The sequence below is a fragment of the Flavobacterium sp. genome, assembly GCF_013822155.1.
In the GTDB taxonomy this organism is placed as follows: Bacteria; Bacteroidota; Bacteroidia; order Flavobacteriales; family Flavobacteriaceae; genus Flavobacterium.
Genome location: NZ_PNJW01000020.1, coordinates 1 through 46,878 on the forward strand (window position 1 = coordinate 1; position 46,878 = coordinate 46,878).

The window sequence follows — 46,878 nt, forward strand, 5'->3', positions numbered from 1 at the left end:
AGTCATTCGGATCTAATGTCCCAATTATTGTTGCTGTATTTTCTGTTAAATCAAATAAATTTACACATTCGGTTAAATCTATCGGGCTATCCGTTTCATCTTCAAAATATTCAATAAGAATAGCATCTTCTATAGGACAACCGGCACCAAAAGGAAAAGCGACAACACTAAAAACGCCAGGCTCCGTTACCAAATAGGTTGAGCCTGTTGCACCAGCTATAGCAACACCATCTAAATACCATTGATGTGGCACAGAATTGCCTAAACCAGTATCTAATAAAAGTGTTTCTCCAGCACACAAAGCACTGTCGCCTCCCACTAAATAATCACTTCCTAAATCAATTGGATTTACATTAAAACTATTTGCTTGTAGAAAAACCGCAGAATCCCAAGCATTGTCACTGACATTTGAAATAGCTAGTTTAATGTGATATAATTGGCCACATTGTACTGTAGCCGAAGCCGTTAAAACAGTAGTAAAACCATCATACTGTATTGATGTACCACCACAGTTATTAACATAATAAATGGGTTGCTTGGATTAGCCCCAGGAGGCACAAAAGGACATCCTGGATTTCCTGGATTTCCTGCATTTACATTATTAATTGATACTGTACTGTTGCCAGTTGTAGTAGTAGGTATGAGAGCAACATTAGCAGCACCACCAGTAAATGGCCCTGCTATACCCGGACCACTTAAGAAAAAACCAAAAACATCATTAAAAGCAGAATCAACATATTCGGGGTATTCTTCAGAGGCAAAAACAAAATTAAAACTCAATTGATTACCGGTTGGCACAAAGTCAAACTCTAAAACTGCTTTGTTTCTAATGGGTCCGTTAGCTAACGCCAATAAATCTGGATCTCCAAGCGGAAAACCTGTTGAAGGAAAATCAGTTGGATCAGTAGCATTATTCTCATTATTTGGTCCTACGGCTACTGTAGCTTTACCAGTTGCTAAAATAAGTCCTTCGGCAATTCCTAGATTTGTGGGTGTAATTCCCGTTGTAAAAAAACCTACTTGATCTCTAACGACATTTGCATCAGCGGCAGTTCCATTATAGGTAATATTGGAAACCACAACACCTTGTCCCAACAAAACATTTTGCACTAATTGAGCAGGCGTTTGTGTTACATTATTGATAAATAATTGAGCATTGGAATAGTAGGGAAGTATAAGAAATACGGCGAAAAGTAGTAGTTTTTTCATATAAAAAAAGCAAGTCTTTCATGTTTTAAACAAACAATAAAACACTTGATAAAGTTTTGTTAATATAAATTTAATCTCCAAATATAACTATTTGCCAAAAATAAGTTTGTTAAATTTGCACAAAAAAGGTCAAATGACAAAATTATCGATAAAAGAAACTCAAAATCCAACCATTCTAAAATTTGAATTTCCGGATTTTATTACAAAAAGTCAAAGTTTTGAATATAAAAACATTGACGAAGCTAAAAACAGTCCGTTAGCACAACAATTATTTTATCTACCTTTTGTAAAAACAGTTTTTATTTCAGGAAACTTCATTGCCATTGAACGATACAATATAGTTCAATGGGAAGATGTTAAAGAGGCTGTAGCAGAACAAATTGAAACTTATGTTCAAAATGGAGGTGTTATCCTAAATTTTTCAGAAAGCGAAATAAAAAAACAACCTATTACGATTTATGCAGAAAGCACTCCAAATCCGGCTGTTCTTAAATTTGTTGCCAATAAACTTTTAACTACTAAAACCGCCGAATTCAAAAATATTGATGATACAATTGCCTCTCCCTTAGCCAAAGAACTCTTCAAGTTTCCGTATGTGAAAGAACTTTTTATGGATGAAAACTACATTTCCGTCACAAAATACACCAGTGTGGAATGGCAGGAAATTTCAAATGAAATTCGTTCCTTCATTAAAGAATATATTGAAAACGGCAATGAAATTATCAATGAAAGTTTATTGGTTTCTATTCCAAAAAATGAAAAACAGCAAATTGCTAATTTTGATACCTTAGATACTACATCTCAACAAATTATCAATATTTTAGAAGAATACGTGAAACCGGCTGTTCAAGCCGATGGCGGAAATATATTGTTCGACTCCTATGATGAAGTTGAAAAAAGAGTGAAAGTTGTTTTACAAGGGGCTTGTAGTGGCTGTCCTTCTTCTACTTTTACCTTGAAAAACGGCATTGAAAACATGTTAAAAGATATGTTGAATGATGAAGCTATAAAAGTAGAAGCTATTAACGCTTAACAAACCTTTTAAAAGCAAAAATCCTTGAGTAATCAAGGATTTTTGCTTTATTTTTTGCTTTTCACATGAATGGTAAACTCTTTGAAAAGTTCCAGTAAATTCATGGTTGCTTTTATCAAATCGTTTGTTTCTAATAACAATCCAAAATATAATTTACTGTTTTTTGGACTAGTTTCTACCGTTCTGATTCGTGTGATTTGTTTTTGAATTAATTCCGAGACATTATTTAAAATTTGATTTTTCTCTTTTAAAACCTCATCTAATTTATCAAAACTTTGGTCTTTAAAAATTGTTTCTATAGTATCAAATAATTTTTGCAATTCAACATCAATACTCTTCAAATCTCTAATTTGATTGAATTTCAGTTGTTTGTGATTATTGTTAATATGTGAATAACTATTTTGAGTAATAAAAGCCAACGACTGAATCATATCTTGCAGATAACCCAAAATCATTACATAAAACTTACTAGCTTCTACGGATGTTTCATCTAAATTTTTAATGAAGTAGTAAACATTACTTTTCAATTCATCAACCTCTTTTTCAAGTTTTTTTAATGCTTTTTTGTTTTCCTTAAGTTTAGCTAAATCTTGTAGACCTAAATTATCGAGAACATCTGTATAAACTTTATTTGTTGTAAATATTACTCTAGATATTTGTTGAGAACTTTCGTTTATAATTTCTTTAATAGTAACAATATCTTCCTTTTTTAATTTTTTAATATCATCTTCCTCTTTCATTTTTCTTTTGTGAATTTGATTACTTCTGTAAAAGAAAATAGCTACTACAATCATAAAAGCGAAAAAAGCATAGACTTCTCCAATAAATAAAACATAAGCAATAATGGCAGAAGATAAAAAAGCCACGATAGCTGTTACAAACCAACCTCCTATGACGTTAAAAACTCCTGCAACCCTATAAACTGCACTTTCTCTATCCCATGCTCTGTCAGCAAAGGAAGATCCCATTGCAACCATAAAAGTTACATAGGTTGTAGAAAGAGGTAATTTCAACGAAGTCCCAATTGAAATTAAAACTGAAGCAACTACTAAATTAACTGAAGCACGCACCATGTCAAACATGGGTTGTTTGTCTCTTTTTCCTTTTACTTCTAATTGAATAAATTGTGCGTCTAATTTTGCTTGAAGTGATTTTGGTAATATAAAACTGATTACATTACCTACGTAAAGCATACCTCTAACAATATTTCTTGATAGATTATTGGCATTATATTTTTCCGTTCCTTCCCCTTGACGGGAAAGATTTTGTTCAGTTTCAATAACTGTTCTTGCCTTTTTAGAAGTCCATAAAGTATAAACCATAACAGCACCGGCCATGGCTAAAAATATAAAAGGAGCCGGTAAATTTTCTTCTTCTAAACCAGACATCATGAACTCGGTAGCTCCTAAATTTTGACCAGGAGCAACATAAATTTCATAAGCTTGATAGGCGGCAATGGGCACACCTATGAAATTAACTAAATCATTACCTGCGAAAGCTAAAGCCAATCCAAAAGTTCCTACTATAATTATAAATTTGAAAATATTATACTTGATAACACTCATCAAGAATTGACAGACAATAGTCCAAAAAACGAAAGAATAACCAATAATTATAAATGGACTATCTTTAATAAAATCTTTCACTGATGAAGGGACAAAGGTTACAGATTTTAACCCTTTTACAAGTATAAAAAAAGTAATGGCCGTCATGGCAATACCGCCAAAAATTGCTCCTACATATTTATACCTTTTATCAATATGAAAAGTAAAAATTAACCTCGACACATATTGAACTATTGTACCTAACCCAAATGACAAAAGAACAGATAACAAAATACTATAAACAATTTCTGATGCTTTTTTAGTATTAATATATGCTCCCAAATTATCCATATTCCCATCAATCACATATACTTTATAAATTGCCAAAACAACAGATGCCCCTAACAATGAAAATATTACGGAAACTGTTGTTGAAGTGGGCAAACCAAGTGAATTAAAAACATCCAGCAACAAAACATCTGTAATCATTACAGCTAAAAAAATGATAATGACATCATTAAAACTAAACATGCTAGGCGTAAAAATTCCATTTCTGGCAATTTCCATCATCCCATTAGAATACAAAGCTCCAACTGCTACACCAATACTTGCAACAATCATGATTGTTTTAAAAGAAACAGCCTTAGAACCGATTGCGGAATTTAAAAAATTAACAGCATCGTTACTCACACCTACCATTAAGTCTGTAATAGCAAGTATTCCAAGAGCCAAAAGCATTATAACATATATCTGATCCATCAGTATAATTTTTTGCAAAATTCCGTTAACTATTTCAATCAAATGTTAAGCTAATGTTATCAATTTTAGACAATTTCTTTGAAAAATTAATTAAAAAAGGTACCTTTAAATACTAAATTATAAAACATGGCCATCTTAAAAGTAATTGAAGTTCTTTCCAGTTCCGAAATCAGTTGGGAAGAAGCAACACAGAAAGCAGTTGCTCAAGCATCAAAATCGTTAAAAAACATTCGCTCAGTTTATGTTCAGGAGCAAAGTGCTCTAGTTGATGACGGACAAATCACAGAATTTCGTGTGAATGTAAAACTCACTTTTGAAATTGAGTAATGAATTAAAATTGTATTTTTAAGCGTTCTCAAAAGGAACGCTTTTTATTTTTTCAACTATGCAAAACGAACTCACGCAAGAAACCAGTCCCTATTTATTACAACACGCCAACAATCCGGTTCATTGGAAAGCATGGAATTCGAAAACATTGGCAACTGCGAAAGAAAAAAAGAAACTTATTTTAGTTAGCATTGGTTATTCGGCTTGTCATTGGTGTCATGTAATGGAACATGAAAGTTTTGAAAATGAAGAAGTTGCCGAAGTGATGAATCAACATTTTATTAACATTAAAGTTGATCGTGAAGAACGCCCGGATGTGGATGCTATTTATATGAAAGCGGTTCAATTAATGACCGGACGTGGAGGATGGCCGCTCAATGTTGTTTGCCTTCCGGATGGAAAACCTGTTTGGGGAGGCACTTATTTCAGAAAAAATGATTGGATAAATACCTTGGAACAATTACAGGAACTTTTTCAAAACCAACCCGAAAAAATGTTGGAATATGCCAATAAATTGCATGAAGGAATTGAATCACTTGGTTTATCAAAAAATGAAAAGGGAGAAATTAATGTCACCGTTTTAGAATCCTTTTTGTCTAAATGGGAAAAAAGTTTTGATTGGGAATATGGAGGTTATGCTAAGGCTCCAAAATTTATGATGCCCACAAATTATCACTTTTTATTGCACTATGGATTCCTGACAAAAAACGAAAAATTGATTGATTATGTAAATCTGACCTTAACGAAAATGGCCTTTGGTGGAATATTCGATGCCGTTGACGGTGGTTTTTCCCGATATTCTGTTGATAACAAATGGCATGTTCCTCATTTTGAAAAAATGACCTATGACAATGGGCAACTTTTGTCACTGTATTCAAATGCTTACAAACTTACCAAAAACGACTTATTTAAAGAGATTATTGAAAAAACGACTTCGTTTGTTGAAAAAGAATGGTTTACTAATTTGGGAGGATTTTATTCTGCATTAGATGCTGATAGTAACAACTGGGAAAATCAGTTAGAAGAGGGAGCTTTTTATGTTTGGACAACAGAAGAATTAAAAAGCCTGATAAATGATGATTATGAATTATTCTGTTTGGTTTTCAACATCAATGATTTTGGACATTGGGAACATGGAAACTACGTTTTGATTCAAAAAGAAAGTTTAGCCGTAATTTCTGAAGAGCAAAATATTTCTCTTGACGAACTCAAACTAAAAAAGAAAAACTGGGAAAAAACACTCTATCACTATCGAGAAAAAAGACCAAAACCACGATTAGATGACAAATGCCTTACTTCTTGGAATGCAATCATGTTGAAAGGATTTGTAGAAAGTTTCAAGGCATTAGAAAATGAAAACTATTTAAAAATTGCTAAAAAAAATGCTCATTTTATTCTAGAAAAACTTTGGTCTAGTGATGGAAATTTGTTTCATTCCTATAAAAATGAAAAAGCTACAATCAATGGTTTTTTGGAAGATTATGCATTTGTAATTGATGCTTTTATTGCTTTATATGAAGCTACATTTGATGAAACTTGGCTTGAACATGCTAAAAACTTAACCAACTATTGTTTGGATCATTTTTATGACGAAACCAAACAACTTTTCCGATTTACTTCTGATTTGGACGAGGCTTTGATTATTGCTCATTTTGAAACGGAAGATAATGTGATTCCGGCCTCTAACTCCGTAATGGCTGAAAATTTATTCAAATTGAGTGTGTATTTTGAAAATTCATATTATGAAAAAGTCGCCCGTTTAATGCTTGAACAAGTTTTACCATCAATTGATTACCCTTCCGCTTTTTCAAATTGGCTATCCGTATTATTGCGTTTTTCAGATTACCAAAAAGAATTGGCAATTTGTGGGGAAAATATATCAGCATACCGATTGCTATTAAACCGAAGTTATTTACCACATGTTCTCCTTTCCGGATGTGAAAACAACGCTACTTTACCTTTTTTAAAAAATCGATTTATTGAAAACAAAACCCTTTTTTATCTTTGTCAAAACAAAACATGTTTGGCTCCCACTACCAACTTTGAAGAAGTTTACAAAGATTTAAAGAACTAATTTTAAAAAAGTTAGCAAAATTTAGTAGATTTGGCATTCACTAAAAAATTATAACCATGGGATTAGGAAGTTTTTTTAAAAATTTATTTGGTTCAGCCAAAGAATCGGCATCAGAAGCAGTTGACAAAGCTGAAGTTGTAATCGATCAAGCGAAAGAAAAAGCAACAGAATACGCCTCAAAAGCGGAAGAATATGTAGAAAAAGCGGTAGAAAGTGCAAAAGAATCTTATCCTGAAGTAAAGGAAAAGGTTGAACAATTTGCAGAAAAAGCAAAAGACACGGTTACAGAATATGCTGAAAAAGTTGGTGATACCGTTGAAAATGTTGTAGATGATGTGAGAGAAAAAGTGCATGCATTTACTGCTCCAGCTGTTGAAAAAACAGAAGAAACCGTATCAAATTTCACCGAAAAAGTAGAAGAAAAAGCGGAAGAAGTGACTGAAGATATAGAAGAAAAAGTAGAAGAAATAAAAAAAGCAGCAGATGAAAATGCTGACTAAATTTTAGGTTTTTTTTAAAACAAAAACAGACCTTAAAATCTTATCTTGCAACTCTCAAACGAATTAATTGTTTGAGAGTTTTTTTTATGGAATTGATAACGCTAAACACTGATTTTATTACCCGTTATTGGGATTATTTTACAACAGTATTAATTGAATATTCCCCTCGATTAATTTCTGCGGCTATTATTTTTGTGGTAGGGTGGACTGTGATTAAATTGATTAAAAAATTAATCATGCGTATTATGGTCAAAAGAGAAATGGAACCAACCCTTTCAAAATTTCTGGCGGATATTTTGATTTGGACTCTTAAAATTTTACTCTTTGTAACTGTAATATCCCGCTTAGGCGTTGAAAATTCTTCCTTTGTCGCCATTATTGGTGCTGCCGGTTTAGCTGTTGGACTTTCCTTGCAAGGTTCGCTATCAAATTTTGCCGGAGGTGTTTTAATTATCATGTTCAAACCTTTTAAGGTTGGCGATTTTATAGAAGCACAAGGCGTTATGGGAACCGTAAAACAAATTCAGATTTTCGTGACGCAATTATCAACAGTTGATAATCAAGTCATTTTTGTGCCAAATGGTGTTTTGTCTAACGGAACAATTATTAATTATACATATGCTACCACGAGAAGAGCCGATTTAACAGTTGCAATCAGTTATGGTTCCAATATAAAACGAGCAAAAGAAATTGCCATGGAAGTGATGGAAAAACATCCAATGGTTTTAAAAGACCCTGCTCCTATTGTATTGGTTAAAGATTTAGCAGAAAGTTCAATTAATTTAGCGGTGAGACCTTGGTCTGAATTGCCGGATTTTTTTGAAATGCGTTCAGATGTATTAGAACAAATTAAAAATGAATTTGATGCGAATGGTATCACTATTCCTTTTCCGCAAAGGGATATTCACATTAAACAGTCTTAACTTTTTTGAGTTAGCATAAAATCCTTCAAATAAAAAGGTTCAAAATAGGCAACATCCACGAAGTTATTTTGTTTAAATAATCTATAACTTAATGTAGCCATTTCTTTGGCAGAGGGAAAAATATGGTTTTCCAGAAAAACAAATTTCTCATGTGTTAAAACGGTTTTGGCTTTGGCAGTACAATCACCAATAACATAAATTGGTCCATTATTAATTGAAAAAGAATCTTCTTCTAAAATTTCAGCTTTTGTTTCACGGATTTTAAGGTAGTTTTTATCAAAAATCGCTGAAAAAACTTCCATCCGTCTGGCATCAATCATAGGAATGATAATACCTTCTTCAACTATTACCTGATTTGCCAAAATTTGCATTGTATCAACAGCAATTAAGGGAATATCTAAAGCGTAACAAAGTCCTTTTGCCGATGAAACACCAATACGTAAACCCGTATAAGAACCTGGTCCTTGGCTAACAGCTATGGCATTTATATCCTTAAAACCGAGTTCTGCTTCCTTAAGCAATTCTTCCAAAAACACGTGTAATTTTTCAGCATGAGAATAGCCAATTTCAGCTATTTCTTTACTAAGAATAACTTTTCCCTCACTGGCTAAGGCTACTGAGCAGTTTTTTGTAGAAGTTTCAATATTGAGTATATAGGCCATACTTTGGTTTTATTGATGCAAAAATAAGACATAAAAAAAGGAAACTAAATAAAGCTTCCTTTTAAATTTATTCTAAAATATTATTTTTTCTTTTTGTTCAATTTTTCCTTTTCTTTTGCTTTTTCCTCTTCCGTTTTCACAAAAACTGTATCTCCTGAATTAATATCTTTTGTTACGGTAGTATAAGGCCCTATAATTACTACATCTCCTTTTTTCAATCCTTCTATAACTTCAATATTAGAATCATCTTGAATACCTGTTTTAATGATTCTGATTTTAGCTTTATCCCCCACTTTAACAAAGACACATTCTAATTTTTTATCCACTTTTTTAACGACTTCCCCATCATCTTTATCTTTTTCATCCGGTTTAGCTTCTACTTTATTTGTGCTTAGCGTATCCGATTTCATCACAACAGCACTTATGGGAACGGCTACCACATTTTCTTTTCTTTTGGTAATAATATCAACCGTTGCAGTCATACCTGGACGAAAAGGAGAATAATTTACAGGTTTTCCTTCAATTAAATCCAAGTAAGATTCTTTTAATATTCTAACTTTTACTTTAAAGTTTGTAACCTGATCTGCAGTTACAGCTGTACTGGCAGAATTCGAAATGCTGGTCACAACACCTTTAAATTCTTTCTTTAAATACGCATCTACTTCAATGTTTGTAGAATCACCAATGTTTATTTTGACAATATCATTTTCATTCACATCTACTTCCACTTCCATATTATTGAGGTTGGCCACTCTTAATATTTCTGTTCCGGTCATTTGTTGAGTTCCCAAAACGCGTTCACCTAATTCGACTGATAACAAAGAAATTGTTCCGTCTGAAGGTGAATATATTGTTGTTCTCCCTAGATTGTCTTTAGCTTCCGTAACCGTAGCAGAAGCACTTTGAACACCGAAATAGGCGGCCTGTTTAGCCGCTTGAGCACCTTCATAAACAGCAACTATTTTGTCCCACTCCGATTTAGAAATGATTCCTTTTTCAAATAATGATTTATTTCGGTTGTAATTTGCTTGAGCTTCTTTTAATGAAGCTTCTGCTTGATTTAATCCGGCTTTTGTGTTAGAAAGTCCGGCAACCGAACGATTTAAACTTGAGGTATATAAATCCGGGTTTATTCTAACTAATAATTGTCCTTTTTTCACCATTTGTCCTTCAACAATAGGCAAATCAATGATTTCTCCCGAAACTTCAGACGATATTTTTATCTCTGTTTCCGGTTGAATTTTACCGGTTGCTGAAACTGTTTCAACAATAGTCATTTCTGTAACTGTGGCAATTTCTACTTCCTTGCCAATATTTTTATTTCCTAAAATACCAAGTTTAGACAGGACAATTAAGCTTACAATGATTACAACAGCAATTCCTAAAAAAATATATACTTTTTTCTTTGACATAAGTTAAGGTTTTTGAATGATTGGAATTCCAAAATAAAATTCTAAAATTTTGGTTTTAAAAATATAATCGTATTTGGTTCGTAATACTTCTGATTGAGCGTTGACTAATAACGTTTGAGATTGATTATAATCAAAGGCATTCATTAATCCAACCTCAAATCGTTCTTTGGCAGAAATAAAAGCTTCTTGTCTAGCTTCTAAAGTTACGAGTGATGCTTCATACGAATTCAGTGCTCCTTTTGCATCCGTAAACGCCGTATACACATTTCTTTGCAAGTTTAACTCTTCTTGTTCGTAGGCAATTTTGCCGCGTTCAACGGCAACTTTTGATTTTTCAACATTCGTTTTAGTTACAAATCCATTTAAAATTGGAATAGTTAACTGGACGCCTATACTTTGTCCTTTATTCAAATCGAACTGTTCAAAAATTGGAAGTGGCCCTCCAGAAATGGAAGTAAAATTAGGTTGAACAACGACTTGATTAGTAGCTTCAACAACACCAATTGGAACAGTTGGCACAAGTGGATTTACTTCATACCCAATTACCCTATCCGAATTGGCAGATCTTGTGTTGAAATTATAAAAACCTTGCAAACGAGGCTGATAACTTCCTTTTATTATTGACAAATCTTTTTCCGCAATTTCGAGGTTATTTCTAGCAATTTTTAATTCTACTCTACTTTCCTTGGCTTTTTCATAAATGGCTAAAGGAGTTTGTAACAACAATGAATTCTCTGAAGCATCATATTCCTGGTCTACTACATCAAAGGAAGCAAAATCATCCAATTGAAGTAATTGGGCTAAGCTTAACTTTGAAATCAATAAAGTGTTTTCAGCAGCAATCACCCGCTGTTCGTCTGCAGCAACAGTAGCTTTCATGTCTAACAAATCAACTCTAGGAATTATTCCTGCTTCAAGTAATTGAGCAGACCGTTCCATTTGTTTTACATCATTAGACAACTTGTCATTTTGAACTTTTAAATTTTCTTTATTAAATAATATTTGTAAAAAAGCATTGGCTACGTTTAAAGAAATGTCTTCCTGCATTTTAGTTAGCTGGTATTGACTTGCCACTTTTGACAAATTGGCTCTTCGCAATTTTTTTTGATTTTGAAGACCATTATAAATATCAACACCCATTTGCAAGCCGGCTGATGTATATTGAATTGTTTGATTTTCTAACAATCCTGTTGTAATATTTTGGTTTAAGCCGATGTTCCAAGAATGGGAAGTGCTTGCATTGATTGTAGGTAAAAAATTTCCAATAGCTCCTGTTTTATCAATGTCAGCAATTTCACCATCTAAAGCAGTGTTTTTAATTGTAATATTATGTTCTAATGCATAGTATATACATTCCTCTAAAGTCCATTTTTTTGTTTGAGAATGAGCGGAAATTCCGAACAATAGTCCCCAAAAACAAATCATTATTGTCAATCTTGAATTTTTCATTAGAGCCTCTTGAAGATTAGTTTGCTTGGTGATACAAATTTAATGCTTTTGAATTTTATACCGATAGGACGCTAAAACTAATTTTGTGTTACAACAAAATGAAAAAATCTTAAAATAAAGTACATTTACGGTCTAAAATGAATTTTTTGAAAATGAAATATTTGATTTTCCCGCTTGTACTAATCCTGATTGTAGTAGTATTTTCTGCTTGTTCTACCGCTAAAAAATTAGAAATCATTAAACCGGAACCTGATAATGCCGCTCCTTTGGTTTATGAAACAACCACTTCTTTTTTAAAACTCCCTGTATCTATTAAGTTAAAAGATATTGAAAATCAAACCAATAAGCTTTTAAATGAGATGATTTACAATGACAGCATCATGAATGATGACGACATTATTATGAAAGTTTGGAAACAAGCACCTATAAAAATAGAGAGTGAAAAAGAGGGCAATATCACTAAAATTAAAACCACTTTACCCTTAAAAATAAATGCTACTTATCGCTATGGATTTGATAAAATGGGCATCAAATTATATGACACCAAAGAATTTAACTTGAATGGTATTGTCACTCTTCTTAGTGAAGTTGATTTAACTAATTGGCAACTCAAAACCAATACTAAAATTAAATCGTTAGATTGGACAGAAAGTCCGACAGTTACTATCGCCGGAAAAAATATTCCAATTACCTATTTAATCAATCCAACCATTCGAATTTTTAAATCAAAAATTGAAAAGGGCATTGATGATTCAATAAAAGAGTCTTTGAATTTCAAACCTCAAGTTTTAGAAGCTCTGGACAAAATTGCCACTCCTTTTGAAATGAGTGAAGAATATGCAAGTTGGCTCAGAATTGTGCCTATTGAATTATATGTAACTGATGCTATTTTGAAAAAAGATGCTATTGCAATGGATATGGGATTGAAATGTTCCATGGAAACTATTATTGGGAAAAAACCGGAAAAAAAATTCGACAAAAGTAAAATAGTATTGAAACCCGTAGCAAAAATGCCTGATCAAATTACAGCAAACCTAATTGCAGTTTCCACCTATGAAGATGCTTCCAGAATTATGACTAAAAATTTCCAAGGACAGGAATTTGGTGATGGAAAGCGAAAAGTTAAAGTGACCAATGTAAATCTATGGCACAAAAATGGTAAAATGATTGTTGCGTTGGATATTCTTGGCAGTATAAACGGAACCATTTATTTATCAGGATTTCCTCAATATAACGAAGAAACAAAAGAAATCTATTTTGACAAATTAGACTATATTCTAGATACTAAAAGTGTTTTGGTACGTTCCGCCAATTGGTTAGCTCAAGGATATGTGTTACGGAAAATTCAGGAGAGTTGTCGCTATTCCATTAAACCCAACTTAGAGGAGGGCAAACAGAATGTGATGCAATACCTCACTAACTATTCCCCTATGAAAGGTGTTTTTGTAAATGGTACTTTAGCTGATTTTGAATTTCAAAAAATTGAACTTACAAACAAAGCTATCTTAGCATTTATTAAAACCAGTGGTCAGGTTGATGTAAAAATTGATGGAGTAGAGTAAAAATTTATAATGCTTCGCTTTCTGTTTTCTTTTTAAATTTCATGCGATAAACTACATAAAAAACAATGGCAACCATGATATAAGGAAAAGCCATCAGATAGACAATTCCATTGTTAATGGCTTCGGCTTTGTTACCGCCTTCTTCACTTTCAAGAGCGGCTCGGCACATGGCACATTGAGCAGATGCTGAAAACTCAACTAAAAACAGTAAAATCGTGATGTAATATTTTGATGTTTTAATAAGCATAATACGGAGCTATCATCAAATAAACAATAACTCCGGTCACTGCAACATACATCCAAATTGGGAAAGTTATTTTTGCAATTTTTTTATGTTTATCAAAACGTTCCGCCAAAGCCTTTACATACGTTATTAACACTAACGGTATAACAGCAATTGATAGAATAATATGAGAAATTAAAATAAAAAAATAGATATATCGAATAAAACCAACTCCACCATAAACGGCACTATCAGAAGTCATGTGATAGGCAACATACATTACTAAAAAAACAACCGAACAAGCAATTGCAGCTTGCATAAAATTTTGATGTGCTTTTTTATTTCCATTTTTAATAGAATAAACCCCAAGAATCAACAACATGGCTGTCACGCCATTGATTACGGCATATATTGGAGGCAAAAAGGTCAATGGCTCCACATTTATTCCATAATCTTTAAGTTTAATACCAAATAAAATAGCCACTACAACCGGTATGGCTATTGATACAATTATAATCAGTTTATTGAACTTATTTTCAATTGTGTTTGGTTGATCAGAATTTAATTGTTTTTCCATATTATTTCTCGTCTAAAAGCACTTTAATATCTTGTTGTAAAGCTTGAACACCCGTTTCTTCTAATCCATCATAATATACAATTGGATTACCAAATTTATCTTTACGGCATCTGATATTCCCTTTTTTATCAATTAAGGCAAATAACCCGGAATGTTCGAATCCACCATCAATGTCTTTATTTTCCCCGGCATATATATTAAATCCTTTGTTGGCCAAGTCAAAAATATATTTTTTATCCCCTGTTAGAAAATTCCAATTTGGGTTTTTTACCCCTAAATGTTCTGCATGTTTTTTTAAAACTTCAGAGGTATCATTTTCAGGATTGATAGTAACGGAAACAATTCCAAAATCAGTTCTTCCTTCAAAATGATTTTGAATTTTAACCATATTCTGATTCATAATTGGACAAATCGTTGGGCAAGTAGAAAAGAAAAACTCAACCAAATATACTTTCCCTATATAATTATCATTGGTAATTGTTTCTCCATTTTGATTTGTCAAAGAAAATTTTGGAGCCGGCCCAATTTTCATTATCAAATCTTCCGAAGTTTCACTTTGACCGGACGTATTTAACCTGTCAATTTTGGTAACATCATTATTTTTAATTCTATCGATAATTTTAGGAATGAAAATAATTCCGAAAACTAAAATGATAAAAGAAATTCCGATATATGATTTATTTTTCATTTTTATTATTTAATTCTTTCTGCACTGTTTTTCTTGAGAGCCAAGCGATATTCAGCTAAGATTATTTTGATGTCATCGCCCATTTCATTGTGTAAATCAGCTGCCGAAATTGAATTATAACCTTCTTTATATTCCGCTTCACCTTTTTTATTTTTCCCTTTTCTTCCTCTTAAATTACGTTTTTTATCCACAATAAAAACATTGGGAGTTCTCAGATTCTTATCCAATTGTCCTATTAAATTGAGTTTATTATAATAGGATTGAATTTCTTCCGGTTTAGCAAAAACATAATGCCATTTTGATAAGTCTGATATGGATGCTAATTGTTCTTTTAATGTTTCCGTTTGAGATTCTGTTCCAATTGGTGCAATCATAACCAATTGAAAGTCTTTGAACTCACGAACTTTATTATATATTTTTTGATTTAAATTAAATGCATCTCCTTTATTATAGAGAATTTCTGTACCCGGAAAAGCAATTACTGTAATTTTTTCATTCAATGAAAGTTGTTCCCCTTTAGTTGTCTTCCAATTCCCTAAATCAGGTATATTCGCAGTAACCGTAGGCAATTTGGCAAAATTATTAACTCCGGAAGCAAAAAAAAGATAAGCTACAATCGGTAAAATAAATAAAACAAAAAGTACTATATTCTTTTTCATTGCAGTTGCATTTTTTTGCTTTACAAAAATAAAAAAAGGTACGCAATGCGTACCTTAAAATTGAATAAATATCATGTTAAAAATTCCACTTGATGGTGGAAGTTCTATAAACTTCATAAATATAGTCTGCTTCCGTCAAAAACAAGACTGCGATATATAATGCAAGAAATACAAACGTCCAAACTACGGCTCTTTTTAAAGATGTTCTTTCGTCACGCATGTGCATAAAATCCCAAGTAATGTAATAAGCTTTTACAATCGTTAAAAACAAGAATATTAAATTTAATGGAATTAAAAAGATGAATGGAGATAAAAATATGTTTGCTAATGTTGCTCCTAATCCTCCTTCAAACGGAGACATAAATGGAGTCATTAAAAAAGAAGGTTTATAAATCCCTAAAACAACCTCAACAGCTGTTACGATAGAAAGGAAAACCAATACACCCCAAATCTTTTGTTCGTTTGATTTGAATTTTAAAGCTCCTCTGAAAATTGCTAAATTATGTGCGTGTGCCATTTTAATACTTTTTTAAAAAATTATACTAAGTAGAAGAAGGTAAATACAAATACCCAAACTAAATCCACAAAGTGCCAATATAACCCAACTTTTTCAACCATTTCATAATTTTTTCTTTTCTCATAAGTTCCTAAAATTACATTTAAGAAAATAATAAAATTAATCACAACTCCTGAAAATACGTGGAAACCATGGAAACCGGTGATAAAAAAGAAAAAGTTTGCAAATTGCTTATTTCCATATTCATTTCTAATCAAATTAGCTCCTTCAATAACATAAGTAGCACTATTTAATCGGGCTAACGATTCTTCTCTAGTTAAAATCGTTTTATGTTTTTCTTTATTTAAATCGGGATGAACACCTTTTTTATCATTTTTGTCATGATAAGTTACTTGAGTTCTAACCAAAATATTTGGATTAGCTTTAAAGCCTTCCACTACTTCATTCACAGAATAGGTAGGTAAACTTGATTCATCTTTTGAAAACCAAATTCCATTTTTACGTTCATGTTGAACACGATCTTCCGGAAGTGTCAACGCAAAATCGGCAATTTTGATTCGTTTTCCGTCTTTATCAACAAATTGTATAACGCTACCCCCTTTTGTTTCAATTGCACCATACTCACCTTTGATAAAGTTTTTCCATTCCCAGGCTTGAGAGCCAACGAATATTAAACCCCCCAATACGGTTAAAAACATGTAAAAAGCAACCTTTGATTTTTGCATATGATGACCCGCATCTACTGCTAATACCATTGTTACAGATGAAAAAATCAATACAAAAGTCATCAAAGCTACATAAAGCATCGGCAAATCTTGTCCGTGTAAAAACGGAAAGTGATTAAACACTTCATCGGCAATTGGCCAGCTATCAATAAATTTAAATCTTGAAAAACCATAAGCTGCAAGAAATCCTGTAAAGGTCAAGGCATCTGATAAAATGAAAAACCACATCATCAATTTACCATAACTGGCTTTCATTGGCTCATTGCCACCATTCCAGATTTTTTCTTCAGTTGTCGTAACTGTCGCTCCCATATATAGTTATTAGTTAAAAAGTTCCCAAATTTACATTTTTTTTCTATTCGTAAAAATAGAAAAATAAAAACAACAATATCCATAAGATATCAAGAAAATGCCAAAACATTGCACCTAGCTCAATTCCAAGGGTTTGAGTCGAATTGTATTTTTGTTTAAAATGATTATAAATTATAATTAAAAGTGCAATCAGCCCTCCAAAAAGGTGTGCTAAGTGAAGAATTACAACAATGTAAAGAAATGAAGTCGTAATATTACTCTCACTACCGGTAAAAAAATAACCGTTTTGAATGATTTGATTGAATCCTAAAAATTGGAATACTACAAATAAAATACCTAATCCTAAAGTGGATAAAAGCCAAACTGTAGTTACACTTCTGTTATTTGCCTTAATTGATTTTCCGGCTAAATGAAAAGTAATGCTACTCAAAATGATGACTAATGTACTAATGATAAAAGCAGCAGGCATTTCAAAATCTTTTAACCAATCTTTTCTACTTGAGCTTACTACATAGGCACTAGTTAAACCGGCGAACATCATAACCATACTAATCATTGCAAACCACAACAACAATTTATAGGATTGTCCTTTTCGTTCTAGGTGTTCCTGACTTGTCATTTCCATAATTATCTTAAAAATTTATCCGCAATATAAACTAGTTGAAGAAGGGTAATATAACTTACGCTTACCAACATTAATTTTCGGGCAGCTTTACTGTCTCTTTTTTTATATAACTCAAAAGCGTAATACAACATCCAAATTCCCAGCAAAAATACAATAATTGCTGAAATTGGAGACAAATATAATCGACTTCCTACTATGCCTATATAAGGAAAAATTGCGGGTAATAAAGATGCAATAATCAACCAAATGGTATATAAAATAGTTTGCAAGGCTGTCCCTTTATCTTTTTTACCGGTTGGCAACATAAAAAACCCCGCTTTTTTATAATCATCAAACAAAAACCAGCCAATTGCCCAAAAATGTGGAAATTGCCAAAAAAACTGAATTAAAAATAATGTTCCTGCTTCTAAGCTGAACTCATCTGTAGCGGCAACCCAGCCCAACATAAACGGTATTGCTCCCGGTATTGCTCCCACAAAAACTGAAAGTGGCGTAACGGTTTTTAAAGGGGTATAAATACTTGTATATAAAAAAATGGAAACCGCTCCAAACATGGCCGTTTTCGGGTTGATATTATATAGAATAATTAAGCCAAGTAAAGTAAGAGCAGAAGCAATTATAAATCCGGTATTGACTGAAATTCTACCTGCTGCGATAGGTCTGTTTTTTGTTCTATCCATCAATTTATCCAAATCTTTTTCGATGATTTGATTGAATGCATTGGAAGCTCCAACCATACAATATCCTCCAACAGCCAGCATAAACAAAGTTATCCAACTGAAAGATGAAATGTCCAGTATTCCAAGAAAATATCCGGCAATAGATGAAAAAACAACACTGATAGATAAACCAGCTTTAGTGATTTCTTTAAAATCAATATAAAGCGATTTGGCAGTAAAAGAATTTTGAATTGTATTCAATGCGGTTTTCTTAATTTTAAAAACTGCGTCAAAGATACAAATTAGAAACTTTAAATAGAATCTAACAATTTATAAAATAGATGTTAAAAATTAACTTGAAAATTTCTATTTAATAATCAAAATAAAAATTAAATAAATCAGCTCTTACTCCTACAGAAAACCAAGTGGTCGTTTCTTTAAAAGTTGTCAAGGTATTTTGAGTTGGGTCAAAATTTCTGTAGATTAAGCTGCCGAAAAGTTTTAAATTATTTGTCGGATTAATCAAATAGCCGGCTTGAAAATCGGCGATAAAAATGGTTGTCTCATTCCCTTGACCCACTTTTACATCAGTATCAAAAGGACGGCTGTCGTTATAACTTTTATAAATATTTCCTCCGTAATTGTTATCATCTTCAGGGGTGTCAAAATCTAATCCTCTCACGCCGTAAGTCAGTTTTAAATCACCAAACCATCTGCCTTGATGATATCTTGCAATTGCTAATAATTCTTTCGCATTTCCACCCCATTGGTGGCCTAAACTCTGATTATTATGACCATAATTAGTAATTGGTGTGCTATGAGAATACACATAAGGTCGAATATGGTTGTATTCGATTTGGAAAAGTAAATTATCCACCTTAAACGCGTTAAAATATTTTACTCCTATTTGATATCCAAATTTATTTCTCCAACTTTGATTTGCTGCTTTTACATCACTTACAGAAAATTCATCAATCAGGAATTGACCGTAAAGATTGATATGGTTATTCCACTTATATTTTGATGCAATCCCCAACAAAGCATTTCCTGTTTTGGAAGATGAATTAAATTCAACAGAACGATAAAAAATAATTGGATTGACAAAACTAAAATCAAAGCCACGTCCATTTGTATCTGTCCAAACAACTGATTCAAAAAAACTTATATTCAAACGATTGGAAACATTCCAACTCAAATAATGATTGGCCATGTATTTAGAGGCATAAGTTCCGTCTACGGTGGCCTCTGGAGTAACATCTTTCAACCACATATATGTATTGGTATATTTAATTTTCCAAAATTTGGTATTAATTTTAAAATAGGGATATGGGCTGGCTCCATCGCTTGTAAAAAGTGATCGGTAACCGTCACCAATAAAATTTCGTCCATATCCTAATTGGAAATCAAAAAACTTACTTGGTGTATAGGTAATATTTGCATCTGCTAAAGGAAAATCATAGGAATCTGTTTTAAACTCTTTAGCAATTCCAATACCGGGAATAATGGCCGGATTTCCTCCGGAAGGCTTAATACTTTCTGCATAATTATTATAGTAATCTGCGAAACGCCCCTGACTTTCGTATATCGATGTTGTAAAATTCACTTCTTTTCCAATTCCTCCCTGGATTTGAATCCCTCTGGTATTTTGATAGGTATAATCCGAAACACTTGGGTTACTTTTCCCTACTCTTAAATCCCAAATTGGATTTAATGTAAACCAATAGTTATCCCCTTGTATTTCAAGAATGTATTCATTCCATAATTTTCTACCCCACCAACCTGTTTTATTCTTCATCAATTTTTGATTCGCTTGTGCCAAATCATAATATTGATTCACTTCTGCATATGTTAATGGTTTTGATGCCGTGTGATTATTGGCTCCCAATTGATTCATCTCTTTATCAAACTGGGCATAAAAACTATGTGAAAAAGGAATGTTTAAATTGCTCTTAAACTGAGGATTTTCAAACTTTGAGTAGCGAATACTGTCTAATTCATTTAGTTGTTTGCTTTTTTCGTCAACAACAACAGTGTTTAAATTTTCATTGTTTTCTGAGAGAATATTTGAAATTGAATTAGCATCTTTTAAAGGAATTGAAATTTTAATAGAATACCTTGCATAGGTTGGGTTGCCACCATAGGTTGGCGGTGCAATTTGAGGCATTTCATTGAAAACCCGCTTGCATTCATCATTTAATTCAGTGAAAGGGGCATTTGCATATTGCAATATAAATTTCCCTTGATTATTTACTTCAAACAAGACAAAAAAACTGCCTTTATAATCCTTTTCTAAAATTTTATCAGGAACTTTGAATTTAGAAAAAATATTTTGTTGCACTTCAGCATAAAAACAATTTTCTAATTCTTTATTAAATTTACCTTCACAAGTTGGAAAAACAGGAAACTGCTCTGTGCTTTTGACCTGTGACCAAAGGGAAACAGAAAATAGAACTAAGGCGAAATACGTACTATATTTTTTCATTTAAATGAATTCAATTTTTAATAATTACTTTCTGAAATGTTTCCATGAGCAATTGCTTTTGCAGAAGATGTTCCAATCCGTTTTACACCTAAAGAAATCATTTCGATTGCTTCCTCATAGGTCCTAACTCCTCCTGCCGCTTTCACGGGAAGTGGAGAACTGTTTTCTAACATCATAATGATAGTTGGAACAGTTGCACCATTTGGTTTTCCGGCTTCCGTTTTATAAAACCCGGTGGATGATTTCACAAAGACATCTTGATACTGCTCTTCTTTAAAGTTAGCTATCACTACATTTTTGATAAGTGTTGAGAGTTGAATTATTTGTTGGTCAGTTAATGCCGCCACTTCAATAATCCATTTTACAGTTTTGTGGTGACTGATACCGAGTTGTGTACATTTTAAAATTTCTTCTTTAACATATTGACTATCGCCATTTTTAAAATTTTCATAGTTGCAAACATAATCTAATTCGTCTGCTCCGTCTTCTATGGCTTGAGTCGCTTCCGCTAATTTTTCTTCAATAGTATAAATTCCTTCCGGAAAACCAATAACTGTTCCAATCAGAACTTTAGATTCAGCTTTAGCAATCATTTTTTTTGCTAAAGAAACCATATCCGGTCGAATCATAATTAATTTAAAATGTTCTTCGATAGCTTCGGCTATAAAACCTTCAACTATTTTTTTATTTTCTTCAAAAGACAACCCTGCCTGAGCTGGTGTCTTTAAATAGGTCGAATCTAAAAACTGTTTAATATTCATAGTGTAAAAATAAAAAATCCCACCGAAGTGGGATGCTTTTTATACTTAAATATTTTATTTTTTAATTTTAAAAGTGATTGGTATGGTATATCTTACTCTAACCGGTTGTCCGGCTTGTTTCCCGGGCTCTAATTTTGGTAATTTTTTGATAACCCGTAACGCTTCTTTTTCAAGCTCTTTGTTCATTACTTTTTCTTCAAATACGGGTTTAACATTAGAAACTGAACCATCCGTATTAATTATAAATTCTACCAATATCGATTCTTGAGCCCCATTTTCTTTGGCCTGTTCAGGATATTCCAGATTAGAAATTAAAAAGTTAGCCATTTGCTCATTAAAACAGGTTTCTCTTGCAGGTCCTTTTAATTTAGCACATGCTTTAAAAGCTGGGACTTCTTCCAAAGCCCATCGATCAATAATTTTATTTTCTGTTGGAATTAACACAACAGCTGTTGTTTCAATAGGTTTCAAAAGCAATTTATTGTCTTCTGTATCATCCGGCGAAGTAACATCCGTTTGTATCGGCTCAATAGTTGTATTCGGAACTTCTCTAAACTTATTTAAGATTGGTTTACTAGGAGCTTTATCTATTTTTGCTTTTTCAACCACTTCCTTAATTTCTTTTTCAACCTGAAAGGTCTCATGAAAAGGTTTTTCTGAAATATCTACCACTTCTTTTTTTGACTCAACTACAAACTCAGAAATTGGCGATTTTAGTTCGATAACAAAATATACAGCAATTAAACTGGCAATAAGTCCAAGTTGAAAATAAAGTTTGCTGTTGTGGTTTACGCGTGGGTATTGATCTAAATTTCTCATGGTTAAAATGGATTAGTTATTTTTAATGCAATCCAATTTTTGTGCCAAAAAAAAATCCACTCGAGTTCGAGTGGATTTAAGTTTGTCTATTTTTATTATTTTATTGGTCTAATTTAAAGGTGATTGGAATACTCATTGTCATCCTTACCGGTTTTCCTCTTTGTTTTCCAGGAATCATTTTTGGCAATTTAGACATGATACGTTGAGCTTCTTTTTCCAATGTTGGATAAGGTGCTCTCATGTTTGCAATAGTCACACTTCCGTCTTTCTCAATTACAAAACTCACGAATACTTTACCCTGATGTCCAGCATCTAAAGCAGCTTCCGGATATTGGAAATTTTTTCTAATGTGAGCTTGTATTTTTTCTTGAAAACAATCTTTTCTTTTGTCTTTTGCTACGCCTTCACAACCAGGGAATAAGGGTACATCTTCAATAATTGCAAATGGTACATCAACTTCAACTTCTTCTTCTACTACAACAACTTTTTCAGCTTTCACAACAACTTCTTGTTGATTTGTTTCTGTAGATTGAATGTTCATTTCTTTGATCTCCTTTTTATCTTCAACCACTTTAATTATTTCAGGAGCAGCTGGTGGTGGTGGAGGTGGTGGAGGTGGTGGCGTATTCAATTGCTGAGTGATAGGCACTTCTTCATCTAAAAAACTATTGTCAACTTTTTGGGTTAAGCCGGACAAATCTTTTTCGTATGTTTTCAATTCAATTGCCATATAAGACAAGGCAACAATTGCCGCCAATCCTAATTGGAAATAGAGTGAACTATTTCTTTTTGGGTCAACATTTGGATTCTTTTTTAGTTCCATAATATGTAATTTGAGATGCTAATATAGCTAATTAAAAAAAACTTTAAAATTATTTTATAAAATTTAACCTTTTATGGTTTTTAATCATCAGGAATGCTGCAAAAATACACCCAAGTGAATTAAATAAAATATCTAATATTTCAGGCTCTCTATAGATTGTAAAAACCCCTTGTAATACTTCAATAATTATGCCATAAATAACAGCAGAAATAGCAGAAATAAAAACCGCTTTTCTAAAATTAAATTTTGACATTAAATTCAAAATTAATAACTCTGTTAAAACAAAATAAAAGATAAAATGAACGTATTTGTCTCCGCCTCTGATTTGTACTTTAGAAAAACTATTCAAACTTACCAGACTTAATGTGGTTATAAAAACCAACCAAAGAACTAATAAAAATAGTAATATCTTTTTTTTAGGCACCAATCAACTCTTTATAAGCTTGACTATCTAATAAATCATTAAAATCATCTACATTGGAAACTTTTACTTTCACCATCCATCCTTTTCCATAAGGATCTGTATTTACACTTTCAGGATTAGATTCTAAGTCTTCATTAAATTCAATGATTTCACCTGAAACAGGTAAAAATAAATCCGAAACAGTTTTAACCGCTTCAACCGTTCCAAAGACCTCATCTTTTTCTAATGATTGGTCTAATGTTTCCACTTCAACATAAACAATATCTCCTAATTCTTTTTGAGCAAAATCTGTAATTCCTACCGTAGCAATTTCACCATCTAAACTCACCCACTCGTGGTCTTTTGTGTATTTTAAATTTGTTGGTATATTCATTTTGTAATTTGTTTCAGCAAATGTAATTTTTATGCTGTGATTATAAAATCTTTTTTATTGAAATTTTAATTAATTTCCAAAATTATATCGAAGTGTAAAACCAGACCTGATATTTGTTAATGGAAATGCCGTAGAAATCACTGCTTTAGAAAAAGTATGATCATAATAAAATATAGCTGTCAAATTTTTACTGAAAGAATAATCGGCTGTTAATTTAATAGACCAAATATTTTGACCTCCGGCAAGTTCATTATTATCGTAATCTAGGTAACGAACTATTGTTTTGTTATTTCTATAAGAGAAATCTGTTCTGAAATTGATATCACTTTTAATTATACCTTGTGGATTATCTGCTAATGAAGAGGTAATTACAACATCTTTTAATCGGTAGCCTAACCCAATTATATATTCTAAACCTTGCACTTCCGTAAGTAGATTATTGTCAAAACTCATTGATAACGCACGGTCTTTCTTCATTTCAGCTAACATTTTAAATGAATTTTTCATCTCAAAATCCATACGGATTAATGGATTGAATTGTTCCATTAAGTTAACATTTTGCACAATTGTTTGATTATAAAAATTTCCAAAACCTTCATTATCCTGTCCGCCCGGATTTTTATCATATTCAAAATTTGACCGGAAGGAATTAATTGTATAAGCCGCTCTGTAACTATGTTGCAGTGAAAATCGTTTAAATCGTTCTTTAAAGAAAGTATATCGCATCAAACCGTTGTATTTTACGGTCCAATTCGGAATTGGAAAATCTCTAAATGCACTTAACGAAGTGCTGTTTTCATCTTTCCCCGAATAAGCAGATAAGAAAGAAGGAATTAATACAGCTTGATTATTTTTTCCATATCCAATTGGATATCCGGCATTAGAAGAATAGAAGTTGTATTTTGGGTCTGCCGGATCGGTTGGAATTGGGTTATTAGCATCACCGTATCTAGGAATATTAGCCCCATAAAAATCTGCAGCCAGTCGATTTGCTATCACCAACCTGTTATCTCTAAAATCTTGAAAAGCAGAGGAGCCAAATTCATCACTTTTACTAAAAGAAGTTGAAATTAAAACCGTTGAAATTGAAAAATTTCCCATTGTATAGGGCGAACGCGAATTATAAACTCCATCTAAAACGTCATATTGTTCAGAATAACTTTCCATATAATTACGGTCAGCAGTAAGATCAATAGTCAAATCAGGGAACAAATCTACTTTTGCTGTTCCATTAAACTGTTGTGATTTTACTTCGGTGTAGTTTTGATTAAATTCAGGATAAATTGTTAACCACCCATTTTTTGCAGCATCTTGTCTAACATCATCTTGAGCTCCAAACACAAATCCTAACGTTGGTTTTGAAGAACCAAAAAACCCTAACGATTGTGTATAACCCGGTAACAAAGTTCCTTCATTTTGAGTATAATTCAATTGAATATTTTTAACACTCGTTACTACACCAATCAGTCCGTCAAGAAAAACATTCCCTTCATTTTGTTGAGGTACCTTATTACTGGTCACTTTTTCACCAGGTTTTGGAGCAGCTTGTTTTGGTGTTGGTGCCGGTTTCTTTTTTGTTTTAGTCAACCCAATATATTTATAAAACAAATCCATGTTTAGCGTAGTATTCAACCGATGAGAACTTGAATTTTGAATTGTATTTCCTAAATTGTAAATGGTTCCATCTTCGGTTTCAGCTGATGAAAGAGCTAAAGAAGATCGCATCCAGCTATACGTTCCTGTATAAGAATAATTTGCTTTTAGGAAACTTAAAAAAGGTAATTTGTAAAGAGGAATATCATAATTCAGAATGAACTGTTGATTCAATTGATTTGCTTCTCCAACTTCTAAATAGCTGTCATAAATTTGATTTGAATCATCCGGAATTCCGGTTTCGTCTATATAATTTCTAACAAGATTACTTCGGTTAGCATTGTAATTAATTTTTAAAGCTTTTGTAATATCATAGTTAAAGCCATATAAATAATTAAACAAATAATTTCTTCTGTATAATGGGTCTAAGGCAATACCTTCCACTTCAACTTGTCTGAATTGTTGGCGATTATATTGTCTAACCACATTGGTGCTGAAATTAATATTAGAAGGCAAATAATTAAAATTGAAATCACTCAACATTTTCCAATATTGTGATTTTTTCATTGTCTTATTTTCCTTTAAAGGCTCAATTGGTTTTGGAGAAAAAGCAAAAGAATAATCTACAGCAGAATTTACTTGCTGATCTACATAACTTTCAATTTCATAATTATGTTTATCGACTTGGTTATAGGAATGTGACAATGTAAAGTTCTCAACATTATAAACTTTCGGTTTTTGCTCAGGAGCTCTCTCTTTTCTGACTCCTATGAAATTTATACTTTTTCGTTTTGTGTAATCAATTGCTCGGTTTTCAATATTCTTTTTTTCTGCCTCGTCTGTAGTGACATCTATCAATTGATCTAATTTAATATCTTGATAAAACGGGTCATATTCAGGCGTGATAACTAATTCGCCAATTCCATAATTAAATGGTAAAGTTACACCCCATTTTTGAGGAAGTAACTTGCCAAAATTAAAATTAGTTACAACATCATATTCTCTCAAATCTTCACGACTTCGTTCATTAGGCCCTTGTTCTAATGTTCCAAAGCCAATTGTTCCTAATCTTCCTGTGGCTGATACGTTTGCGAAATCAGCTGCATTTGCATCTACACTGACAATGGCCGCCATACCTGCCTTGTTCTTCATTCCTGCCACACGCAACTCATTGAACCAAACTTCTCCACGAATACTTTCGAGTTCAACTTGTCCTGTTTTGCTGTTTTTTAAACCGATCATTAACGTTCTCACTAACCCAAAATTTGGATTACCTTTTATCCCTAATCGAAGTTTATTGGGTTTATTTACTAACGAAGGATCTAACTCATCTTCATTTAAAAAATAGATTTCATCGGGATTTGGATTTGCTCCGTTTATATTTAACACTTTTAATTGTGTTAACAATGACAATTGCAAATCTATCTCATTATCTTCTGGCCAAATCTCTTCAGGAGAAGTAGTTCCGTGAGGAGTAACTTTTAAGGGTATCTCAACTTGATAAAAGTTTTGTGAAAAGTCATTTCCAAAACGGATAAAAGCAACCATTTCGTCATCATTTAAACGATTTGGATCGAGGTTGTTTTCAATTGCTTCAGCGTGAATAAACATTTTTAATTTCTCAAACTGACGCAAATCAACTTCTACATTTTTAAAAACAGCTCTTGAATCTTCCGGTTCTAAACCGCCGGGTATATTGTTGTTTTTTGGAGTTACCCTTAACGATAAAGACTGTTCATTCTGATTAATTACCGAATTATTATTATATAATTGTTCTCTATCAACTCCGGGAGGTAAGACATAATTTATTGGTGTTCTATTGCTATTTTCCTGAACGTTTACAGCAATTGATTCAAAAACCGTATTATCATCTTCATTCTGAATATCAGTTTCATTCGGGTCTAGTGTCGATAAATATTGTCTCCATTCACCTCTTACTAATTCAACTGCAGCAAAACGAACCGTAATTTCTTCTGTAAATCCGGTCATGAACATTCGCATAAAACGAATAGTACGAAAATCTGAAATACTACCTATTTTATTTTGATACTGTGATACCGGAATTTTGAACTGCAACCATCTGGCCGCGGGATAAGTTTCTCCTCCCGGTTCTGTTTTTGCTGCTACAAAAACTTCGTCTGTAATATAATTTTCTCCTACGCTAGAATTTGGTGCAATATTAATTTTATACTCATAATAGGCATTTATGGTATTCATCGTATTGTCTCTATTGATATCTTCAACATCAGGTAAAGTTGTATTTCCTCTGTTATTATCTGTTACATTTACCGGTGAATTTCCTTGTAATCCGTTGTAATTTTTATAGCGTTCAATAACATTACCTGTAGCCGCTAAATAGTATTCAAAATTATCTTGTGAGGGGTCAGAGAAAGAAGAAAAAGTTGGGAATAATGCAGCTTCTTCTGCATCTGAAATTCCATCTAATCCTAAATCTTGTACCGCTCTATTTGCCTCACTGGTATCAAAAGCATAAATTAAAGATTGTGATGCGGGAACCTTTCCCCATATTGTAGAAACAGTAGGAGATGTAGCACCAGCTTCAGGCAAACCATTTTCATATTGCTTTCTGCCGTCTTTCAAAACATCTTCCGAAATTTCACCTAAGTTGATGTAAACTTCTCCCGTATTTGTTGGAGCAGTTTCATCAGTACCATAATAGGGATCTAACACCCATAATTGGAAATATTCTACATTTCCTTGTTCAAAGTTGGTTGAATTTATAGCTCTTGTTATACCTCCGAAATTTTGATTTGGCGTTGGTAATTGATTATCAGGTGTTGTTGAAGGATTAAAATTATAAGGTCCTCTTTGGTTTGGATAATACGTTAAATCCAATGTATTAATTACTTGTTGTTGTCCTTGAGCAACATCTGTCACCGGAAAGATATCGTTGATATAAACTCTTCTAGTTTTATTTAAAGTCATATCTTCTGTTGAAATACCGGCAGGTCTTTGTGATGTATAAAATATTGGATCGATGGTATACCAAGATAATTTTGCTCGTTTGAATCCATAACTCAAACTATTAGAGCTGCCAAAGAAATCATATGTACTGTTTGTATTACTCTCAGGCACACTCGACAAATACCAAGACAATGGCGACTTTACATCTATTGTTGTTTGTGATCCTTCAAAATCATCAATATATAAAGTTGATTCTCCTTCAAAATTATCGGCTTTTGGTGAATCCGGTTTTAAAAATGCTACTTCTCCACGAACTGAAATTGATGACGGAACATCCGTATCAATATTTGGTAATTTATTCACCAATCGGGTTAAAAAAGGAAGTTCGGATGAAAAATTGGTATTGAAACCAAAAATAGTATTGTTCACTGATTCTTGCCCAAAGGTGGATTTTTGAGTGTAAGGTCGCTCAGTCATTCTCAAATAAGTAGCTCCTACATTGAACGTTTCAGAAATTTTGTGATCCACATTAAATCCCATAAAACGTCTGGTCTGTTGTCCAAAAACAGAATTATTTTCAACAGAAATATTGATTGGCGTTCCCGATGCCTGAAGGGATGGGTCTAATATTCGAACTCGCCCAAGTTGGTAATTTACAGTATAATCAATTCCTTCTGCTAGAGTTCGACCGCCTGCTGTTACAACAACTGAACCTTTTGGTACATTAAATGCTCCAATAGGAATTCCGTCACCTCCGGTTGATTTATAACGTCCCCTTAATAAGAATTTATTTTTATCACTGTCTTGCAAAGCAGCAGACTGGGTGCTTTTATACATACTTCGATACACATACTTACCTTGATTTGAATTATATCCGGTGGTTGTATTGTCGTAATCTTCTAACGGATTAGATGTTCTTAATTTATTGAATAAATGATTTCCAAATGGTTCAACTGTGGTAAATATCAATCGTCCGTTTTGTGTATCAACAGTAATTCCCGGAACAAAGTCAAAAAATCCGTCACCTCCAACTTGCGGGTCATTAGTATAATTCAAACGGTCTGTATTAAAAACTTCCAACAAAGGAGTTTCTGCAACATCTGCCGGTAACGATAAGGGCGGATTCCCTGCAGGAGTTATATAATTTAACGGAGAAGGATCTGTGTATAAAATATTAAATCTAAAATCTTCCTGACTCAACTCAAAAGCTCCCGGAATTTGATAGATGTTTTTCATCATTAAATTCCAAATTGGCTTATCAACATTAGTCAAATTACTTTTCAGCATTTTTAAAATCAAACATTGCGTCGATGGAACTTCTGTGCTAGGGTCTACTACTGTTGATTCTACTCCGCCATTTCCAAATTCTCCTACACGATAAACTTCGTCTCCAATGGTATATTCGTAAGCTACAGCAACAACTTCATCGTTTGCTAAACGCTGTTGCAAGGAGAGATATCCTAATTGAGGGTTGTAGGTATATTCACTTGTTGTTAATTTTCTGGCATTTTCTAATTTAGAATAATCCAATCCTTCGATGGCAGGGTAATTAAATCCTGAACCTGAAGTTACAATTTCCCTAATGTTTGGATTTAATAATCCGCCCCCTGTTTGAATCAGTCCGGGATCAAAATCATTATTGGCATTATTAGCCGGTGTATCGGTTAATACATTAAAAAATCCTGCCGGAATAGGGTCAATTCCAACTATTTCTGTGTCATCCAACCCATTTAATTGTGCCTCTCCTAAATCTTGTAAAGCAATAATATTTCGCAAATTATTACCTTCGGGTGAGGTATTTACGCGATTTTGTCGGTTGGTAATCCAAACTTCAATTCGGGTAATTTGTACTCTACTATTGATTAAAGGATAATTTTTTAAAGAAGCATCATATTTATCTCTAAAATATTGCGATAAGAAAAAGTGTCGGTCTGAATCATAATCTAAAGCAAATAAATCAAAATCTTGAAGTGTTCCATCTCCTAAGGCTGTCACAGAACGAGTTTGCGATTTTTGTTCAGAATAAACTCCGGTAACCGTTGTTTTTCCAAATTGCAATTCAGCTTTCACCCCAAATAAACTTTGAGCCCCTCGAATTAAAGTATTATTCAAAGGCATACTGACATTACCTACTTCTAATTTTCGTAAGATGGCGTCTTCTTCGGGAGCATATTCTAATTTGATTAAATTTTGAAAGGCAAACGTAGACTGAGTGTCATAATTGGCATTCACATTCAACCGAGTACCCACTTTACCGGATAAACTCATGTTGATACGTTGTTCAAAATCAAATGTTGTAGTCGTTCTGTTTCTGGGAGAAAAAGTAGGGTTATCTTGTTTTGTATAGCGAACTCCTAAATCAATTTCAACAGAACCTCTGGGCTGAACATCAATGGTATTGCTTCCAAAAATAGTTTCAAAAAAACCGGAATTAACATAAAAACGGGGTAATAAGTCTTTTTTAGCTTCGTCAGCACCAGCTTTTCTGCCATCCATGGCATCCAGTTTTTGCTTGAAATACGTTTTCATGGATTCCCGCATTACTAATTCTTCATACTCTTTTGGCGTAAGAATTACCGGGTAATTGATATTAAACTCTCCAACAGTACTATTATAAATATAACGATCGGTTACCGGATCATAAGTATATGCCGAGACAATGCTGGGTGGATTAGACAACTCAACTTTACCTTTATTGAAACCAACTGTGTCTTTAGGTGTTTCATCATCTTGTGAATACACTAAAAAACCGGAAAGAAAAATTAGCCATATAAAACTAATTTTAAGACCTGATATAAAATTATAATGATACTTCGTTTTCAAGTATTATAAATTTTTTAAAGCTTGTTTAATTATTGATTCTATTGTAGCATCCGGGTTCTCTCTAGCAATCTTCTCCACTACCTTTTCTGCTAATTTTTTGTTAAAGCCCAATACCTCCAAAGCAGATAACGCTTCATCCTTATTTGTATTGTTTGAAGGCATAGAAACTTCGTCTAAATCATACACCTTTAACACTTTTTCCTTTAAATCTAATATGACACGTTGGGCTGTTTTTGATCCAATTCCTTTAATTGATTGTATTGTTACTACATCCGCAGAGGCAATTGCCTGAAGAATTTGTTTAGGTTCCATCGATGACAACATGGTTCTGGCAATACTTGCTCCAATCCCGGACACGGAAAGTAATAATTTGAAAATTTCTCTTTCCGACTTTTCTACAAAACCAAACAACGTATGAGCATCTTCCTTAATTTGAAGGAAAGTAAATAACTTAATACTATCAGTATTAGGAATTAAAGAATAAGTATGCAACGAAATATGTACATGATACCCTACTCCGTTGCAGTCTATCACTACATCGGTAGGCGTTTTTTCAACTAAACGTCCTTGAATATGAGCTATCATTATTATTCTATGTTAATTTTCAAATGTAGCAAAAATCTTTAATTAGCAACCAATAAAACGATTAATAACTTAAATAATTAGTTAAAGAGTGACTTTTATCGATTTATAGCGTTTCTCTTTTTCTTGTGCATCTACCACGGCAACAGCAGCCATATTTACCATTTCTTCTACACTTGCTCCCAATTGAAAAATATGCACCGGTTTATCTAACCCTAGCATTATTGGACCAATAGAATCTACTTTATATAATTCTTTGAGCATTTTATAATTAATATTTGCCGCTTCCAAATTTGGAAAAATCAGCGTATTAACTTTTTTCCCAGCCAATTTAGAAAATGGAAATTTGTTTTTTAACATTTCAGGATTTAAAGCAAAATCGGTTTGAATTTCACCATCTACAATTAAATCCGGATAATATTTATGCAAATAAGCCACTGCCTCTCTTACTTTTGATGCTCCTTCGGTATTTGAAGAACCAAAATTAGAAAATGAAATCATTGCTATAATTGGTTCCATCCCAAACAATCGAACAGTTTTTGCTGTCATTAAAGCAATTTTTGCTAAATCATGAGCAGAAGGATCAATATTGATCGCTGTATCTGAAAAAAACATCGGCCCTCTATTGGTCATCATCATATTAGTAGTGGCGATTTTAGAAGCTCCGGGTGCTTTATCTATCAATTGCATGATTGGTTTGACTACAGAAGGATAACTTCTCGAAAATCCCGTAACTAATGCATCTGCTTCTCCTTCATTAACCATCATAGCAGCAAAATAATTGCGTTCACGCATCCATTTTTGAGCATCTAACAAAGAAATTCCTCTTCGTTTTCTGCTTTCCCAGAATGTATTGGCATAATGAAGTCTTTTCTCGTCACATTCACTTGTCTTTGGGTCTAAAATAGGCACATCTACATCAAATCCTATTTCTTTTTTAAGTTCTAGAATAATTTCCTTATTACCTAATAAAATTGGATTACCAATGCCTTCTTCCATGACAATTTGTGCTGCCTTTAATACATCTAAATGGTCAGCTTCCGCAAAAACGACACGTTTTGGATTTGTTTTAGCTCGATTTGCCAACAAACGAACCATTTTGTTATCAGAACCTAAACGCTCGGCTAATTCTTCTTCATATTTTTCCCAATCAGTGATTGGGTATTGAGCCACTCCTGAATCCATTGCTGCTTTTGCAACTGCAGGAGCCACTATGGTAATTAATCTAGGATCGAAGGGCTTTGGAATTATATATTCGCGACCAAAATTTAATTTGGTTTCACCATAAGCAATATTAACTTGTTCCGGCACTGGCATTTTTGCTAATTCTGCTAACGCCCGAACAGCGGCCATTTTCATTTCTTCATTTATTTTAGTTGCCCGAACATCCAAAGCTCCCCTAAAAATATATGGAAAACCAAGAACATTATTTACCTGATTAGGATGGTCTGAACGACCGGTAGCCATGATAATGTCTTTTCGAGTATTGATAGCTAAATTATAATCAATTTCCGGAATTGGATTAGCCATCGCAAACACTATAGGGTCTTTTGCCATGCCAAGCAACATATCCGGGAATAAAATATTACCGGCAGATAACCCTAAGAACACATCTGCATCAATCAATGCTTCTTTTAATGTTGTTCCTTCATTTCCGTTTGCATATTTAATTTGCAAATCAGATAAATCAGTTCTTCCATGATATAAAACACCATGACTATCAAACATGATAATATTTTCTAATTTGACCCCTAATAAAACATATAAATTAGCACATGCTAATGCTGCAGAACCAGCACCAGAAACAACTATTTTAACATTTTCGGCTTTTTTATCGGCTAACTCTAATGCATTTAACAAAGCTGCTGAAGAAATAATGGCTGTTCCATGTTGGTCATCATGCATCACCGGTATGTTCAACTCTTCCACTAATCGACGTTCAATTTCAAAAGATTCCGGAGCTTTTATATCTTCTAGATTAATTCCTCCAAAAGTAGGAGCAATATTTTTTACAGTTTCAATGAAAGCGTCTATATCTTTTGTTCCAACTTCAATGTCAAACACATCTATATCGGCAAAAATTTTAAATAATAATGCCTTTCCTTCCATGACCGGCTTTGAAGCTTCAGGACCAATGTCGCCTAATCCTAAAACAGCTGTTCCATTTGTAATTACAGCCACTAAATTCCCCTTGGCCGTATATTTGTATACATTATTGACGTCTTTTGCAATTTCCAAACAAGGTTCAGCAACTCCCGGTGAATACGCTAATGATAAATCACGTTGCGTTGCATATTTTTTGGTGGGAACAACTTGAATTTTTCCCGGACTTGGTTTCGCGTGATATAATAACGCTTCTCTACGTTTACTGTCTTTGTGCATGATTTAAGGTATTCTCTACTGTGACTTACAAAGGTAAAAGAGTTAAGGAAATAAGGAAATATTAAATAGATTCTTTTTCGTTTAATTTAAAAAAAACACAACTCAAATCTTACATTTACAATTAATATTTTTTTTACATACTTATTAATCAAAACAAATACGTATTTTTTATGGCAAATGAAAAATTATTTCTTTTTCAATGTAATTTCTTAAATTTGTCATAAATTTGTACGAATTATTTAATCACTTAAAATTTAAATTTATGAAAAATTATTTTTTAATATTTGTTTTAGTTTTGTCATTTAGTGCAAAAGCTCAAGAATCAGGATCATTATCATTGAATTTATATGGCGGTTATAATTTTTCCGACAAAGTGAGTTTTGACATGGGTTATGTTAATGTCAAAGACGGTTTTCAATGGGGTGTTGGATTAGAATATTTTGTACAGAAATATAGTTCTGTTGAGTTAAAATACCTTAGAATTGATACTAAAATGGAAGCTTTTGTTGGTAATACTCAAATTAATGCTGGTGATGACAAAGGAGCTGTTAACAACATTTTAGTTGATTTTACTCAATATTTTGATGCCGGATCAACTAAACTATTACCTTATATTGGAGGTGGTCTTGGTATGGGTATTGTTGAAACTCCAAAAAACGGGAATGAAACTACTTTTGCTTGGGATATAAAGTTAGGAGCAAAAATAAAAACATCTTCTGCAGTTTCTGTTAATCTACATGCCTATCTACAATCAATGTCCTCTGCTGTTGGAAATGATATATTTTACACATGGTATGGCCCTGTTTATGTTACAGATTATGCAACATTATATCAATTTGGTTTAGGAGCTGTAATAAGTTATAATTTCAAAAACTAGTTTTATTAAATTATAAATTAAAGCCTTTTCATAATAAATGAAAAGGCTTTTTTTATTTACTAAAATAATTCAATCTCATTGTTCTTAATGAGAGAAATATTTATAAATTTATATCACTTTTTTAAATAAAATTTTTTGATAACTATATACTTATGACAAATTTTTCATCACTTCAGTTAGCTTCTTCTACTACAATTTCAATACTGCTTTTTATACTTATCATTGCTTTTTATATATTGGGTCACTTTTTTATTAAAAGAGCTATTCGAAAAGATCCTGAACATATTAATATTGAACTCGGATCGATTAATGGTGCTTTATTGGCATTGCTTGGTTTAATATTAGCTTTTTCTTTCAGTATGGCAAGCTCAAGATTTGACACCAGAAGACAATTAGTAATTGAAGAAGCAAACAATATTGGAACGGCTATTTTACGAACCGATATTTATCCTGACAGCATTAGAAAAATGTTGAAATCAAATATGAAAGAATATGTTGAAGAGCGTATTTCTTTTTATCAATCAGGAATGGATATTCAAAAAACAGTTGAACATTACAAAAAAGCTGATTTCATTGGAAAAAAAATATGGACGATAACCGCTGATTATGCCAAGAAAGACAATATTACAACTCGAACTTCCGAATTAATTCCAGCTTTAAATGCCATGATTGACATTACGACCACACGAAGAGCGGCAGGCGAGTCAACTATACCGGATTCAATTATGTATTTTCTGTTTGCTCTTTGTGTTTGTTCCGCTTTTCTGTTAGGATATGACAACAAAAAAACCATTGATTGGATTATTTTAATTGGGTTTACAACAATGCTTACCTTAACTGTATTCACAATAATTGATCTAGACCGTCCTCGAAGTGGTTTTATAAACATGGATGGGCCGAATGAGAAAATGGTTGAATTACGGCAAATGTTTGAGTGAGTTTTACTTTTTTGAAAAGGCAACATTTCGCTTCAACCCCTCCAACTTCGTTCGTTTGACTGCTGTGTTTTTAAACACCTCTTTAAAAACAGCTGAAGTTATTTCTTCCCAGTCTTTTTTGGTGAAGGAAAGTAGTTCAGGAGTAGCTAGAAAAAGCGGTTCACTATGGGGTTTCGAAAAGCGATTCCAAGGACAAACATCTTGGCACACATCGCAACCAAAAACCCAATCATCGAATTTACCTTTCATTTCAGTGGGAATGTTTTCTTTTAATTCGATGGTGAAATAGGAAATACATTTGCTGCCATCTACAACATACGGTGCAACAATGGCTTCAGTTGGGCAAGCGTCGATACAAGCTGCACACGAACCGCAATGATCGGTGGTTGGGTTATCATATTCTAATTCTAAATCAACAATTAATTCGGCAATAAAATAGAAAGAACCTACTTTTTGGGTAATGAGGTTGGTGTTTTTTCCAATCCAACCCAAACCACTTTTAGCGGCCCAAGCTTTGTCTAATACGGGAGCGGAATCAACAAAAGCTCTACCGGAAACATCACCAATTTCAGTTTGAATAAAATGTAAAAGTTCTTTCAGTTTTTCTTTAATGACAAAATGATAATCTTGTCCGTAAGCATATTTTGAAATCTTATAACTTTCTTCGTTTTGAAATTCGGATGGATAATAATTCAGCAATAATGAAATAACACTTTTAGCTCCGTCAACTAACAAAGTTGGATTCAACCGCTTGTCAAAATGGTTTTCCATATAACTCATTTGACCGTGCATAGTATTGTTGAGCCATTTTTCTAAACGAGGGGCTTCTTCTTCTAAAAAACCCGCTTTGGAAACACCACATGACAAAAAACCAAGCCGTTTGGCTTCTGATTTTATGCTTTTAGTATGTTTTTCTTTTGCATTCATCACCTTTTTATAAATTCCAATATGGCATTATGAGGTTTCAATGTAATTAATGGTTTAATTTGAATGGGGTCTTTTTTCTCTTTAATTTCAAATTGTTCAACCAAGGCTATTATTGCCAAACTCATTTCATACATCGCAAAATTATTCCCAATACACATTCTTGGGCCGGCTCCAAAAGGATAGTAATTTTTTGAAAACTTAGTATTTTCATCTAAAAATCGTTCGGGGATAAATGCTTCCGGCTCTTTCCAAAAATCAGGATGGCGATGAATTTCATACACTGAAAATAATAAGTTGGAACCTTTGGGTAAAGTTAATCCGTCAAAAGTATCTTCTTCAATATTCACTCGGTCTATAAAATAAGCCGGCGGATACAATCGCATTGATTCTTCGATTACCAATTTTGTATAGGTTGCATTTTTTATCCAATGCATCAAATCATTAGATTCACTTTTTACCTTTACTATTCCCTCTAAAATTTTTAGTTGAGCCTCAAGGTTTCTGGCCAATAATTCGCACGTAAAAGTTAAAGCGTTTGAAGTAGTTTCATGACCCGCAGCAAATAAAATTAATATTTCATCAACCAGTTGATCTTCTTCCATGCTTGAACCATCTTCATATTTGGCATTTAAAAGCATATCTAATAAATCGTCATGATTCGCATTGCTTTGCTTTCTTTCTTCCACCAATCTTTTCAGAATAGTCCTTGAATTTTGAGTTAAATCTAAATGCTTTTTTGTTTTTCCTGAAAAATTAAACCACCAAACAAGAAAAGGTTGTCTCAGTTCTTGCACTAACATTTTTTGAGTGGCTTCCGTAGTATGTTGTAAAGAAGCAATATCTTCATCAGAAATAGCTATATTAAAAATAGATTTTACAACTGTTTGAAAAGCTAAATCATTAAAAACCGGAAAAACATCCATTGGCTTTCCTGTTTTTATTTTTTTTAATTCCTCTAAAATCGTTTCTTGAATAGTATCAATTAAAAGTACAAGTTGGCTTTTATGAAAGGCAGGTTGAATTAATTTACGTTGTCTTTGCCAATGTTCTCCTTCTGCAGTTAGCAAGCCTTTGCCAATATATTTTGCTAAATCTCTTGTTTGAATATAGGATTTAGTATAATTTTTTTGATTCTTTTGAAGGGCATGTTGCAACAATCCCGCATCTCTACAAAACAAAACTGATTTGCCCAATCCAATATTTAAACGAAAGATATCTCCTAATTTCTTAAAATTGGCTGCATGAAAAGGCAATGGATTTTTTAAAATGTTATTGGCATGATTTAGAAACCTAAAAAAAGAGACTTCAGGAATTGTTTTGGGTAAACTCATAGTTTTTTTTTTGCTTAGAGCTATTAAAATAAACCGCCTTGGATATTGGTTCTGATTTTTCCCAAGTGTTTATATGCTTTTTCAGTAACTTCTCTCCCTCTAGGTGTTCGCATGATAAAACCTTCTTGAATTAAGAATGGCTCATATACTTCCTCTATCGTTTCACCACTTTCTGAAACAGCTGTAGCTAGTGTGGATAACCCTACCGGACCTCCTTTGAATTTATCGATGATTGTCGTTAATATTTTATTATCCATTTCATCTAAACCGTGGGCATCCACATTCAACGCTTTTAAGGCATACCGAGCAATTTCGATATCGATAGCTCCATTCCCTTTTATTTGGGCAAAATCACGAACTCTTCTTAATAATGCATTAGCTATTCTAGGAGTTCCTCGACTTCGTCCGGCTATTTCAATTGCTGCTTCCATTGAAATGGGAACTTTTAAAATCATCGAACTACGTTGAACTATGGTGGTCAATAATTCTGTGTTATAATATTGCAATCGGCTTTGAATTCCAAAACGTGCTCGCATAGGGGCCGTTAATAATCCTGAACGTGTAGTAGCTCCTACCAAAGTGAAAGGATTCAAATTGATTTGTACGGTTCTCGCATTTGGACCGGATTCAATCATGATGTCAATTTTAAAATCCTCCATAGCTGAATATAAATATTCCTCAACGATTGGACTTAAACGATGAATCTCATCAATAAAAAGCACATCTCTATCTTCTAAATTAGTTAACAAACCGGCTAAATCTCCAGGTTTATCTAAAACTGGACCTGAAGTTATTTTAATTCCAACTCCTAATTCATTTGCTAAGATATTTGCTAAAGTAGTTTTACCCAAACCCGGAGGACCGTGAAATAAGGTATGGTCAAGGGCTTCTTCTCGTTGATTAGCTGCTTCAACAAATATTTTTAAATTTTCAAGCACTTGTTCCTGACCGGTAAAATCATCAAAAGACAGCGGTCTTAACTTTTTTTCAAGGTCAAGTTCATCCGCATTAAAACTTTTATTTGAGGGATCTAAATATTCATTCATAAAAACAAAGATAGAAAATGTTTTGTGTTAAGTTGTTTTTGAAACTTGATAAAAATAAAAAAGCCCTTCCAAAAATGAAAAGGCTTAAATATGAATTAATAAACTATAATTTTAATGATGTAATTCTTTTTCATCAGGTCCCATTGGGACTATTTGAGAGACAAAATCTTCTGCATGCCCGGGTTTGCTATAATCATAAGGCCATCTGTGAACTTCAGGAATTTCCCCAGGCCAGTTTCCATGCATATGCTCAACGGGAGCAGTCCATTCTAATGTATTTGATCTCCAAGGATTTTGTACTGATTTTTCACCATAGAACATACTGTGGAAGAAATTCCAAATAAATACCAATTGGAAAGCACCTCCTACTAAAGCAAAAACAGTTATGATTACGTTTACATTTTGTAAATCATCAAATAACGGGAAAGCTGTATTGGTATAATAACGTCTAGGTAAACCGGCCATTCCGATAAAGTGCATTGGGAAGAAAACTCCATAAGCACAGATGGCTGTTACCCAAAAGTGTACATATCCTAAATTTTTATTTAACATTCTACCAAACATTCTTGGGAACCAATGATAAATTCCGGCAAACATACCATAAAGAGCAGAAATACCCATTACTAAATGGAAGTGAGCTACAACAAAATAAGTATCATGTACATTAATATCAAGCGTACTATCTCCTAAGATAATTCCAGTTAATCCACCGGTTATAAAGGTTGAAACCAAACCAATTGAAAACAACATAGCCGGATTCATTTGCAGATTTCCTTTCCACAAAGTAGTAATATAATTAAACGCTTTTACCGCAGATGGAATTGCAATCAATAATGTTGTAAAGGTAAATACCGAACCTAAGAATGGATTCATACCGGATACAAACATGTGGTGACCCCAAACTATCGTAGACAAAAAGGCAATTGCAATAATTGAAGCTATCATTGCACGGTAACCAAAGATAGGTTTACGAGAATTGGTAGCAATAATTTCAGAAGTAATTCCCAAGGCAGGTAATAATACAATATAAACCTCAGGGTGACCTAAGAACCAGAATAAGTGTTCGAATAGTACAGGAGAACCACCTTGATAATGTAAAACTTCACCGGCTATATAAATATCAGATAGGAAAAATGATGTTCCAAAACTTCTGTCAAATATTAATAATAAAGCAGCAGATAATAATACCGGGAAAGAAACAATACCAATAATTGCAGTAACAAAAAATGCCCAAATAGTTAAAGGCAATCTTGTCATTGACATTCCTTTTGTTCTTAAATTAATTACCGTAACCACATAATTCAGTGACCCCATCAACGAAGAAGCAATGAAAATAGCCATTGAAACTAACCATAATGTCATTCCCGTTCCAGAGCCTGGAATTGCCTGAGGCAAGGCACTTAATGGCGGATAAATTGTCCAACCTGCAGATGCTGGTCCAGATTCAACAAACAAGGAACAAACCATGATTACACTTGATAAAAAGAATAACCAATAAGAAATCATGTTCATAAAACCGGAAGCCATATCACGAGCTCCAATTTGCAATGGAATAAGCAAATTACTGAACGTACCGCTCAATCCAGCCGTTAATACGAAAAATACCATAATTGTTCCGTGAATGGTCACAAGAGCTAAATAGATATCATTTCGCATTACACCATCCGGTGCAAAAGTATCACCTAAAAGTACATTGAATATCTTAAAAGACTCTTCTGGCCAAGCTAATTGCATTCTGAACAATAACGACATCGCCACTCCAATAATACCCATTATCAATCCTGTAATAAGGTATTGTTTGGCAATCATTTTATGGTCAATACTAAAGATGTACTTTGTGATAAAAGTATCTTTATGGTGATGTTCGTGTTCGTGTCCGTGATCTTGTTCGTTTGCGTGATCGTGTGCTGACATATGACTTAATTAATTTATATATTTTGCTATTACTTTACTACTTGTACTACTACAGTTGAATCTTTAACAACAGTAGCAGTATCAATTGTTGCTTTATCTGCTTCTACAGGCTGTTCTTGTGCTTTAATATTTTGAACTAAAGTTGTTTGACCACCTAACCATTTTTTAAAATCCTCAGGACTTTCCACAACAATTTTCATTTGCATATTGTAATGCGATTTTCCACAAATCTTATTACAAAGCAACAAATAATCAAAAGTATAAGGGTCTAATGCTTCTTGTCCCTTGGCAACTAATTCTTTGCTTTTTTCAGTTCTGATTTTATTGATTGCATCCACTTTTTCAATCATTGCTTTCGAATTTCTCATATCAACAGTAGTTACTGTTGGAGTAAAAGCAAATTGAGTTACCATCCCAGGAACACAATTCATTTGTGCTCTAAAATGAGGCATATAAGCAGAATGTAATACATCTTGAGAACGAATTTTAAATACTACTTTGGTACCTTTAGGTAAATGTAATTCAGAAGCAGGAATATCATCTTGAGCATTTGGATCTGCTAGATCAACACCTAACGTATTTATTCCTTCTATGTAACGCACATTTGCTTTACCTAAAACATTATCTTTTCCTGCATAACGAACTTCCCATCCAAATTGTTTGGCATAGATTTCTACAACCATTGGATTTTCAGTTTCTTCATCTACAAACATAATATTTGTCCAAGCATATAATCCGTAAAGAATTAAACCAGCCAATGTAATAGCAGGAATAATACTCCAAATTGCTTCTAATTTATTGTTGTCTGCAAAATATAAAGCTGTTTTACCCTTTTTTCCTCTGTATTTGAATGCAAAATAATGAAGTAATGCTTGGGTAATGGTTTGAACAAAGAAAATAAGAATCATCGAGATCCACATTAATCTATCTACTTCAACACCATGTTCTGATGCAGGATTACTCATTAAAGGGAAATGACCAAACTTAACAACACAATAAATAGTTGTTAAATAAATGAATACCAAAAAGGCAAACATTAAATATCCATTTACACTATTATCATTATCATTAGCTACTTGAGAATTTTCAGCATTATCCCCTATTTGAGTTAAATCAAATATTTTGGTTAATTGCCAAATAGCAACCGATACAAAAACTAAAACAATTATAACTAACAAACTTGTCATCTGTTTAAATCTTTTAAATATTAATAATGAAAATGTTTACTTTCTTCAATAAAAGGATTTCTTTTAGGAACCAATGGTGCTTTTGTTAAAGCAGTGAAAACTACTAAAAGGAATAATCCAAAGAAAAACAATAAAGAACTTATTTCCCCAACACCGATAAACCATTGGTCACCAACGGTCGCCGGCATAATCATAGTGAAGAAATCTATATAATGTCCGAATAAAATTACCACACCTCCCATTACGATTATCCAAGTGATTCTTTTGAAATCTGTATTAATCAATATCAAGAATGGAAAGATAAAGTTTAATGCTAACATTCCGAAGAATGGTAAATTATATTGTTCAATTCGAGTAACAAAATAAGTTACTTCTTCCGGAATATTTGAATACCAAATCAACATAAACTGTGAAAACCATAAATATGTCCAGAAAATACTAATACCAAACATGAATTTAGCTAAATCGTGAATATGACTTGTATTTACATGTTCTAAATATCCTTTTGATTTTAAGTATAAGGAAACTAAAGCGATTACAGTTATTCCACTTACGAAGAAAGAAGCAAAAACATACCATCCAAATAAAGTAGAGAACCAGTGTGGATCAACAGACATAATCCAATCCCATGACATAATTGATTCTGTAACAATAAAGAAAACTAAAAATGCTGCTGACATTTTGAAATTTTTCTTGTAAAATGTGTTATCAGATGCCTCATCTTGTGCCAAACAGTTTTTTCTTGAAAAATGACGGTACAAATTCCAACCAATTAAAAAGATAGCTGCTCTTATTAACCAAAAATATTCATTTAAATAACCTGATTTATTAGCAATCAATTTATCATATTTTGGATTAGCAGGATCTAATAAATCATGATCCATCCATACAAATAAATGATTGTAATGAAATGCTGATAATAATAATAAAACGAAGAAAATTACTGACCCTACAGGTAAATATGCTGTAATTCCCTGCATTACTCTAAACAATATAGGTGACCATCCTGCCTGAGCTACATTTTGAATACCATAAAATGCTAATACTCCAAGTGAAATTAGCATAAAGAATAAGGCTGCAACATATACAGCTGCCCATGGCTTGTTTTCCAATTGATGTAAAACATGTACTAAATGTTCTTGGTGTTCTGCTTCAGCTTTTGCATCTTTTCCATGAGCTTCATGTGCAGTTGCTCCATGAGCATTTCCATGTTCACCATGAGCATCGGCTTCAAGAATTTTTTCTACCTCTGCAGTTGTTTTAGGAGCAGAAATAAAACTATATCCAATTCCCAATAACCCAACTAGCATTAGGACAATGGAAAAAACTTTTAATTTACTTGAAAGGGTATACATATCTATACAATCTAGTTGTCAATAATTATAATTTACTTTTTAACTGAAGAACATAATCGGTTACTAACCAACGCTCGTGTTGAGACAATTGATTAGCATGAGAACCCATAGCGTTTAAACCATATGTAATTACGTGAAATACACTTCCTTCTGTTATTGGTCTATCAGCATAACTTGGAACGCCTAAGAATTTTTCTCTTTCCACTAATTTACCTTTACCATTTCCTTGTTCACCATGACAAATAGAACAGTAAATAACATATAGGTCTTTCCCTTTTGTAGCTTCTTTTTCAGAGATGGAATCTATCGGTGATATCAAATTAGCTTTAGCCAAATCATAACCAGCAGTCGTATTTTCATACTCATAAATTTCAAATCCTCTTTTGATTGTTCCGGTTGGCGGCTCTTGAGCAGTTTGCCCTTGTAATTGATTTTTACCATTGAATGCTTCAGATTCTGCATAGGTTTCATAGCCTACAGACTGGTACATATTAGGGAAAAATTGATAATTTGGACTCTTACTGTCAAAGCAAGATGTAACCGATAAGGCTAAACCAACTAATAGGGTTATTTTAAATAAGCTTTTCATAAAACTATATTAATGCTTTTCTACAACTTTTAATTCAATTGCACCAGTTCCTTTTAGAAAAGATGCTAATTCATCTTCATTATTATGGATTGAAACTTCCATGACAAAATGATCATCTGTTGTTCTCACATCAGGATTTTCAGCTTGTTTAAAAGGCCATAATTTACTTCTCATATAAAAAGTAATTACCATTAAGTGAGCAGCAAAGAAAACCGTTAATTCGAACATAATTGGCACGAAAGCCGGCATGTTTTCAATATAACTAAAACTAGGTTTTCCCCCAATATCTTGTGGCCAATCTTGAATCATAATATAGTTCATCATCCAAATTGAAAAAGACAACCCCACCACTCCATACATGAAGGAAGCTATTGCAATTCTTGTTGGAGCTAATCCCATCGCCTTGTCCAAACCATGAACAGGAAAAGGAGTATAAACCTCTTCAATATGATGATGTGCTTTACGCGTTTCTTTCACAGCATCCATTAGGATGTCATCATCATTATATAGTGCTTGTATAACTTTAGTACTCATAATATCTTACTACTAATTATCTTAATGATTGTGATGTCCTTCTTCTTCTCTTTTTTTCTTATAAAACTCTCCCGAAGATTTCAAGATTGTTTTTACTTCAGCTTGAGCAATCACAGGGAATGATCTCGCATATAAAAGAAATAATACAAAAAAGAATCCTATAGTTCCAATATAAATTCCAATATCTACAAAGGTTGGAGAGAACATCGTCCAAGATGAAGGAAGGTAATCTCTATGCAATGATGTTACGATGATTACAAAACGCTCAAACCACATACCGATGTTTACGACAATGGAAATAACAAAAGAAAACATGATACTTGTTCTTAATTTTTTAAACCACATGAACTGTGGAGAGAAAACATTACAAGTCATCATTGCCCAATAAGCCCATGCATAAGGTCCGGTTGCTCTGTTTAAGAAAGCATATTGTTCATATTCAACTCCTGAATACCAAGCCACAAATAGCTCTGTAATGTAGGCAACACCCACAATAGAACCTGTAATCATGATTACAATATTCATTAATTCAATATGTTGAATCGTGATGTAAGCCTCAAGATTCGATACTTTTCTCATGATAATCAACAAGGTATTTACCATTGCAAAACCTGAGAAAACTGCACCTGCTACGAAATAAGGAGGGAAAATGGTTGTATGCCAACCCGGGATTACCGATGTAGCAAAGTCAAAGGATACAATCGTGTGTACAGAGAGTACCAAAGGAGTTGCTAATCCAGCTAATACTAAAGATACTTCTTCAAAACGTTGCCAGTCTTTTGCTCTACCACTCCATCCGAAAGATAAAATTGAATAAACTCTTTTTGTAAAAGGAGTAATTGCTCTATCTCTCAACATGGCAAAGTCAGGAAGTAAACCAGTCCACCAGAAAACTAAGGATACTGATAAATACGTAGAAATTGCAAATACGTCCCAAAGCAAAGGTGAGTTAAAGTTTACCCACAACGAACCAAATTGGTTTGGAATTGGTAACACCCAATATCCTAACCAAGGTCGACCCATGTGGATAATTGGAAATAAACCTGCTTGCATTACTGAGAAAATGGTCATCGCTTCTGCAGAACGGTTAATTGCCATTCTCCATTTTTGACGGAATAATAAAAGTACCGCTGAAATCAATGTTCCGGCGTGACCGATACCAACCCACCAAACGAAGTTTGTGATATCCCAAGCCCAACCAACTGTTTTGTTTAATCCCCATGTTCCGATACCGGTAGAGATGGTGTAAATCATACAACCAACTCCCCAAAGGAAAGCGGTTAATGCGATTGAAAAGACAATCCACCATTGTTTATTTGCTCTTCCTTCAACAGGAGCAGCGACATCTACTGTTATATCGTGATAAGATTTATCACCAATAACTAAAGGTTTTCTAATGGGTGCTTCGTAGTGAGACGACATAATCCTTTATAGTATTTCTTATTAATTTAATTTAATTACGTATTTCTAACTTTAACGTGATAGAATACATTTGGTTTTGTTCCAACATGTTCTAACAAATGATACATACGATCATCTTCAACCAATTTGGCTACTTCACTTTCTTTGTTATTAACATCCCCAAAAGCAAGAGAACCGGTTGAACAAGCACTAGAACAAGCTGTTTGGAATTCGTCAGCATTTACTTGACGGCCTTCTTTTTTCGCTTTTAATATTGTTGCTTGTGTCATTTGAATACACATCGAACATTTTTCCATTACCCCTCTTGAACGAACATTTACATCAGGATTCAA

The 46,878-nt window shown here is 33.0% G+C and carries 40 protein-coding genes and 2 pseudogenes; 8 read left to right on the forward strand and 34 right to left on the reverse strand.

What is annotated here, in order from left to right; genetic code table 11:
* The 3 genes and pseudogenes from C0512_RS06835 to C0512_RS06840 form a co-directional block, all read right to left on the reverse strand.
* On the reverse strand, positions 1–319 hold a 319-nt coding region (locus tag C0512_RS06835; RefSeq protein WP_290859974.1), incomplete at its 3' end, for a hypothetical protein.
* A gap of 96 nt (positions 320–415) precedes the next feature.
* Positions 416–496, reverse strand: a pseudogene (locus tag C0512_RS16015) (choice-of-anchor L domain-containing protein); the annotation flags it as partial.
* On the reverse strand, positions 466–1,209 hold the full coding sequence (locus tag C0512_RS06840; RefSeq protein WP_290859976.1) for a choice-of-anchor L domain-containing protein: 744 nt from the start codon (positions 1,207–1,209) through the stop codon (positions 466–468). The pseudogene C0512_RS16015 and the gene C0512_RS06840, both read right to left, overlap by 31 nt.
* Positions 1,210–1,342: 133 nt before the next feature.
* Between C0512_RS06840 and C0512_RS06845 the strand changes: the two genes are divergently transcribed.
* Positions 1,343–2,242 carry a NifU family protein gene (locus tag C0512_RS06845; protein ID WP_290859978.1) on the forward strand — a complete coding sequence of 300 codons (900 nt, stop codon included), beginning with the start codon at positions 1,343–1,345 and terminating at the stop codon, positions 2,240–2,242.
* 47 nt (positions 2,243–2,289) lie between these two features.
* Here the strand turns inward: C0512_RS06845 and C0512_RS06850 are convergent, their stop codons facing one another.
* Positions 2,290–4,545: an inorganic phosphate transporter gene (locus tag C0512_RS06850; protein ID WP_290859979.1), complete on the reverse strand. Its 2,256-nt coding sequence runs from the start codon at positions 4,543–4,545 to the stop codon at positions 2,290–2,292.
* Positions 4,546–4,671: 126 nt separating this feature from the next.
* Between C0512_RS06850 and C0512_RS06855 the strand changes: the two genes are divergently transcribed.
* From C0512_RS06855 to C0512_RS06870, 4 genes are all read left to right on the forward strand, one after another.
* Positions 4,672–4,872, forward strand: a complete 201-nt coding sequence (locus C0512_RS06855; protein WP_290859981.1) for a dodecin family protein — start codon at positions 4,672–4,674, stop codon at positions 4,870–4,872.
* 58 nt (positions 4,873–4,930) lie between these two features.
* Positions 4,931–6,946: a thioredoxin domain-containing protein gene (locus C0512_RS06860; protein WP_290859983.1), complete on the forward strand. Its 2,016-nt coding sequence runs from the start codon at positions 4,931–4,933 to the stop codon at positions 6,944–6,946.
* A gap of 56 nt (positions 6,947–7,002) precedes the next feature.
* Positions 7,003–7,446 (forward strand): YtxH domain-containing protein, encoded by a 444-nt coding sequence (locus C0512_RS06865; RefSeq protein WP_290859984.1) that lies wholly within the window; start codon positions 7,003–7,005, stop codon positions 7,444–7,446.
* 71 nt (positions 7,447–7,517) lie between these two features.
* On the forward strand, positions 7,518–8,369 hold the full coding sequence (locus C0512_RS06870; protein WP_290859986.1) for a mechanosensitive ion channel domain-containing protein: 852 nt from the start codon (positions 7,518–7,520) through the stop codon (positions 8,367–8,369).
* Here the strand turns inward: C0512_RS06870 and tsaB are convergent.
* The 3 genes from tsaB to C0512_RS06885 all read right to left on the reverse strand — a co-directional run bounded on the left by tsaB (position 8,366) and on the right by C0512_RS06885 (position 11,892).
* Positions 8,366–9,031: a tRNA (adenosine(37)-N6)-threonylcarbamoyltransferase complex dimerization subunit type 1 TsaB gene (tsaB, locus tag C0512_RS06875; protein WP_290859988.1), complete on the reverse strand. Its 666-nt coding sequence runs from the start codon at positions 9,029–9,031 to the stop codon at positions 8,366–8,368. The two genes, C0512_RS06870 and tsaB, sit on opposite strands and share 4 nt — an antisense overlap.
* A gap of 80 nt (positions 9,032–9,111) precedes the next feature.
* Entirely contained in the window at positions 9,112–10,443 is a 1,332-nt protein-coding gene (locus tag C0512_RS06880; protein ID WP_290859989.1) for an efflux RND transporter periplasmic adaptor subunit, read from the reverse strand.
* A gap of 3 nt (positions 10,444–10,446) precedes the next feature.
* A complete protein-coding gene (locus tag C0512_RS06885; protein ID WP_290859991.1) occupies positions 10,447–11,892 on the reverse strand; it encodes a TolC family protein in 1,446 nt (481 codons plus the stop codon).
* Between the two features lie 152 nt (positions 11,893–12,044).
* Here C0512_RS06885 and C0512_RS06890 point away from each other — a divergent pair, with 152 nt between their 5' ends.
* Positions 12,045–13,454: a DUF4403 family protein gene (locus C0512_RS06890; protein ID WP_290859993.1), complete on the forward strand. Its 1,410-nt coding sequence runs from the start codon at positions 12,045–12,047 to the stop codon at positions 13,452–13,454.
* Between the two features lie 4 nt (positions 13,455–13,458).
* On the opposite strand, the gene C0512_RS06895 is transcribed toward C0512_RS06890, so the two are convergent.
* The 17 genes from C0512_RS06895 to C0512_RS06975 all read right to left on the reverse strand — a co-directional run bounded on the left by C0512_RS06895 (position 13,459) and on the right by C0512_RS06975 (position 34,426).
* Positions 13,459–13,701, reverse strand: a complete 243-nt coding sequence (locus tag C0512_RS06895) for a hypothetical protein (RefSeq protein ID WP_290859995.1) — start codon at positions 13,699–13,701, stop codon at positions 13,459–13,461.
* Positions 13,691–14,254, reverse strand: coding sequence for a DUF420 domain-containing protein (locus tag C0512_RS06900; RefSeq protein WP_290859997.1), 564 nt, complete (start codon positions 14,252–14,254; stop codon positions 13,691–13,693). The genes C0512_RS06895 and C0512_RS06900 overlap by 11 nt, the downstream gene beginning before the upstream one ends.
* Position 14,255: 1 nt before the next feature.
* On the reverse strand, positions 14,256–14,942 hold the full coding sequence (locus C0512_RS06905; protein ID WP_290859998.1) for an SCO family protein: 687 nt from the start codon (positions 14,940–14,942) through the stop codon (positions 14,256–14,258).
* A 5-nt stretch (positions 14,943–14,947) separates the two neighbouring features.
* Positions 14,948–15,601, reverse strand: coding sequence for a hypothetical protein (locus tag C0512_RS06910; protein WP_290860000.1), 654 nt, complete (start codon positions 15,599–15,601; stop codon positions 14,948–14,950).
* Positions 15,602–15,677: 76 nt separating this feature from the next.
* Positions 15,678–16,118 (reverse strand): cytochrome C oxidase subunit IV family protein, encoded by a 441-nt coding sequence (locus C0512_RS06915; RefSeq protein WP_290860002.1) that lies wholly within the window; start codon positions 16,116–16,118, stop codon positions 15,678–15,680.
* 20 nt (positions 16,119–16,138) lie between these two features.
* Entirely contained in the window at positions 16,139–17,155 is a 1,017-nt protein-coding gene (locus C0512_RS06920; RefSeq protein WP_290860003.1) for a cytochrome c oxidase subunit 3, read from the reverse strand.
* 43 nt (positions 17,156–17,198) lie between these two features.
* On the reverse strand, positions 17,199–17,780 hold the full coding sequence (locus tag C0512_RS06925) for a cytochrome c oxidase subunit 3 (RefSeq protein WP_290860005.1): 582 nt from the start codon (positions 17,778–17,780) through the stop codon (positions 17,199–17,201).
* A gap of 2 nt (positions 17,781–17,782) precedes the next feature.
* Complete coding sequence (gene cyoE / locus C0512_RS06930) at positions 17,783–18,700, reverse strand: heme o synthase (RefSeq protein ID WP_290860007.1); 918 nt, start codon at positions 18,698–18,700, stop codon at positions 17,783–17,785.
* 109 nt (positions 18,701–18,809) lie between these two features.
* Positions 18,810–20,921, reverse strand: coding sequence for a gliding motility protein RemB (locus C0512_RS06935; RefSeq protein WP_290860009.1), 2,112 nt, complete (start codon positions 20,919–20,921; stop codon positions 18,810–18,812).
* 17 nt (positions 20,922–20,938) lie between these two features.
* Positions 20,939–21,682, reverse strand: a complete 744-nt coding sequence (gene deoC / locus C0512_RS06940) for a deoxyribose-phosphate aldolase (RefSeq protein WP_290860011.1) — start codon at positions 21,680–21,682, stop codon at positions 20,939–20,941.
* A 54-nt stretch (positions 21,683–21,736) separates the two neighbouring features.
* Positions 21,737–22,501, reverse strand: a complete 765-nt coding sequence (locus C0512_RS06945) for an energy transducer TonB (protein WP_290860012.1) — start codon at positions 22,499–22,501, stop codon at positions 21,737–21,739.
* A 100-nt stretch (positions 22,502–22,601) separates the two neighbouring features.
* Positions 22,602–23,324: an energy transducer TonB gene (locus C0512_RS06950; RefSeq protein ID WP_290860013.1), complete on the reverse strand. Its 723-nt coding sequence runs from the start codon at positions 23,322–23,324 to the stop codon at positions 22,602–22,604.
* A 49-nt stretch (positions 23,325–23,373) separates the two neighbouring features.
* The gene (locus tag C0512_RS06955; protein WP_290860014.1) at positions 23,374–23,748 is read right to left on the reverse strand and encodes a VanZ family protein; all 375 of its coding nucleotides are present in this window, start codon (positions 23,746–23,748) and stop codon (positions 23,374–23,376) included.
* Entirely contained in the window at positions 23,741–24,121 is a 381-nt protein-coding gene (gene gcvH / locus C0512_RS06960; protein ID WP_290860016.1) for a glycine cleavage system protein GcvH, read from the reverse strand. The genes C0512_RS06955 and gcvH overlap by 8 nt, the downstream gene beginning before the upstream one ends.
* Before the next feature lie 69 nt (positions 24,122–24,190).
* On the reverse strand, positions 24,191–31,381 hold the full coding sequence (gene sprA / locus C0512_RS06965; RefSeq protein ID WP_290860040.1) for a cell surface protein SprA: 7,191 nt from the start codon (positions 31,379–31,381) through the stop codon (positions 24,191–24,193).
* An 84-nt stretch (positions 31,382–31,465) separates the two neighbouring features.
* Complete coding sequence (ruvA, locus tag C0512_RS06970) at positions 31,466–32,047, reverse strand: Holliday junction branch migration protein RuvA (RefSeq protein WP_290860018.1); 582 nt, start codon at positions 32,045–32,047, stop codon at positions 31,466–31,468.
* 81 nt (positions 32,048–32,128) lie between these two features.
* On the reverse strand, positions 32,129–34,426 hold the full coding sequence (locus C0512_RS06975) for an NADP-dependent malic enzyme (protein WP_290860019.1): 2,298 nt from the start codon (positions 34,424–34,426) through the stop codon (positions 32,129–32,131).
* A 262-nt stretch (positions 34,427–34,688) separates the two neighbouring features.
* On the opposite strand from C0512_RS06975, the gene C0512_RS06980 reads away from it, so the two are divergent.
* Complete coding sequence (locus C0512_RS06980) at positions 34,689–35,303, forward strand: outer membrane beta-barrel protein (RefSeq protein ID WP_290860021.1); 615 nt, start codon at positions 34,689–34,691, stop codon at positions 35,301–35,303.
* A 152-nt stretch (positions 35,304–35,455) separates the two neighbouring features.
* Entirely contained in the window at positions 35,456–36,241 is a 786-nt protein-coding gene (locus tag C0512_RS06985) for a hypothetical protein (protein WP_290860022.1), read from the forward strand.
* Positions 36,242–36,244: 3 nt separating this feature from the next.
* Here C0512_RS06985 and queG read toward each other — a convergent pair whose 3' ends face one another.
* From queG to C0512_RS07035, 10 genes and pseudogenes are all read right to left on the reverse strand, one after another.
* The gene (gene queG, locus C0512_RS06990; protein WP_290860024.1) at positions 36,245–37,168 is read right to left on the reverse strand and encodes a tRNA epoxyqueuosine(34) reductase QueG; all 924 of its coding nucleotides are present in this window, start codon (positions 37,166–37,168) and stop codon (positions 36,245–36,247) included.
* Positions 37,168–38,499 (reverse strand): cytochrome P450, encoded by a 1,332-nt coding sequence (locus tag C0512_RS06995; protein WP_290860026.1) that lies wholly within the window; start codon positions 38,497–38,499, stop codon positions 37,168–37,170. Before C0512_RS06995 ends, queG begins: the two co-directional genes overlap by 1 nt.
* A gap of 23 nt (positions 38,500–38,522) precedes the next feature.
* Positions 38,523–39,545, reverse strand: a complete 1,023-nt coding sequence (ruvB, locus tag C0512_RS07000; RefSeq protein ID WP_290860027.1) for a Holliday junction branch migration DNA helicase RuvB — start codon at positions 39,543–39,545, stop codon at positions 38,523–38,525.
* Between the two features lie 111 nt (positions 39,546–39,656).
* On the reverse strand, positions 39,657–41,459 hold the full coding sequence (locus tag C0512_RS07005) for a cbb3-type cytochrome c oxidase subunit I (RefSeq protein WP_290860029.1): 1,803 nt from the start codon (positions 41,457–41,459) through the stop codon (positions 39,657–39,659).
* A 29-nt stretch (positions 41,460–41,488) separates the two neighbouring features.
* Positions 41,489–42,646: a cytochrome c oxidase subunit II gene (locus tag C0512_RS07010; protein ID WP_290860031.1), complete on the reverse strand. Its 1,158-nt coding sequence runs from the start codon at positions 42,644–42,646 to the stop codon at positions 41,489–41,491.
* A 20-nt stretch (positions 42,647–42,666) separates the two neighbouring features.
* Complete coding sequence (locus C0512_RS07015; RefSeq protein WP_290860032.1) at positions 42,667–44,001, reverse strand: quinol:cytochrome C oxidoreductase; 1,335 nt, start codon at positions 43,999–44,001, stop codon at positions 42,667–42,669.
* 25 nt (positions 44,002–44,026) lie between these two features.
* Positions 44,027–44,590 (reverse strand): cytochrome c, encoded by a 564-nt coding sequence (locus tag C0512_RS07020; RefSeq protein ID WP_290860034.1) that lies wholly within the window; start codon positions 44,588–44,590, stop codon positions 44,027–44,029.
* Positions 44,591–44,599: 9 nt separating this feature from the next.
* Complete coding sequence (locus tag C0512_RS07025) at positions 44,600–45,124, reverse strand: DUF3341 domain-containing protein (RefSeq protein WP_290860036.1); 525 nt, start codon at positions 45,122–45,124, stop codon at positions 44,600–44,602.
* Positions 45,125–45,145: 21 nt separating this feature from the next.
* Positions 45,146–46,546: an NrfD/PsrC family molybdoenzyme membrane anchor subunit gene (nrfD, locus tag C0512_RS07030; RefSeq protein WP_290860038.1), complete on the reverse strand. Its 1,401-nt coding sequence runs from the start codon at positions 46,544–46,546 to the stop codon at positions 45,146–45,148.
* 35 nt (positions 46,547–46,581) lie between these two features.
* Positions 46,582–46,878, reverse strand: a pseudogene (locus tag C0512_RS07035) (hypothetical protein); the annotation flags it as partial.

Excerpts from the sequence above, each read along its gene's own strand:
- C0512_RS06840 (WP_290859976.1), bottom strand. The coding sequence starts at position 1,209 with ATGAAAAAACTACTACTTTTCGCCGTATTTCTTATACTTCCCTACTAT.
- C0512_RS06845 (WP_290859978.1), top strand. The coding sequence starts at position 1,343 with ATGACAAAATTATCGATAAAAGAAACTCAAAATCCAACCATTCTAAAA.
- C0512_RS06850 (WP_290859979.1), bottom strand. The coding sequence starts at position 4,545 with ATGGATCAGATATATGTTATAATGCTTTTGGCTCTTGGAATACTTGCT.
- C0512_RS06855 (WP_290859981.1), top strand. The coding sequence starts at position 4,672 with ATGGCCATCTTAAAAGTAATTGAAGTTCTTTCCAGTTCCGAAATCAGT.
- C0512_RS06860 (WP_290859983.1), top strand. The coding sequence starts at position 4,931 with ATGCAAAACGAACTCACGCAAGAAACCAGTCCCTATTTATTACAACAC.
- C0512_RS06865 (WP_290859984.1), top strand. The coding sequence starts at position 7,003 with ATGGGATTAGGAAGTTTTTTTAAAAATTTATTTGGTTCAGCCAAAGAA.
- tsaB (WP_290859988.1), bottom strand. The coding sequence starts at position 9,031 with ATGGCCTATATACTCAATATTGAAACTTCTACAAAAAACTGCTCAGTA.
- C0512_RS06880 (WP_290859989.1), bottom strand. The coding sequence starts at position 10,443 with ATGTCAAAGAAAAAAGTATATATTTTTTTAGGAATTGCTGTTGTAATC.
- C0512_RS06885 (WP_290859991.1), bottom strand. The coding sequence starts at position 11,892 with ATGAAAAATTCAAGATTGACAATAATGATTTGTTTTTGGGGACTATTG.
- C0512_RS06890 (WP_290859993.1), top strand. The coding sequence starts at position 12,045 with ATGAAATATTTGATTTTCCCGCTTGTACTAATCCTGATTGTAGTAGTA.
- C0512_RS06895 (WP_290859995.1), bottom strand. The coding sequence starts at position 13,701 with ATGCTTATTAAAACATCAAAATATTACATCACGATTTTACTGTTTTTA.
- C0512_RS06900 (WP_290859997.1), bottom strand. The coding sequence starts at position 14,254 with ATGGAAAAACAATTAAATTCTGATCAACCAAACACAATTGAAAATAAG.
- C0512_RS06905 (WP_290859998.1), bottom strand. The coding sequence starts at position 14,942 with ATGAAAAATAAATCATATATCGGAATTTCTTTTATCATTTTAGTTTTC.
- C0512_RS06910 (WP_290860000.1), bottom strand. The coding sequence starts at position 15,601 with ATGAAAAAGAATATAGTACTTTTTGTTTTATTTATTTTACCGATTGTA.
- C0512_RS06915 (WP_290860002.1), bottom strand. The coding sequence starts at position 16,118 with ATGGCACACGCACATAATTTAGCAATTTTCAGAGGAGCTTTAAAATTC.
- C0512_RS06920 (WP_290860003.1), bottom strand. The coding sequence starts at position 17,155 with ATGGGAGCGACAGTTACGACAACTGAAGAAAAAATCTGGAATGGTGGC.
- C0512_RS06925 (WP_290860005.1), bottom strand. The coding sequence starts at position 17,780 with ATGGAAATGACAAGTCAGGAACACCTAGAACGAAAAGGACAATCCTAT.
- C0512_RS06935 (WP_290860009.1), bottom strand. The coding sequence starts at position 20,921 with ATGAAAAAATATAGTACGTATTTCGCCTTAGTTCTATTTTCTGTTTCC.
- deoC (WP_290860011.1), bottom strand. The coding sequence starts at position 21,682 with ATGAATATTAAACAGTTTTTAGATTCGACCTATTTAAAGACACCAGCT.
- C0512_RS06945 (WP_290860012.1), bottom strand. The coding sequence starts at position 22,501 with ATGAGAAATTTAGATCAATACCCACGCGTAAACCACAACAGCAAACTT.
- C0512_RS06950 (WP_290860013.1), bottom strand. The coding sequence starts at position 23,324 with ATGGAACTAAAAAAGAATCCAAATGTTGACCCAAAAAGAAATAGTTCA.
- gcvH (WP_290860016.1), bottom strand. The coding sequence starts at position 24,121 with ATGAATATACCAACAAATTTAAAATACACAAAAGACCACGAGTGGGTG.
- ruvA (WP_290860018.1), bottom strand. The coding sequence starts at position 32,047 with ATGATAGCTCATATTCAAGGACGTTTAGTTGAAAAAACGCCTACCGAT.
- C0512_RS06975 (WP_290860019.1), bottom strand. The coding sequence starts at position 34,426 with ATGCACAAAGACAGTAAACGTAGAGAAGCGTTATTATATCACGCGAAA.
- C0512_RS06980 (WP_290860021.1), top strand. The coding sequence starts at position 34,689 with ATGAAAAATTATTTTTTAATATTTGTTTTAGTTTTGTCATTTAGTGCA.
- C0512_RS06985 (WP_290860022.1), top strand. The coding sequence starts at position 35,456 with ATGACAAATTTTTCATCACTTCAGTTAGCTTCTTCTACTACAATTTCA.
- queG (WP_290860024.1), bottom strand. The coding sequence starts at position 37,168 with ATGAATGCAAAAGAAAAACATACTAAAAGCATAAAATCAGAAGCCAAA.
- C0512_RS06995 (WP_290860026.1), bottom strand. The coding sequence starts at position 38,499 with ATGAGTTTACCCAAAACAATTCCTGAAGTCTCTTTTTTTAGGTTTCTA.
- ruvB (WP_290860027.1), bottom strand. The coding sequence starts at position 39,545 with ATGAATGAATATTTAGATCCCTCAAATAAAAGTTTTAATGCGGATGAA.
- C0512_RS07005 (WP_290860029.1), bottom strand. The coding sequence starts at position 41,459 with ATGTCAGCACACGATCACGCAAACGAACAAGATCACGGACACGAACAC.
- C0512_RS07010 (WP_290860031.1), bottom strand. The coding sequence starts at position 42,646 with ATGACAAGTTTGTTAGTTATAATTGTTTTAGTTTTTGTATCGGTTGCT.
- C0512_RS07015 (WP_290860032.1), bottom strand. The coding sequence starts at position 44,001 with ATGTATACCCTTTCAAGTAAATTAAAAGTTTTTTCCATTGTCCTAATG.
- C0512_RS07020 (WP_290860034.1), bottom strand. The coding sequence starts at position 44,590 with ATGAAAAGCTTATTTAAAATAACCCTATTAGTTGGTTTAGCCTTATCG.
- C0512_RS07025 (WP_290860036.1), bottom strand. The coding sequence starts at position 45,124 with ATGAGTACTAAAGTTATACAAGCACTATATAATGATGATGACATCCTA.
- nrfD (WP_290860038.1), bottom strand. The coding sequence starts at position 46,546 with ATGTCGTCTCACTACGAAGCACCCATTAGAAAACCTTTAGTTATTGGT.